Source organism: Actinomadura sp. NPDC049753 (assembly GCF_040674655.1).
Classification (GTDB): Bacteria; Actinomycetota; Actinomycetes; order Streptosporangiales; family Streptosporangiaceae; genus Spirillospora; species Spirillospora verrucosospora.
Genome location: NZ_JBFARL010000049.1, coordinates 1 through 44,155 on the forward strand (window position 1 = coordinate 1; position 44,155 = coordinate 44,155).

Annotated in this window: 39 protein-coding genes; 23 read left to right on the top strand and 16 right to left on the bottom strand. The window is 73.0% G+C overall.

Annotated elements, in window-relative coordinates; translation table 11 throughout:
• Positions 1-202 precede the first annotated feature (202 nt).
• The 3 genes from AB0K37_RS15565 to efeU all read left to right on the top strand — a co-directional run bounded on the left by AB0K37_RS15565 (position 203) and on the right by efeU (position 3,143).
• A complete protein-coding gene (locus AB0K37_RS15565; protein WP_363980629.1) occupies positions 203-769 on the top strand; it encodes a DUF3000 domain-containing protein in 567 nt (188 codons plus the stop codon).
• Between the two features lie 220 nt (positions 770-989).
• Positions 990-2,189 (top strand): ribonuclease D, encoded by a 1,200-nt coding sequence (locus AB0K37_RS15570; protein ID WP_363980739.1) that lies wholly within the window; start codon positions 990-992, stop codon positions 2,187-2,189.
• Between the two features lie 90 nt (positions 2,190-2,279).
• Positions 2,280-3,143 (top strand): iron uptake transporter permease EfeU, encoded by an 864-nt coding sequence (gene efeU, locus AB0K37_RS15575; protein WP_363980632.1) that lies wholly within the window; start codon positions 2,280-2,282, stop codon positions 3,141-3,143.
• Between the two features lie 7 nt (positions 3,144-3,150).
• Here the strand turns inward: efeU and AB0K37_RS15580 are convergent, their stop codons facing one another.
• The 6 genes from AB0K37_RS15580 to AB0K37_RS15605 all read right to left on the bottom strand — a co-directional run bounded on the left by AB0K37_RS15580 (position 3,151) and on the right by AB0K37_RS15605 (position 10,338).
• On the bottom strand, positions 3,151-3,513 hold the full coding sequence (locus AB0K37_RS15580; protein ID WP_363980635.1) for a hypothetical protein: 363 nt from the start codon (positions 3,511-3,513) through the stop codon (positions 3,151-3,153).
• Between the two features lie 76 nt (positions 3,514-3,589).
• Positions 3,590-4,771, bottom strand: a complete 1,182-nt coding sequence (locus AB0K37_RS15585; RefSeq protein WP_363980637.1) for an ABC transporter permease — start codon at positions 4,769-4,771, stop codon at positions 3,590-3,592.
• Positions 4,768-5,460, bottom strand: coding sequence for an ABC transporter ATP-binding protein (locus tag AB0K37_RS15590; RefSeq protein WP_363980640.1), 693 nt, complete (start codon positions 5,458-5,460; stop codon positions 4,768-4,770). The genes AB0K37_RS15585 and AB0K37_RS15590 overlap by 4 nt, the downstream gene beginning before the upstream one ends.
• Positions 5,457-6,353: a peptidoglycan-binding protein gene (locus tag AB0K37_RS15595; protein WP_363980643.1), complete on the bottom strand. Its 897-nt coding sequence runs from the start codon at positions 6,351-6,353 to the stop codon at positions 5,457-5,459. The genes AB0K37_RS15590 and AB0K37_RS15595 overlap by 4 nt, the downstream gene beginning before the upstream one ends.
• Positions 6,354-6,490: 137 nt before the next feature.
• The gene (locus AB0K37_RS15600; RefSeq protein WP_363980646.1) at positions 6,491-6,823 is read right to left on the bottom strand and encodes a hypothetical protein; all 333 of its coding nucleotides are present in this window, start codon (positions 6,821-6,823) and stop codon (positions 6,491-6,493) included.
• Positions 6,824-7,065: 242 nt separating this feature from the next.
• Positions 7,066-10,338 carry a BTAD domain-containing putative transcriptional regulator gene (locus AB0K37_RS15605; protein ID WP_363980649.1) on the bottom strand — a complete coding sequence of 1,091 codons (3,273 nt, stop codon included), beginning with the start codon at positions 10,336-10,338 and terminating at the stop codon, positions 7,066-7,068.
• A 118-nt stretch (positions 10,339-10,456) separates the two neighbouring features.
• Between AB0K37_RS15605 and AB0K37_RS15610 the strand changes: the two genes are divergently transcribed.
• Together AB0K37_RS15610 and AB0K37_RS15615 are read left to right on the top strand one after the other, a co-directional pair.
• Positions 10,457-11,098 carry a hemerythrin domain-containing protein gene (locus tag AB0K37_RS15610; protein WP_363980652.1) on the top strand — a complete coding sequence of 214 codons (642 nt, stop codon included), beginning with the start codon at positions 10,457-10,459 and terminating at the stop codon, positions 11,096-11,098.
• Positions 11,099-11,145: 47 nt separating this feature from the next.
• On the top strand, positions 11,146-11,571 hold the full coding sequence (locus AB0K37_RS15615) for a DUF4267 domain-containing protein (RefSeq protein WP_363980655.1): 426 nt from the start codon (positions 11,146-11,148) through the stop codon (positions 11,569-11,571).
• Between the two features lie 66 nt (positions 11,572-11,637).
• Here the strand turns inward: AB0K37_RS15615 and AB0K37_RS15620 are convergent, their stop codons facing one another.
• Positions 11,638-12,312 carry an HAD family hydrolase gene (locus AB0K37_RS15620; RefSeq protein ID WP_363980658.1) on the bottom strand — a complete coding sequence of 225 codons (675 nt, stop codon included), beginning with the start codon at positions 12,310-12,312 and terminating at the stop codon, positions 11,638-11,640.
• A 74-nt stretch (positions 12,313-12,386) separates the two neighbouring features.
• Between AB0K37_RS15620 and AB0K37_RS15625 the strand changes: the two genes are divergently transcribed.
• Genes AB0K37_RS15625 through AB0K37_RS15640 form a run of 4 tightly spaced genes read left to right on the top strand, consistent with a single transcriptional unit; the run spans position 12,387 to position 15,841 of the window.
• Complete coding sequence (locus tag AB0K37_RS15625) at positions 12,387-13,289, top strand: NADP-dependent oxidoreductase (protein WP_363980661.1); 903 nt, start codon at positions 12,387-12,389, stop codon at positions 13,287-13,289.
• A 60-nt stretch (positions 13,290-13,349) separates the two neighbouring features.
• On the top strand, positions 13,350-13,952 hold the full coding sequence (locus AB0K37_RS15630) for a TMEM175 family protein (protein ID WP_363980664.1): 603 nt from the start codon (positions 13,350-13,352) through the stop codon (positions 13,950-13,952).
• 48 nt (positions 13,953-14,000) lie between these two features.
• Positions 14,001-14,663 (top strand): response regulator transcription factor, encoded by a 663-nt coding sequence (locus tag AB0K37_RS15635; RefSeq protein WP_363980667.1) that lies wholly within the window; start codon positions 14,001-14,003, stop codon positions 14,661-14,663.
• Positions 14,660-15,841: an ATP-binding protein gene (locus AB0K37_RS15640; RefSeq protein WP_363980670.1), complete on the top strand. Its 1,182-nt coding sequence runs from the start codon at positions 14,660-14,662 to the stop codon at positions 15,839-15,841. The genes AB0K37_RS15635 and AB0K37_RS15640 overlap by 4 nt, the downstream gene beginning before the upstream one ends.
• Positions 15,842-16,045: 204 nt before the next feature.
• Here AB0K37_RS15640 and AB0K37_RS15645 read toward each other — a convergent pair whose 3' ends face one another.
• A complete protein-coding gene (locus AB0K37_RS15645) occupies positions 16,046-17,803 on the bottom strand; it encodes an AMP-binding protein (RefSeq protein ID WP_363980673.1) in 1,758 nt (585 codons plus the stop codon).
• Between the two features lie 232 nt (positions 17,804-18,035).
• On the opposite strand from AB0K37_RS15645, the gene AB0K37_RS15650 reads away from it, so the two are divergent.
• The 5 genes from AB0K37_RS15650 (at position 18,036) to AB0K37_RS15670 (ending at position 24,829) form a co-directional block, all read left to right on the top strand.
• Positions 18,036-19,238, top strand: coding sequence for a thiolase family protein (locus tag AB0K37_RS15650; RefSeq protein ID WP_363980676.1), 1,203 nt, complete (start codon positions 18,036-18,038; stop codon positions 19,236-19,238).
• Positions 19,235-21,316 (top strand): 3-hydroxyacyl-CoA dehydrogenase NAD-binding domain-containing protein, encoded by a 2,082-nt coding sequence (locus tag AB0K37_RS15655; RefSeq protein ID WP_363980679.1) that lies wholly within the window; start codon positions 19,235-19,237, stop codon positions 21,314-21,316. The genes AB0K37_RS15650 and AB0K37_RS15655 overlap by 4 nt, the downstream gene beginning before the upstream one ends.
• Before the next feature lie 180 nt (positions 21,317-21,496).
• Positions 21,497-22,984, top strand: coding sequence for an amino acid permease (locus tag AB0K37_RS15660; protein WP_363980682.1), 1,488 nt, complete (start codon positions 21,497-21,499; stop codon positions 22,982-22,984).
• Between the two features lie 65 nt (positions 22,985-23,049).
• Positions 23,050-24,399: an FAD-dependent oxidoreductase gene (locus AB0K37_RS15665; protein ID WP_363980685.1), complete on the top strand. Its 1,350-nt coding sequence runs from the start codon at positions 23,050-23,052 to the stop codon at positions 24,397-24,399.
• Positions 24,400-24,463: 64 nt separating this feature from the next.
• Positions 24,464-24,829: a hypothetical protein gene (locus AB0K37_RS15670; protein ID WP_363980688.1), complete on the top strand. Its 366-nt coding sequence runs from the start codon at positions 24,464-24,466 to the stop codon at positions 24,827-24,829.
• Here AB0K37_RS15670 and dxs read toward each other — a convergent pair.
• Positions 24,826-26,748: a 1-deoxy-D-xylulose-5-phosphate synthase gene (gene dxs, locus AB0K37_RS15675; protein ID WP_363980691.1), complete on the bottom strand. Its 1,923-nt coding sequence runs from the start codon at positions 26,746-26,748 to the stop codon at positions 24,826-24,828. The genes AB0K37_RS15670 and dxs overlap by 4 nt on opposite strands.
• Positions 26,749-26,898: 150 nt before the next feature.
• On the opposite strand from dxs, the gene idi reads away from it, so the two are divergent.
• The 5 genes from idi to AB0K37_RS15700 all read left to right on the top strand — a co-directional run bounded on the left by idi (position 26,899) and on the right by AB0K37_RS15700 (position 31,426).
• Positions 26,899-27,477 carry an isopentenyl-diphosphate Delta-isomerase gene (gene idi / locus AB0K37_RS15680; RefSeq protein ID WP_363980694.1) on the top strand — a complete coding sequence of 193 codons (579 nt, stop codon included), beginning with the start codon at positions 26,899-26,901 and terminating at the stop codon, positions 27,475-27,477.
• Positions 27,478-27,642: 165 nt separating this feature from the next.
• Complete coding sequence (locus AB0K37_RS15685; RefSeq protein ID WP_363980697.1) at positions 27,643-28,947, top strand: ABC transporter substrate-binding protein; 1,305 nt, start codon at positions 27,643-27,645, stop codon at positions 28,945-28,947.
• Positions 28,944-29,852: a sugar ABC transporter permease gene (locus AB0K37_RS15690; RefSeq protein WP_363980700.1), complete on the top strand. Its 909-nt coding sequence runs from the start codon at positions 28,944-28,946 to the stop codon at positions 29,850-29,852. Before AB0K37_RS15685 ends, AB0K37_RS15690 begins: the two co-directional genes overlap by 4 nt.
• Positions 29,849-30,754 carry a carbohydrate ABC transporter permease gene (locus tag AB0K37_RS15695; protein ID WP_363980703.1) on the top strand — a complete coding sequence of 302 codons (906 nt, stop codon included), beginning with the start codon at positions 29,849-29,851 and terminating at the stop codon, positions 30,752-30,754. The genes AB0K37_RS15690 and AB0K37_RS15695 overlap by 4 nt, the downstream gene beginning before the upstream one ends.
• 243 nt (positions 30,755-30,997) lie before the next feature.
• Positions 30,998-31,426, top strand: coding sequence for a hypothetical protein (locus AB0K37_RS15700; protein ID WP_363980706.1), 429 nt, complete (start codon positions 30,998-31,000; stop codon positions 31,424-31,426).
• 15 nt (positions 31,427-31,441) lie between these two features.
• Here AB0K37_RS15700 and mug read toward each other — a convergent pair whose 3' ends face one another.
• Genes mug through AB0K37_RS15720 form a run of 4 tightly spaced genes read right to left on the bottom strand, consistent with a single transcriptional unit; the run spans position 31,442 to position 34,343 of the window.
• Entirely contained in the window at positions 31,442-32,005 is a 564-nt protein-coding gene (gene mug, locus AB0K37_RS15705) for a G/U mismatch-specific DNA glycosylase (protein ID WP_363980708.1), read from the bottom strand.
• Positions 32,005-32,724: a sulfite exporter TauE/SafE family protein gene (locus tag AB0K37_RS15710; RefSeq protein WP_363980711.1), complete on the bottom strand. Its 720-nt coding sequence runs from the start codon at positions 32,722-32,724 to the stop codon at positions 32,005-32,007. The genes mug and AB0K37_RS15710 overlap by 1 nt, the downstream gene beginning before the upstream one ends.
• A 39-nt stretch (positions 32,725-32,763) precedes the next feature.
• Positions 32,764-33,693, bottom strand: a complete 930-nt coding sequence (locus AB0K37_RS15715) for an aldo/keto reductase (RefSeq protein ID WP_363980714.1) — start codon at positions 33,691-33,693, stop codon at positions 32,764-32,766.
• Positions 33,694-33,734: 41 nt separating this feature from the next.
• On the bottom strand, positions 33,735-34,343 hold the full coding sequence (locus tag AB0K37_RS15720) for a TetR/AcrR family transcriptional regulator (protein WP_363980717.1): 609 nt from the start codon (positions 34,341-34,343) through the stop codon (positions 33,735-33,737).
• Positions 34,344-34,430: 87 nt separating this feature from the next.
• On the opposite strand from AB0K37_RS15720, the gene AB0K37_RS15725 reads away from it, so the two are divergent.
• A complete protein-coding gene (locus AB0K37_RS15725; protein WP_363980720.1) occupies positions 34,431-35,150 on the top strand; it encodes an SDR family oxidoreductase in 720 nt (239 codons plus the stop codon).
• A gap of 56 nt (positions 35,151-35,206) precedes the next feature.
• Here the strand turns inward: AB0K37_RS15725 and acnA are convergent, their stop codons facing one another.
• From acnA to AB0K37_RS15740, 3 genes are all read right to left on the bottom strand, one after another.
• Positions 35,207-37,972: an aconitate hydratase AcnA gene (gene acnA / locus AB0K37_RS15730; RefSeq protein WP_363980723.1), complete on the bottom strand. Its 2,766-nt coding sequence runs from the start codon at positions 37,970-37,972 to the stop codon at positions 35,207-35,209.
• A 395-nt stretch (positions 37,973-38,367) separates the two neighbouring features.
• Complete coding sequence (locus AB0K37_RS15735; protein WP_363980726.1) at positions 38,368-39,969, bottom strand: carboxylesterase family protein; 1,602 nt, start codon at positions 39,967-39,969, stop codon at positions 38,368-38,370.
• A 130-nt stretch (positions 39,970-40,099) separates the two neighbouring features.
• Positions 40,100-41,083: a DUF2804 domain-containing protein gene (locus AB0K37_RS15740; protein WP_363980729.1), complete on the bottom strand. Its 984-nt coding sequence runs from the start codon at positions 41,081-41,083 to the stop codon at positions 40,100-40,102.
• A gap of 132 nt (positions 41,084-41,215) precedes the next feature.
• Here AB0K37_RS15740 and hpnC point away from each other — a divergent pair, with 132 nt between their 5' ends.
• From hpnC to hpnE, 3 genes are all read left to right on the top strand, one after another.
• A complete protein-coding gene (hpnC, locus tag AB0K37_RS15745; protein ID WP_363980732.1) occupies positions 41,216-42,079 on the top strand; it encodes a squalene synthase HpnC in 864 nt (287 codons plus the stop codon).
• Positions 42,076-42,993: a squalene/phytoene synthase family protein gene (locus AB0K37_RS15750; RefSeq protein ID WP_345177451.1), complete on the top strand. Its 918-nt coding sequence runs from the start codon at positions 42,076-42,078 to the stop codon at positions 42,991-42,993. Before hpnC ends, AB0K37_RS15750 begins: the two co-directional genes overlap by 4 nt.
• The coding region (hpnE, locus tag AB0K37_RS15755) for a hydroxysqualene dehydroxylase HpnE (protein ID WP_363980736.1) at positions 42,990-44,155 on the top strand (1,166 nt) is incomplete at its 3' end. The genes AB0K37_RS15750 and hpnE, both read left to right, overlap by 4 nt.

Here is a 44,155-nt window from a genome sequence, read left to right on the forward strand (position 1 = left end):
CGCCGCCGGGCCACCGAGACCGCCCGGGCGCGCGGCGACGCCGCCACCGCGCGGGCCGTGGCCTGACCGGCCCGGCCCCCGAGACGAAACCCGTGCCGTGCCTGCCTCCCCTCCACGTCCTCCCGCCGCCCCGTCCCGACGCCACCGGCCCGAGCCGGGGCCCGGCGACCCGTCACTCCCCCGCGATCAGGCCGGTCCGCCCATGAACCCACCCGCCTTCCAGCGGGCCGTCGACACGCTGCGCGAGATCCTCGACGGGCCCGCCCTCCGGCCGGAGCTCGACCTTGAGGACATGGCCGCCCCGCAGAGCCTCGCGCCCTACGCGGCGGCCATGTCCGGCAGCGTCTACCGCGACGACGACACCGAGGTCGCCATGGGCCGCCTCATCGTGCTGTACGACCCCGAGGGCCGCTCCGGATGGACGAACGGCTTCCGCGTCGTCGCCTACATCCGCGCCGACCTGGAGCCCGACATCGCCGCCGACGAGCTGATCGGCTCCGTCGCGTGGGACTGGCTGCTGGAGGCCCTGGAGCCCGCCGGCTACGCGGGGGTGTCGGGGACGATCACCCGCGCGGTGTCGGAGAGCTTCGGCGACAAGCGCGACGAGCCGTCCACCACGGAGCTGGAGCTGCGCGCCTCGTGGTCCCCGACGGGCGACGATCTCGCCGGTCACGTCCTGGCCTGGTGCGAGGTGATGTGCACCACGGCGGGGCTTCCGCCGACCGGTGTGACCGCCCTGCCGGACCGGCCGGGCGGCGGGGGCGGCTGAGCGACGTACGGTAGGGGGCGTGAGCACAGCGTCCGAAACCGAGGCGGCGGGGGAGAACACGGAAGCAGTGGGAGTGTCCGAAACGCGCGCCACCGGCCCCGAACGGGGCGCCGGTGCGGAGAAGACGGCGGCGACCCCTCCCGGGAGCGTTCCCGGCCCGGCCGGGCCGGACCCCGGCCCGGCCGGCGCGGAGACCGACACCGGTCCCCCCGCCGTCCCGCTGCTGGAGCCGCGCGACGGCGTCCCGCCGGTCCTCACCGCTCCGGCCGACCTGGAGCGCGTCATCGCGGCGTTCGCCGCGGGCACCGGTCCCGTCGCGGTCGACGCCGAGCGGGCCTCCGGCTACCGGTACGGCCAGCGCGCCTACCTGATCCAGCTGCGCCGCGCGGGCGCCGGCACCGCGCTGATCGACCCGGTCGCGCTGCCCGACCTGTCCGGGCTGGACGCCGCGCTCGCCGACGCCGAGATGGTCCTGCACGCCGCCAACCAGGACCTGCCGTGCCTGGCCGAGGTCGGCCTCGTCCCGCGCCGGCTGTTCGACACCGAGCTGGCCGGGCGGCTGCTCGGCTACCCCCGGGTGGGGCTCGGCTCCATGGTCGAGAACGTCCTCGGCTTCGTGCTGGAGAAGGGCTACTCGGCGGCCGACTGGTCGACGCGCCCCCTTCCCGAGGACTGGCTGCACTACGCCGCGCTCGACGTCGAGCTGCTGGTCGAGCTGCGCGACGCGCTCCACGACCAGCTGGAGGCGGCGGGCAAGCTGGAGTGGGCGCGCGAGGAGTTCGCCGCGATCCTCACCACGCCGCCGAAGCCGCCGCGCCCCGACCCGTGGCGCCGCACGTCCGGCATCCACCGGGTGCGCAACCGGCGGGCGCTCGCCGCCGTCCGCGAGGTCTGGGAGGCGCGCGACAAGATCGCCCGGGAGCGGGACCTGTCCCCCGGCCGGGTACTGCAGGACGCGGCGATCATCGAGCTGGCGCAGAAGTCGCCGAAGACCCCGGCCGAGCTGCAGGCCCTGCCGACGATGCGGGGCCGCGGCGCCCGCCGGCACCAGTCGGCGTGGCTGCGCGCCGTCGCCCGCGCCCGCGAGCTCGGCGAGCGCGGGCTGCCCGAGTCGAACCTGCCCGGCGACGGGCCGCCGCCCGCGCACCGCTGGGCCGACCGCGACCCGGAGGCCGCCAAGCGGCTCACCGCCGCCCGCGCCGTCGTCGCCGCGCTCGCCGACGAGCACTCGATGCCGTCGGAGAACCTCGTCCAGCCCGACTACGTCCGCCGGCTGGCGTGGACGCCCCCCGCGGAGTCGTCGCCGTCCGCGATCGGCGCCGCGCTGCGCGACCTCGGCGCCCGCCGCTGGCAGGTCGAGCTCACCGCGCAGCCGATCGCCAAGGCGTTCCTCCGCCTCGAAAGCAAAGGTGAGCTGTAGGCCGGACTTGCACGGGGGCGGCCGCGAGGCACACACTGGCTTAGGTTAGCTTTGCCTAAAACGTGTGTTGATCCCCCGAGGAGTACGTCGATGCTGCTGGGCAACTTCCTCATCGGCCTGCGCGAGGGGCTCGAGGCCGCCCTGGTCGTGAGCATCCTGATCGCGTACCTGGTGAAGACCGGCAACCGCCGGGCCCTGCTCCCCGTCTGGACGGGCATCGGCGCCGCCGTCGTCCTGGCGTGCGGTTTCGGGATCGCGCTGAGCGCCGCGTCGTCGGAGATGCAGTTCAAGACGCAGGAGCTGTTCGGCGGCGTGCTGTCGATCATCGCGGTGGGGCTGGTCACCTGGATGGTCTTCTGGATGCGCAAGACCGCCCGGTTCATGAAGGCCGAACTGGAGGGCCGGCTGGAGGGCGCGCTCGACGTCGGCCCGGTCGCCCTCGCCGCCGTCGCGTTCCTGGCCGTGGGCCGCGAGGGGCTGGAGACGGCGCTGTTCCTGTGGACCAACATCTCCAACTCCTCCGGCGGGTCCACCCAGCCGATCATCGGCGCGTTCCTCGGCCTCGCGGTCGCCGTCGCCCTCGGCTACCTGCTCTACCGCGGCGGCCTCAAGATCAACCTCAAGCGCTTCTTCACGTGGACGGGCGCCGCGCTCATCGTCGTCGCCGCCGGCGTCTTCGGCTACGGCTTCCACGACCTGCAGGAGGCGGAGGTCTTCCCCGGCCTGCACGCGGTCGCGCTGGAGCCGCACGCCTTCTTCGCCAAGTTCGGCGGTGCCGGCGACTGGATGCAGACCGTCTTCCAGGGCGTCCTGAACGTCACCCCGCAGATCACCTGGCTGCAGCTGGTCATGTGGGCGGCCTACCTGGTGCCGGTGATGGTGCTGTTCCTGCGCAGCCCGTCGCCGACCAAGCCCGCCCCGGCCAAGGCCACCGAGCCGGCGCCGACGTCCTGACGCCGCGTCACAGGTCCGGCAGCGGGTCGCGGGGAAGGCTGTCGCGGGCGAAGACCTCGGCGTCGGCCGCGTTGACGACCGGCACGTACTCGTCGTCGAGCTCGAACACCGCGCCCGCGAACTCGAACGACGCTCCGACGCCCGTCTCCACCGGCCCGATCCGGGTGCCGCGCGGGTAGCTGCCCCAGATGCTCTTCGGGGTGCTGCGGCTCAGCGGGCCGGTGGAGATCACCGCGACCTGGTCGCCGGTGACGACGAAGACGAAGCCCGCACCGCCGCCGTAGGTCATCGCGGGAAAGATGTAGCGGATCTCCCCGTCGATGCCGAGGAACTCCCTGCAGCGCTCGCGGAGCGGGCGTGGCACCGGCATGGCGGTTGGGGCACCTCCCCCAGGGCGGGTCGACGTCGCCCCAATCATGCACCGATCGGACAGATCGTGACCAGTCTCAGGCGGTCGCCAGCGCCGCGGTCGGCGGCAGCCGCGCGGCCCGCGCCGCCGGGTACAGTCCCGCGACCGTCCCGATCGCCAGGGTCGCGGCGAGCGCGCCGCCGAGCGCCCACGCCGGCACGACCGGCGGCCACCCCTTCCACAGAGCGAACCCCGCCGTCACCGCCGCGCCGAGCACGACCCCGGCCGCGCCGCCGAACGCCGACAGCAGCAGCGACTCGGCGAGGAACTGGACCCGCACCTGGCCGCGGGTGGCGCCGAGCGACCGGCGCAGCCCGATCTCGCGGCGCCGCTCCAGCACCGAGATCACCATCGTGTTGGCGACCCCGACCCCGCCGACCAGCAGCGCGACGGCGCCGAGCCCGAGCAGCAGCCCGGTGAACGCCCCGGACGCCGCGGCCCGCGCCTCCAGGGCGTCCGAGGGCCGGCTGACCTGGACCTCCTCCGGGTGCTCGGGGTCGACCGTCCGGGCCAGGACGTCCCGGACGTCGCCGACCGATGCGTCCGCGGAACGCTCGTAGATCGTCGTGGGGTGGCCGTCGAAGCCGAGGTACCGGCGGGCGGCGTCCCAGCCGACGAGGGCGGAGCGGTCGATCTCCGGGGCCAGCTCCGCCGGCCGCAGCACGCCGAGGACGACGAACCACCGGCCGCCGATCCAGACCTGGCCGCCCGCCCGGTCCAGGCCGAGCCGCCGCGCCGCCTCCGACCCGAGCACGACGGCGGGACGGCCCTCGGTCGCCGGGTCCAGCGCCCGCCCGCTCGCCGGCGCCACGTCGAGCGTGCCGAGCAGCCCCGCCGTGGCGGCCTGCACGGCGATCCCCTGGGTGACCTCCTCCGGGATCCGGTCGGTGCGGCGGACGGTGGCCTCCACCGACCCGGTCGCGCCGACCGCCGTGACCGTCCCGATCCGCCGCACCATCTCCGGCGCCGTCTCGGGCAGCTCCGCCTTGTCACCGAACAGCGTGTCGCCCGGCTTCGCCGTCAGCAGGTTCGTGCCCAGCCGGTCGAGCCGCCGGAGCAGGTCCTCCCTGCTGGAGGAGGAGATCCCGATGACGGCGACCATGGTCGCGATCCCGATCGCGATCCCGAGGGCCGACAGCACCGCCCGCGCCGGACGGGCCCGGAGCCCGCCGAGCCCGACGCGCAGCACGTCGCCCGCCCCGAGCCGCGCGGGCCTCATCGGCTCCCCCGCTCGTCCGCGACGATCAGACCGTCCCGGACCCGCACCCGCCGCGGCGCCCGCGCCGCCACCTCCGCGTCGTGCGTGATGACCGCGACGGTGGTGCCGGCGCGGTTCAGCTCGTCCAGCAGGGCGAGCACCTCGGCGCCCGCCGCGGAGTCGAGGTTGCCGGTCGGCTCGTCGGCGAGCAGCAGGTCGGGCTCGCCCACGACCGCCCTCGCGACCGCGACCCGCTGCTGCTCACCGCCCGACAGCTGGTGCGGCCGGTGCTCCGTCCGCCCCGCCAGCCCGACCCGTCCGAGCGCCGCCCGCGCCCGCTCCCGCCGCTCCCGCAACCCGACCCCGCCGTAGAGGAGCCCGTCGGCGACGTTGTCGAGGGCGCTCACCCCCGCGGCGAGGTGGAACTGCTGGAACACGAACCCGATGTGCCGCGCCCGCAGCGCCGACAGCTCCCGGTCCCCGAGCCCCGCGACCTCGTGCCCCGCGACCCGCACGCTCCCCCGGGTGGGCCGGTCCAGCGTCCCGATCATGTGCAGCAGCGTCGACTTCCCCGACCCGGACGGCCCGACGATCGCCACCAGCTCCCCCGGCGCGATCACCAGATCGACGCCCCGGAGAGCCGCGACACCGCCCGCGTACTCCTTGACCACCCCGGCCAGCTCCACGATGTCCGCGCCCCTGTCGTTCATTCCGCGGGCACCCCGACCTTCATGCCCTCGCGGAGCCCGTTCCCGGCCACCTCGACCCGCCCGCCGCCGAACGCCCCGGCCCGCACGGGCACCAGGCGCCTGGATCCGTCGACGACCTCGACTCCGAAGCCGCCCTCCCGCAGCGCCAGCAGCGCCTCTACCGGAACCGACAGAACACCTTCGCGCCGCTCGCTCTCCAGCTCGACACTGACCGGCGCCTCGTCCAGGCGTCCCGTCTCGGCGCCCCCTATCGAGATGTCGACGCCGACCGTGGTCTTCTGGTCCTGCCCCGACCCGGTCGTCAGGGCGACGCTGCCGACCTCGCTGATCGTCCCCTTGACGGACGCCCCGCCGGGCAGCTCCACCGACACCCGGGCGCCCTTCCTGGCGAGATCCTGCTTGTCGGCGTCCAGATCGACGTGCACGACCCGCCTCGTCCCGGCCACCGTCAGGACGGGCTGCCCCTGAGCGATCCGCTTCCCTTCGGGTGCCTTGACCTCCCGCACCCGCACGGCCCCGTCCGAGAAGACGACCTGACCCGGGTCGACCTGCCCGGTCTCCGCCAGCCCCCGGTCGTCCTGCCACTCTTCGACAGCGTCCTCCGTGGCCCCGGTGAACTCCCCGTCCACCGTCATGCCGCCATAGCCGAGAGCCCGCAGGTTCTCTTCGAGCTGCCGGACGTCCTTCCCAGAGGCGCCCTGACGCAGCGTCCGGTACATGGGCCGAGCGCCGTACATCAACGTCACGGGCCTGCCCGCCACCGACAGCAGCGTCTCCCCGCGCCGAACAGTCGCACCCGCCTCCGGCGCCCAGGTCACAACCCCGGACGTCCCGGTCCACACATCCCGGACATCGGCATAGGTGAGCTTCCCGTCCACCTTCTCGGTGTCCACGAGATCCCCCCGGCTCACCACCGCCGTCGCCAACGGAACCTGCGCCCCCTGCGCCTGGCTCCCGTCCCGGGTCCAGGCAAGGGCACCGCCGGCCACCACCACGACGGCGGCGGCCCCACCCGCGACCGCGACCCGCCTCACTTCCCGACCCCCGGCAGGCTGCCCTTGCACGCCTCCCGCGCCTTCTCCGCCTGCCCCCGGTCGACCTGCCCGGTCGGGAGCTTGATCTGCCCGTCCGGCCCCGGATCCGGGACGTCGACCCCGTGCTCGCGCATGCACTGCGCGAACTTGACGTACTGGTCCCGCACCTTCGGATCCTTGAGGTCGGGCATCTTCCCGCCCGCCTGGAGCCACGACTGGCACTTCTTCAGCGCCGCCTCCAACTTCGAGCGGTCGCCGCCCTTCCGCAGCCGCATCGCGTGCCCGTCCCCGCTTCCCGGGTCGGGAACGTCCACCCCGTTGTCCCGCATGCACTGCGCGAACTTCAGCTGAGCGTCCTCCGGAGAAACCGACCTGCTGGGAGAAGCAGATGCTGAGGCCACCCCACCAGCACTGGCCACCCCGGTCTGCTCCCCGTCACCCCCACACCCGGCAACGCCCCCGAGCACAAGCCCCGCGACAACACCCAGAACCCAAACCCTCATGCCGGCCCTCTCCCCGAAGCACCCTGCCCCGGCCCGCCCATCAGAGCCCGCAGAGGGTTAAACCCGCATTAGTGGCTGTTGTGAGTGCCTGGGGGCGGGACGCGGGCGCCGAGGGCGTGGTCGGCTTGGGTTCTGGCGTCGGCGGACCAGTGGGGGGCGTTCCATCGGTCGGCTATGGCGGCGGCCTGGGCGAAGTGGGCGGCGGCCTCGTCGGCGCGGCCGAGGAAGAGGGCGAGTTCGCCGAGCGTGTGGGCGACCGGACGCAGGGCCAGCGAGACGCTCTCCGCGCCGGCCGGGGGGCCATCGCGGTGGGGCAGCAGGTCCGCGTAGACCTCCGCTGCGGCGTCGCGGTCGTTCAGCGCGACGACCGCCATCGCGCGCAGGCTCGTCAGGAAGGTGAAGAAGAAGTCGGACCGGATCGGGGGCGGTGACGTGCGGGCCCGGCGTGCCTCGTCGGTGAGGCCGGCGGCGTGGAGGGCGAGCGCGAGCAGGTCGGTGACCATCGGGCCGAGCGCCTCGTGGAGAGCGCGCACGTCGTCCAGGTGGTCGCCGAGCGTGCCGTCGTTCAGCCAGATCACCGCCAGCGCGAGGCCGAGGAAGCCCGCGTGCACCGATCCGGCGCGCTCCATGCGTTCGGTGGCCTCGGTGTAGAGGCGCTGGGCGTCGGTGAACCGGCCCTCGATGAGGACCAGGGCCGCCAGCGCGATCTCGGCGGTGCTGATCGCCTCCGGCATCCGGTAGGCGCGGGCGAGGTCGAGCGCCTCCCCGGTCATCCGGCGCATGGTCGCGGGGTCGTTGGCCGCGGCGGCGATCGCGGCCTGGTCGAGCAGCCCGTTCACGCGGTAGACGGGCAGGTCGTGCTCGACGCCGATCTCCACCAGCTCGCGGGCGTACTCCTCCCCAGCGTGGTCGCCGGCCAGGACCAGGAGCGCCGCCGCCCGGAGGCGGGGATCGGTGGCGAGTCCGAGCGCTTCCCGCGCCGCCGCCATGGCCGTCGGATCGTCCTCGCCCACCAGTTCCGCGGCGTACGCGGTGAGGAGGCGGGACCGCACGTCGGGGGCGAGGTCCGTCCGCTCGAGCAGGCGGCCGAGGCGGCCGACGACGGGACGGTCGACCGTGCCGTACGTGCGGGCCTGCCAGGGGGTCGGCTCGGTCCAGGCGGTGAACGCGGCGATCACCAGGTCGTCGCGGCCGATCGATTCGGCGTACTCCACGGCCTGCTCGCGCGTGGCCCGGGCCGCGGCGACCGCCCCGGCCCTGACCTGCGCGCGCAGCAGCCTGCCGAACAGGTCGACGCGCTCGTCCGGGTCGCTGGAGTTGGCGACGGCGTCGGTGAGGAGCGCGACCGCCACGTCGTGGGCGTAGCGCGCCTCGGCCAGCTCGGCCGCCCGGACGCAGTAGCCGACGGCCTTCGGCGATCCCGCTCGCGCATAGTGGTGGGCGAGCGCCGCGACGTCGCCGGTGCCCTCCAGGGCGGCGGCGATCCGGGCGTGCATCCTGGTGGCCCGCAACCGGGTGACGTCGGCGACCAGTGTGTCCCTGACCAGCGCGTGAACGAACCGGATGCGCCCGGGCCCGGGCTCGTCGAGCAACCCGGCGATGACGCCCGCGTCCAGCGCGTCCAGCACCCCGTCCTCGTCGGAGTCGGCGGCCCGCACGAGCACGTCCACGGAGCTCTCCCGGCCGGCCACGGCCGCCAGCCGCAACACGGACACGCCGCTCTGCGGGAGCCGCGCGAGCCGGCGCCGCAGCACGTCCCGTACACCGTCCGGGACCTCGGAGAGCGCGACCAGCGCGCCCTCGCCGTTCAGCAGCCGCGCGCTTTCCCGCACGTAGAACGGGTTCCCGCCGGTCCGCTCCGCGATCCCGGCCACGGTCGCATCGTCGGCCTCGCACTCGGCACGCACGAGTTCCGCGACGGCGTCGCCTTCCAGTCCGGGCAGGTCCAGCCGGAGCGGCGCGGCACGGGCGAGGGACCCGAGTGTTTCGGTGAGGCGCTCGCTCTCGTCCGCTCGGTACGCCGCGACGACCAGGATCGGGGCCCGTGCGCCGACGCCGCCGCGGAGAAGTTCCAGCGTGGCGGCGTCCGCCCAGTGGAGATCGTCCAGGACGACGGCGACCGGCCGGTCGGCGGCGGCCGCAGCGAGCCAGTTCCACACGGCCCGCCGCAGCCGGAACCGTCCGGCCGCCGCGTCGTCGTCCATCGTCGCGGAGTCGGAGAGCAGCGGCGCCAGGTCGTCCGCGAAGTCTCCCGGCGGAACGTTCGAGGCCACCTTCCGCAGCGCCTCGACCCACGCCCACGCGGGCGGCGCGCCGTCCACCTCGGGGCAGCGCCCGGCGGCCACGAGCCACCCGTCCCGTGCGAGCCGCGCCCCGAAGTGCTCAAGAAGCGTCGACTTGCCGAGACCCGCCTCCCCGGTGACGAGCACGACCCGCGCGCCATCGGCGGTGGCCTCCCCGGCGGCCGCCACGAGCGCCGCGAGCTCGCGTTCCCGCCCCACGAACCTCGTCGCGCCGGGCCCGTCGCCCCGAGCCGGCGGCGCGGTCGCCCGGGGCCGGGACGCGTAGACGGGAACGGCCGAGCGGAGGACCTCCGTGCGCTGGGTGAGGATCGCCTCTTCCAGAGCCACCAGGTCCGGGCCGGGGTCGAGGCCCAGCTCGTCGGCGAAGACGGCGCGGGCGCGGCGGAGCGCGGCCAGGGCGTCGGCCTGGCGGCCACTGCTCCACAGCGCGAGAGCGTGCATGCGCCAGCCCTCCTCGCGCAGGGGTTCGTCGCGGGTGAGCCCCTCGGCCTCGGGCACCACCGCCGCGGGGTCGCCGAGCCGCAACCCCGCGGCGACGCGCAGTTCGCGGGCGACCACACGCAGCTCGTTCAGCCGGGCGGTCTCGGCCGCGGCCCACGGCTCGTCGGCGACCTCGGCGAACGCGGGTCCGCGCCACAGCGCCAGCGCCTCGTCCAGCCGGGCGCGGGCGTCACGGGGGTCGGCGAGCGCACGGGCCTCGTCGAGCAGCTCCTCGAAGCGCCACGCGTCCACCGACCTCGGCGGCAGCCGCAGCGCGTAGCCGGGGGACGCGCTCACCAGTAGGCGCGCCGGGGCCCGCGGCGGGCGGCCGGGCTCCAGCAGGCGGCGCAGGTTGGAGACGTACGCCTGCAACGACGCCAGGGCGCGGGACGGCGCTTCGCCGCGCCACAGGTCCTCGACCATCCGGTCGACCGGCACGACGTGCCCGCGCGCGGCCACCAGCAGGGCCAGGACGCCCCGCTGCCGCGGTCCGCCGAGAGGAACGGGCTCGCCGCCGGCCTCGGCCGCGAACGAGCCCAACACCCTGATCAAGACCATGAGGTCACACATCGTACGCGCGGCCGCCGGACGCGTTCCAAGCCGGCTCCAAGTGCCCTCCAAACATCCGGGAGCAGCCTTGAGCACGTCGGACAGGACAGACGAAGGGCAGGACCGCATGAGCGTCAACACCCAGGACATGGAGATCGTCCACCGCGCCTTCCGCCGGGAGTCGCGGCTGCTCGTGGAACTCGTCGCGGCGGTCGCCCCGGGTGACACCGCTCGCGCCAAGGTGGTCGCCGACCACTTCCGCGACTACCGGCTGGGGCTGAAGAACCACCACGAGGGCGAGGACGAGCTGCTGTGGCCGCCGCTCCTGTCCCGGGTCGATCTGGAGGCGGACGTCGTCCTGCGCATGGAGGCGCAGCACGAGCGCGTCGCGGCCACGATGACCAGGCTGGACGCCGCCGTCCCGGCGTGGGAGGCCACCGCCGGAGCCGACGAGCGCGACACCCTCGTGGCGGCCCTCGCCGAGCACCGCGCGGTCCTGCTCGAACACCTCGACGACGAGGAGGCCACCCTCCTTCCGCTCGCGGCCGAGCACATCACCGAGCAGGAGTGGGCCGCGCAGGGCGACCACCTGGTGGCCAACACGCCCAAGCTCACCCTGCTCACGCTCTTCGGCCTCGTCCTGGAGGACGCGAACCCGGCCGAACGCGCGATCCTCCTCTCCGCCCTCCCCCGGCCGGTCCGCGGCATCTGGCACGTCATCGGCCGCCCCCGCTACGCCCGCCACATCCGCCGCGTCCGCGCCGCCTGACCTTCCCCCCTCACCGAGCTCGCCGAAGACCCGCAAGGAGAAGAATCATGTCGCTGAAGAACATCAACACCGCCCTGGCCGCCGCCTTCATCCTCTTCGTCCTCTGGTTCGGGACGGAGTTCATCCTGAGCCCGGAGACGACCGCGCCGGGCTTCGGCCTGCCGGACTCGCCGTCCGGCGACGGCGGCGGCTTCCTGATCGTCAAGGGAATCCGCGACGTCGTCCTGGCCCTGGTCCTGGGCATCCTGCTGGTGACGGGCCACCGCCGGGCGCTGGGCTGGGTGCTGCTGGTGGAGGCCCTCGCCGCCTACGGCGACATGGCCACCGTGCTGGCCCACCACGGCTCCGTGGCCACCGCGCTCGGTGTCCACTGCCTGACCGCGACGTTGATGGTGGTCAACGGCCTGTTGATGATGCGCGAGACCCGCAAGCCCGCGACCGCTCCGGCGTCGCCCGCCCCGCAGCACGCCTGACGCCGCCGCCCGGCCGAGTGCGACGGTGACCGAGCCCACCGGACGCCGCGGGCACAAGCTCGACGGTCAGCAGGCGGCTAGAGCTGTAGTCAGCTCGTGCAGGGTCGCTATGCGGTGTATGCCGGACGGGGTCGGGAGCGCCGTTTCTGCTCGGTCGAGCCAGATGGCGTGGAGGCCCGCGTTGCGTGCGCCTTCGGCGTCCACGTCCAGCTTGTCACCGACGTAGGCGACCTTGGCGGGAGGGAGGTCGAGGGCGGCGCAGGCGGCCAGGAACGCCGATGGGCTTGGTTTCGCGCAGCCGAGTCGGTCAGAGCAGAGGAGCACTTCGAAGTGGTGGCGTAGCCCCAGGGCCGTCAGCCGGCGCTCCTGGTGGACGGTGCTGGAGTTGGACAGGATTCCTTGGCGGTAAGGAAGCGCGTCCAGCGCCGACGCCGCGTCGGGGAATGCCGACCACGCCGCTTCGAACAGCGCCTCGTACCGGTCGTGCCAGGCGTCTGCTTCGATGTCGCTCAGCGGACGGTCGACGAACGTGCGGGCTCTGACGCGGCGGTACTCGTCGTAGGTCAGCCGCCCCGCTGTGAGGTGCCGACGTGCGGTCTCGGTGATCCGGTGCCAGCGGTCCAGTGCGGCCTCGTCGGAGGGCAGGCCTTCCGCCTCGAAGTGGCGCAGCAGGCCGGTCCGTTCCGAGCCGGTGAAATCGAAGATCGTGTCGTCGACGTCCCACAGCACGGCCTCGATCATGGTTTGAGGCTAGTTCCCGGATGGGGTTTGATGCGCTGGTCGTACGACGTCCGCGCGGCTGAACGGAGCAGGGGATGAAGGCTGTGCGTTTCAGCCGGTTCGGAGGGCCGGAGGTCCTCGAGGTCGTGGATCTGCCCGATCCGCATCCGGGGGCCGGTGAGGTGCGGGTCGCGGTGCGCGCGGCCGGGGTCAGTGCCAGCGACTGGAAGAAGCGCGGGGGGCTGATGGACCAGGACCTCCCCCAGACCCTGGGGTACGAGGCGGCGGGCGTCGTCGACGAGGTCGGCGACGGCGTGGCGGACGTGGCCGTCGGCGACCGCGTGTTCGGTTTCTGCGTGCAGGGCGCGGCCCAGGCCGAGCTGGCCGTGCTGTCCCACTACGCGCCGATCCCGCCCTCGCTCGACTTCGTCGGTGCCGCCGCGCTGCCGGCGGCCATCGAGACGGCCGCGCGCGCTCTCGACCAGCTCGGTGTCCGGGACGGCTCCACGCTGCTCGTCAACGGCGCGTCCGGAAGCGTCGGCGGCGCCGCGGTGCAGCTCGCCGTCGCGCGGGGCGCGAGGGTGATCGGTACCGCCGGGCCGGCGAACCAGGAGTATCTGCGCTCGCTGGGGGCCGAGCCGGTCGTCTACGGCGCGGGTGTCGTCGAGCGGGTCCGTGCGCTGGCGCCCGGCGGGGTGGACGTGGCGCTCGACGTCGCCGGGAGCGGGGTGCTGCCCGAGCTGATCGAACTCGCCGGCGGCGCGGAGCACGTCGTCACGGTCGCCGACTTCGGCGGCGCCCGGGAGCACGGGGTGCGGTTCAGCCGCGGGGACGAGGGCAGCGCGGTCCACGTGCTCGGCGAGATCGGCGCGCTGGTCGAGGCGGGGCGCTTCTCGCCGCCCGTCACGCGGACCTTCCCGCTCGCCGAGGTCGCCGAGGCGCACCGTGCCGGGGAGGGCGGTCACGCGGGCGGCAAGCTCGTCCTGCTCGTCGGCTGAGCTGGGGCGATACGAGGTCGGGGCGCGGCGCCGGGGTAGGGTCCGGGTGTGGGGCGGGCGGTGTCTCGGGATCCCGATCGGCTGGTCCTGTTCACTGATGCGGTCGTCGCGATCGCCGTGACGCTCCTTGTGCTGCCGCTGGTCGACGTGGTGCCGGAGGCGGTGCACGAGCACCGGCGGTCGGTCGAGGTCGTCACCGGGCACCTCCCGCAGATCTGGGCGTTCACGCTCAGCTTCGTGGTGATCACCCGGTTGTGGTTCGTGCATCACCGGGTGTTCGAGCACGTCGGCGGCTACACGCGCGGTCTGATGGCGCTGAACACGGGATGGCTGTTCGCCGTCGTGGTCCTGCCGTTCCCCACGCAGATGGTCGCCTCATATCCGGGGGACGATCGCTTCACCGTGATGCTCTACATCGGGAACGTCCTGGTCGCGACCGCCTTCCAGGCCGGGCTGACCGTGCTCTCCTACCGGGACCCGGACATCGCGTCGAAGACGGATCCGGCCGAGATCGGGTCGGTCCGCGGGGCCCTGTCGGCCGTGGCGCTGCTCGGACTGAGCCTCGCCGTGGTCGCGGTGTTCCCCGGCGTCTCGTACCTCGCCCTGCTGCTGCTCTTCCTCTCGAAGCCGGTGAGCAGGATCTGGAGCCACGCCGGTCTGTGACCGCCTCGCTTATCGGGGTTTAACCCCTCTCGCGTCATGCTCGGCGGCATGCGTGTACTGATCGTTGAGGACGAGCGGGTGCTCGCGGACACGATCGCCGAGGGCCTGCGGGACGAGGCGATGGCCGTGGACGTGGTGTACGACGGCGACGACGCGCTGGAGCGCGCCTCCTACAACGAGTACGACGTGGTGGTCCTCGACCGGGACCTGCCGACGGTCCACGGGGACGAGGTGTGCCGGGAGCTGGTGGGGCGGCGGAGTCCCACCCGGATCCTGATGCTGACCGCGTCCGGGGACGTCGACGACCGGGTGGACGGGCTGACGCTCGGCGCCGACGACTACCTGCCCAAGCCGTTCGTGTTCGGCGAGCTGGTGGCGCGGGTGCGGGCGCTGGCGCGCAGGTCGGGGCCGCCGGTGCCGCCCGTCCTGGAGGGGCGGGGCATCCGGCTCGATCCGCACCGGCGCAGGGCGGCGAGGGACGGGCGGGAGCTGCGGCTCACCAACAAGGAGTTCGCCGTGCTGGAGGAGCTGCTGCGGGCGGAGGGCGGCGTGGTGAGCGCCGAGCGGCTGCTGGAGCGGGCGTGGGACGAGAACATCGACCCGTTCAGCAACATCGTCCGGGTCACGATGGCGACGCTGCGGCGCAAGCTCGGGCAGCCGCCGGTGATCGAGACGGTGACGGGGTCCGGGTACCGGCTGGAGGCGCGGTGAAGAGGCTGAGCGTCAGGACGCGGCTCACGCTGGTGTACGGGTCGCTGTTCCTCGTCACGTCGGCGGCGCTGGTCGCGGTGACGTACCTGCTGACCGTCAGGTCGATGGACGCCCGGTTCACCGGGCGCCAGAGCGCGGACACGACGACGATCACCCGCTTGCGCGCGCTCGCCCTCGACGGGGACGTCACCCAGCTGGTGAAGTTGAAGGCCGACGCCGACCGGGAGCTGGCGCGGCAGAAGCACGAGGTCCTGGCGCAGCTCCTGCAGAGCTCCCTGGTGACGATGCTGGTGCTGGGCGTCCTGGGCGTGGTGATCGGGTACGTGGTGGCGGGGCGGATGCTGCGGCCGCTGCACACGGTGACCGCGACGGCGCGGCGGCTGTCGGAGAGCAACCTGCACGAGCGGATCGCGCTGGACGGCCCGCAGGACGAGATCAAGGACCTGGCCGACACCTTCGACCGGATGCTGGACCGGCTGAACCGCGCGTTCGACGCCCAGCGCCGGTTCGTCGCGAACGCCTCGCACGAGCTGCGCACGCCGCTGACCATCAACCGGACGGTGCTGGAGGTCGCGCTGGCGAGCCGGAGGAGCCCGCCGGAGACGAGGGCGCTCGCGGACGTCCTGCTCGGCAACACCGCGCGCCACGAGCGGCTCATCGAGGGGCTGCTGCTGCTCGCGAAGTCCGAGCGGGAGCCGGCCGCGCGGGTCGGCACGCCGCTGCGGGACGTGGTGCGCAGCGCGCTCGACCAGCTCGACGGCCGGGCGGAGGAGGCGGGCGTGGACGTCGAGGCCCGGCTCGGCCCGGCCGCGGTGACCGGCGACCCGGTGCTGCTGGAGCGGTGCGCCGTGAACCTGGTGGAGAACGCCGTGAAGTACAACGTGCGGGACGGGCGGGTGTGGGTGCGCACGGGCGTCCGGGACGGCGAGGCGTTCCTTCAGGTGGCCAACACCGGGCGGCCCGTCCCGTCCTACGAGGTCGCGACGATCTTCGAGCCGTTCCGGCGGCTGCGCGCGGACCGGACGGGTTCCAGGGACGGGGCGGGACTCGGCCTGTCGATCGTGCGGGCGGTCGTCGCGGCGCACGGCGGCTCGATCGACACCGTCCCGCGGCCGGACGGCGGCCTGTCGATCACGATCCGCCTGCCGGTGTCCCCCGAACCCGCCCTCGCGGTCTAGGGCCTACTTGAATCGGCCTCGTCCACGCGCGCGAACGCGCGACCTGCCCGGTGGAGCGAAGCCGGAGGCGAGCGGAACCGGGCAGATCGCGAAGCGATGCCGCGTTCGCCCAGGGCCGGTCACGTAGCGAGCCGCCAGGCGAGCGAAGTGGGCCGGGACTGTGAGAACACAGCCGCCAGGCGAGCGAAGTGGGCCGGGTCTGAATCAACACAGCGGCCACGGGACGCGGCCCTCGGGCTCGGCCCGGCCGGGGCGGGCGGTCAGCCAGCGGTGCACCACCTTGCCGGTCGCGTTGCGGGGCAGCTCGGGGATGAAGTACACGTCGCGGGGAACCGCGTAGCGGGCGACCTGGGCGTGCACGTAGGCGCGGACGGCGTCGGCGTCGAGACGGGCGCCGGGCCGCAGGACGACGTACGCGGCGAGGCGCTGCCCCCAATCGGGGTCGGGCACGCCGGTGACCGCGACCTCGCGGATCTCCGGCATCCGCATCAGGGCGTCCTCCACGTCGCCGGGGACGATGTTCTCGCCTCCGGAGACGACCATGCCGTCGTTGCGGCCGTCCACGAACAGCAGGCCGCGGTGGTCGACGTGGCCGAGGTCGCCGGTGGCGAGCATGCCGTCGCGGACCTCCATCGGCTCGCCGCCGGTGTAGCCCTCGAACAGCAGCTCGTTCGCGGCGAAGATCTGCCCGCGGGTGGAGCGGCCGAGGCGGCGGCCCTGCTCGTCGAGGATCGCCAGGGCGGTGTTGCGCGGCGGGCGGCCGGCGGTGCGCGGGTCGAGCCGCAGGTCGCGCGGGCCCGCGATGGACACCCAGGACGCCTCGGTGGTGCCGTAGACGTTGTAGAGCCGGTCGCCGAAGGCGTCCATGAACCGGGTCGCGAGGTCGCCGGGCAGCGCGGCGCCGCTCAGCGCCGCGATCCGCAGCGAGGACGTGTCGTACCGCTCGCGGACCTCGGGGGCCAGTTCGAGGATCCGCTGCAGCATGACCGGGACGGCGAACAGGGCGACGTCGCGGTGGGAGGCGACGGCCCGCAGCGTCCGCTCGGGGTCGAACCGGCGGTGCAGGACGACCGGCGCCCGCAGCGCCCAGGCCATCTGCAGCGCGGCGTAACCCCAGGTGTGGAACAGCGGAGCTTCGACGATCATGGTCTGCCGGGCGCGCAGCGGGATCCGGGACGTCATCGAGGCCAGCGGCCACAGGCCGGGCCGGGGCGGGCGGCGGGCTCCCTTCGGGCGGCCGGTGGTGCCCGAGCTCAGCATGATCGTCCGGCTCTGGATCTGCGGCGGCCCGGCGGCGGGCGCCGGCGCCGATCGGATGATCTCCTCGATGCTCGGCCCGGGGTCGGCGGGCACGGTGTCCGGGGCGGTGCGGGGCGGCGGCAGCGTCGCGGCGGGGACGGGGGCCGACAGCGGGGCGGCGGCGGGCGGCCGCCGGTCGGCCCACACCACCTTCCGGCGCAGCGCGATCGGGACGTTCGCCAGCAGCGGCGCGAACTCGGCGTCCGCGACGAGCAGGGTGGGGCGCAGCTCGCCGAGCACGGCGCGGATCTGGCCGGTTCCGAAACCGGTGTTGAGCAGCACGACCTCCGCGCCGCGCCGGGAGCACGCGACGAGGGTCAGGGCCATGCCGCGGTGGTTGCGGCACAGGACGCCGACGCGCGGGCGGGGGCCGTGCAGCGGCAGGCCGGCGGCGAGGCGGGCGGCGCGCTCGTCCAGCTCGGCGAACGTCAGCTCGCCCTCGTCGTCGATCAGGGCGGCGCGGGACGGGGAGCGGGCGGCGGCGGAGGCGACCAGTCCGGCGAGCGTCGTGCCCCAGCGCCGCAGCGTGCCGAACTGGCGGACCATCCGGCGGGGGCCGCCGGAGAACAGCAGGCCGGTGCCGAGCAGGAGGGCGGCGAGGTCGCGGATGTGCCCGATCCGCCGGCGCATCCCCGGCCGGTAAGCGGGCCTCGCGTGGGTCACCGCGCCCTCCTCCGGTGATTTCCGGTCACGTTACCCATCAGTCATGAACCGGACAAGGGCATGAGGGTCCCTCCCCGGGGCATCAGCGGGCTGAGCGGCGCGTCAGTGGTTACTGACGAGTAGCATTAAGGGTTACCAGCAAGTAGCATCGCTGACGCGGGTACTCGTGCCGCCGGCAGGGCGGCGCGAGGCTCGACACCTTCACCCGAGTCCATCGCAGGGAGGACGACCCGTGCCTCGCACCGCACGCGACGTCGTGTTCGTCGACGGCGTCCGCACGCCGTTCGGCAAGGCCGGCCCCAAGGGCCTCTACGCGCAGACCCGCGCCGACGACATGGTCGTCCGCGCGATCCGCGAGCTGATGCGCCGCAACCCGTCCCTCCCGCCCGAGCGGGTGGACGAGGTCGCCGTCGCCGCCACCACCCAGACCGGGGACCAGGGCCTGACCATCGGGCGGTCCGCCGCCGTGCTGGCCGGGCTGCCGAAGAGCGTCCCCGGCTTCGCCGTCGACCGGATGTGCGCGGGGGCCATGACCGCCGTGACCACCACCGGCGCCGGCATCGCGTTCGGCTCCTACGACGTCGCCATCGCGGGCGGCGTCGAGCACATGGGCCGGCACCCGATGGGCGAGGGCGTCGACCCGAACCCGCGGTTCCTCGCCGACAAGCTGGTCGACCCGTCCGCCCTGGTCATGGGATCGACCGCGGAGAACCTGCACGACCGGTTCCCCGGCATCACCAAGGAGCGCGCCGACGCCTACGCCGTGCGCAGCCAGCGGAAGGTCGCCGAGGCCTACGCGGCCGGGAGGATCCAGTCCGACCTGGTGCCGACCGCGGTCCGCTCCGCCGAGCGGGGCTGGGGCCTGGCCACCGAGGACGAGCCGCCGCGGCCCGGCACGACGATGGAGAGCCTCGCCGCGCTGAAGACGCCGTTCCGCGTGCACGGCAACGTCACGGCGGGCAACGCCGCCGGCCTCAACGACGGCGCCACCGCCTGCCTGCTCGCGGCCGAGGACGTCGCGCGCGAGCTCGGCCTCGCGCCGCGGATGCGGCTCGTCGACTTCGCCTTCGCCGGCGTCGAGCCGGAGGTGATGGGCGTCGGGCCGGTCCCCGCGACCGAGAAGCTCCTCGCCCGCAACGCGCTGACCATGGACGACATCGGCCTCATCGAGATCAACGAGGCCTTCGCCGTGCAGGTGCTCGCGTTCCTGGAGCACTTCAAGATCGCCGACGACGACGCGCGGGTGAACCCGTGGGGCGGCGCGATCGCCCTCGGCCACCCCCTCGCCTCGTCCGGCGTGCGGCTGATGAACCAGCTGTCCCGTCTTTTCGAGGAGCGCACGGACGTCCGGTTCGGGCTGACCACGATGTGCGTCGGCATGGGCATGGGCGGAACCGTCCTCTGGGAGAACGCGAACTGGGAGGGCGCCAAGTGAATCCCGACATCTTCAAGGACGAGGTCGTCACGCACGCGCGCGTACGCGACGTGACGCTGCCCTACGGCGCGGGCACGCTCGCGCTGATCACGCTCGACAACGGCTTCGACCACACCAAGCCCAACACGTTCGGCCCCGGCGGCCTCGCCGAGCTGAACGCCGCGCTGGACGAGGTCGCCGGGCGCGACGACATCGCGGCCGTCGGCGTCATCGGCAAGCCGTTCATCTTCGCGGTGGGCGCCGACCTCAAGGGCGTCCCGCTGGTCCGGCGGCGCGAGGACGCCGCGGCCATCGGCAGGCTCGGGCACGACGTGTTCCGCCGCCTCGGCGAGCTGGGCGTCCCCTCCTTCGCCTACTACAACGGCGCGGCGATGGGCGGCGGAGTCGAGATCGGCCTGCACTGCACCTACCGGACGATCTCGCGCGGCGTCCCGGCGTTCGCGCTGCCCGAGGCGTTCCTCGGCCTCGTCCCCGGCTGGGGCGGCACCTACCTGCTGCCGAACCTGATCGGCGCGGAGAAGGCGCTCAAGGTCGTCATCGACAACCCCCTGGCCCAGAACCGGATGCTCAGGGGCCCGCAGGCCCACGAGCTCGGCATCGCCGACGCGATCTTCGACTCGGCCGACTTCCTGGAGGAGTCCCTCGCCTGGACGGCCCGGGTGCTCAGGGGCGACATCACCGTACGGCGCCCGGAGGTCGACAAGGGCAAGGCGTGGGACGACGCCGTCGCCATGGCCCGCTGGAACGTGGAGGGCAAGCTCCACGGCGCGGCACCGTCCTACACCAGGGCGCTGGACCTGGTCGCCGCGGCCAAGGACCGCACCCGCGACGAGGGCTTCGCCGCCGAGGACGAGGCCCTGGCCGACCTCATCATGAGCGACGAGCTGCGCGCCGGGCTCTACGCGTTCGACCTCACCCAGAAGCGCGCGAAGCGGCCCGCCGGGGCGCCGGACAAGGAGCTCGCCCGCAAGGTCACCAAGGTCGGCGTCGTCGGCGCCGGGCTGATGGCGTCGCAGCTCGCCCTGCTGTTCGCGCGGCGCCTGGAGGTGCCGGTCGTGCTGACCGACCTCGACCAGGAGCGCCTGGACAAGGGCGTCGGCTACGCCCACGGCGAGATCGACAAGCTGCTCGGCAAGGGGCGGGTGTCCCCCGACAAGGCCAACCGCCTCAAGGGCCTCATCACCGGCTCGCTCACCAAGGACGCGTTCGCCGACGCCGACTTCGTCATCGAGGCCGTCTTCGAGGAGATGTCGGTCAAGCAGAAGGTGTTCGCCGAGGTCGAGGAGTACGTCTCGGCGGAGTGCGTCCTCGCGACCAACACCTCCTCGCTGTCGGTCACCGAGATGGCCTCCGGGCTCGCCCACCCCGAGCGGGTGGTCGGGTTCCACTTCTTCAACCCGGTCGCGGTGCTGCCGCTGCTGGAGATCGTCCGGGGCGAGCGGACCGACGACGCGGCCCTCGCCACCGCGTTCGCCGCGGGCAGGGCGCTGAAGAAGTCCTGCGTCCTGGTCAAGGACGCCCCGGCCTTCGTCGTCAACCGCGTCCTGCTGCGGCTGCTCGCCGAGATCGTCAGGACGGTGGACGAGGGCACGCCGATCGAGGTCGCCGAGCGCGCCGCCGCCCCGCTCGGCCTGCCGATGCCGCCGTTCGTGCTGATGGGCCTGGTCGGCCCGGCGATCGCGCTGCACGTCAACGAGACGCTGCACGCGGCGTTCCCGGACCGGTTCCCGCTGTCGGACAACCTGGCGAAGATGGTCGCGGCGGGCAAGAGCGGCGTGTACCTGCCCGACTTCACCCTCGACCCCGAGGTCGTGGAGATCTTCTCCGGCGGGTCGAGCCCCTCCACCGAGGAGCAGGTCCTCGACCGGGCACTCGCGGCCCTCGCCGACGAGATCCGGATCATGCTGGACGAGGGCGTCGTCGCGGCGCCGCAGGACATCGACCTGTGCATGATCCTCGGCGCCGGCTGGCCGTTCCATCTCGGCGGCATCACCCCGTACCTGGACAGGTCCGGCGTCGCCGAGCGCGCCGCGGGCGGCCGCTTCCTGGAGCCGGGGGTCGCCTCCCTGCCCTCCTGACCCCCGGGCCCTGGGCCCACCCGGAAGAAGGGGCGTTCCGAACCGCCTTCGGAACGCCTCTTTTCCGGCATTTCCCCTCGTCGCGGGGATGCGCGAGTTTCGGCGGATCATAACCCGCGCACATATGGGCATACGGCTGACGGTCGTATGCCGTGCACCGGACACGAGGGGGCGCCGAAATTGAACGTGCTGCGCACGAAGTCGGTCGAGCAGTCGATCAGGGACACGGAGGAGCCCGAGCACCGGCTCCGGCGCGACCTGTCGGCGTTCGACCTGACGGTGTTCGGTATCGGCGTGATCATCGGAACCGGCATCTTCGTGCTCACCGGCGAGGTCGCCAAGGACAAGGCCGGTCCGGCGGTCGCGCTGTCGTTCATCCTCGCCGCCGTCGTGTGCGGCCTCGCGGCGCTCTGCTACGCCGAGTTCGCCTCCACCGTCCCGGTCGCCGGCTCGGCCTACACCTTCTCCTACGCCACGATCGGCGAGTTCCCCGCCTGGATCATCGGCTGGGACCTCATCCTGGAGATGGCCCTCGGCGCGGCCGTGGTGTCGGTCGGCTGGTCGGGATACTTCGCCTCGCTGCTGGACGACGCGGGGGTCACGGTCCCGACGGCGATCGCGGCCCCGCCGGGCGAGGGCGGGACGGTGAACATCCCCGCCATCGGCCTCGTGCTGGCGGTGACCGCGCTGCTCGTCCTCGGCGTCAAGATCTCCTCGCGGGTGAACGCGGTGGTCGTCTCGATCAAGGTGGCCATCGTGCTGCTGGTGATCTTCGCCGGGCTGTTCTTCGTCAAGGGCGCCAACTACCACCCCTTCATCCCGCCGTCCAAGCCGACGCCGAGCGTGGAGGGCCTCAAGGCGCCGCTGATCCAGGTCATGACCGGCCACGCCCCGGTCAGCTACGGCTGGCTCGGCATCTTCTCGGCCGTCGCCATCGTGTTCTTCGCCTACATCGGCTTCGACATCGTCGCGACCGCGGCGGAGGAGGCGCGGCGCCCGCAGCGGGACCTGCCGATCGGGCTCATCGGCTCCCTCGTCATCACCGCCGTCCTGTACGCGGCCGTGGCGAGCGTCGTCGTCGGCATGCAGAAGTACACGGAGCTGAGCGTCGCCGCGCCGCTCGCGGACGCGTTCAAGGCCGTCGGCCATCCCGTCTTCGCCACGATCATCAGCATCGGCGCGGTCGTCGGGCTCACCACCGTCGTCCTCATCCTGCTCCTCGGGCAGAGCCGCATCTTCTTCGCGATGGGCCGCGACGGCCTGATGCCGCCCTGGCTCTCGGCCGTCCACCCGCGCTTCGGCACCCCCTACCGCGCGACCATCATCATGGGCGTGATCGTCGCGGTGCTCGCCGGGTTCATCCCGCTCGCCGAGCTGGCCGAACTGGTCAACATCGGGACGCTGTTCGCGTTCCTCGTCGTCTCGGTCGCCGTGGTGATCCTGCGCCGCACCCGCCCCGACCTGCCCCGCGCGTTCCGCACGCCCTGGGTGCCGGTCGTCCCGGTCCTGTCCGTGCTGGCCTGCCTGTTCGTGATGATCAACCTGCCGGTGGAGACCTGGCTGCGGTTCGTCGCCTGGATGGTCATCGGCGGTGTCGTCTACGCCGCCTACGGGTACCGCAACAGCAGGGTCGGCCGCCGGGCGGAGCAGATCTCCTCCGATTCCTGACACCGGCCCCGCCGTGACGGGACTCACGGTGTCCTTTCGACCGACAGGTGTGCACAATGGCGCGCATGGCATCTCCAGCGCGCGTCGCGGTGATCGGGTCGGGCCCGGCGGGGATCTACGCCGCCGAGGCCCTGGTGAAACAGGCCGGCGGCGACGTGCGCGTGGACGTCTTCGACCGGCTCCCGACGCCGTACGGGCTGGTGCGCTACGGCGTCGCGCCCGACCACACCTCGATCAAGTCGATCGCCCGGTACCTGCAGCGGGTGCTGGAGGACCCGGCCGTCCGGTTCTTCGGGTGCGTCGAGCTGGGCCGCGACCTCACCCGCGACGACCTGCTCGGATGCTACGACGCCGTCGTCTACTCCACCGGCGCGATGGTCGACCGGCACATGCGGATCCCCGGCGAGGACCTGCCCGGCAGCATCGCCGCCACCGACTTCGTCAACTGGTACTGCGGGCATCCCGACGCCGCCGACCACGAGTTCGACCTGTCGGTCGAGGAGGTCGCGGTCATCGGCGTCGGGAACGTCGCCGTGGACGTCGTGCGGATCCTCGCCAAGACGGCCGCCGAACTGCGCGCCACCGACGTGCCCGAGCAGGTGATCGAGGCGCTGTCGCGCAGCCGGGTCCGGCGCGTCCACATGATCGGGCGGCGCGGGCCGGCGCAGGCGAAGTTCACCACGAAGGAGGCGCGCGAGCTGGGCGAGCTGCCCAGCGCGAGCATCCACGTCAGCCCGCGGGACATGGAGCTCGACCCGGCGAGCGCGGAGCTGGCCGAGAACGACCGGCACGTCCGCGGCAACATCAAGGTGCTGGCGGCCTGGACGGGCGAGCCCGCCCCCGACCGCGCCCGCCACATCGACGTGCGGTTCTGGCGCGCCCCGGTCGAGATCCTCGGCGCCGACCGCGTCGAGGGCCTCAAGCTGGAGAGGACCCGGCTGGACGAGTCGGGCCGCGTCGCCGGCACCGGCGAGTTCGAGACCCTGCCGGTCGGCATGGTGCTGCGCTCCGTCGGCTACCAGAGCGTCCCGCTGGAGGGCGTCCCGTTCGACGAGCGCTCCTTCGTCGTCCCGAACGAGGGCGGCCGCATCGTCGGCCCGGACGGCGCCTTCGTGCCCCGCGAGTACGTCGCCGGCTGGATCAAGCGCGGGCCGTCCGGCGTCGTCGGGACCAACAAGTCCGACGCCGCCGAGACCGTCCGCAACCTGCTGGAGGACCTCGCGGACGCCGGGACGGCGCCCGAGCGCACCATCGAGGAGCTGCTGGAGTCGCGCGGGCTGCCCGTCGTCACCTACGACGACTGGCTCAACCTGGACGCCGCCGAGATCGCCCTCGCCCGCGCCCTCGACCGCGGGGAGCGCGTCAAGCTCGCCCGCTGGGAGGCGATGCGGTCCGCCTGCCGGGGTTCCTCGTGATCCTTCCGAAGTCCCCGGCGGGAAACTAGTGACGCAAAGGTGACCCGGACGCTACGGTGCGCGTGTGACCGGCGGTCCTGAACTGCACGGGTTCCCCCCACCCGAGACGGTCCCCGACCTCAGGTGGCTAGGACCCGACTACGTCTCCGTACTGGTGTACGACCTGACGCGGGGTCTCCTGCGCCAGGATCCGCGCACGTCCGTCATGGGCGTGCGGTGCGAGGGCGCGCCCCGGCTGGCGCCCTCGGTCGACCCGGCGGGGGTCATCCGCGCGCACGACGCCTGCTTCCCGCTCCAGGTCTACGTCCAGGACGGCGTGGGGCGCCCCTGGTGCCTGCGCGGGCGATGGACGTACTTCGGACGCGACCTCGGCACGTCCGCCGCGTCCATCACCCACGCGTGGCGGCTGCTGTCCGCGGAGGGCGGCTAGGAACGCTCCTGCGAGGCGGCGGGCTCGTCGGCGTCGGCGGTGAGGCGGGCCACCGACTCGGTGACGTCGCGCGCCAGCGCCTGCGGCGTGAGGCCGATGTCGGCGAGGATCTGGCTCCGGGACGCGTGGTCGAGGAACTCCTGCGGGATGCCGAAGGTGCGCAGGGGCGCGTCGACGCCGGCGTCGCGCAGCAGCCGGGCCACGGCGTCGCCGACGGCGCCGGTGCGGCCGTTGTCCTCGGCGACGGCGACGAGCGTGTGCTCGCGGGCGAGGTCGAGCAGCGCCGGGTCGAGCGGCTTCACCCAGCGGGGGTCGACGACGGTGACGCCGATGCCCTGCGCGGCGATCAGCTCCGCCGCCTCGACCGCGGTCGCCGCCATCGAACCGGCCGCGACCATGAGGACGCGGGTGCCGTTGGAGCCGTCGTGGCGGGCCAGCACGTCCATGCCGCCGGCCTTGCCGACCGCCTCGATGTCGGCGGCGGCCGGGCCCTTGGGGTAGCGGATCGCGGTCGGGCCGTCGGAGACCGCCACGCACTCGCGCAGCAGCTCGCGGAGCCGGGCGCCGTCGCGCGGGACGGCGATGCGCATGCCCGGGACGAGCTGCAGGATCGACATGTCCCACATGCCGTTGTGGCTGGCGCCGTCGTCGCCGGTCACGCCGGAGCGGTCCAGGGCGAAGGTGACGGGCTGGCGGTGCAGCGCCGTGTCCATCAGGACCTGGTCGAAGGCGCGGTTGAGGAACGTGGCGTACACGGCCACGACCGGGTGCAGGCCGCCCATCGCGAGCCCGGTGGCGGAGGTGACGGCGTGCTGCTCGGCGATGCCCACGTCGAAGATGCGGTCGGGGAACGCCTCGGCGAACGGCGCGAGCCCGACCGGGTAGAGCATCGCGGCGGTGATGCCGACGACGTCGCGGCGCTCCCGCCCGATCGCCACCATCTCCTCGCCGAAGATCTTCGTCCAGGCGGGGCCGCCCTTGCCGGTGACGAACTTGCCGGTGGCGGGGTCGAACGCGCCGCCGCCGTGCATGCAGTCCTCGGTGTCGTTCTCGGCGGGGGCGTAGCCGCGGCCCTTGGTGGTGATGCAGTGCACGATCACCGGGCGGCCGAACCCACGGGCGCGGCGCAGCGCCCGCTCCACGGCGTCCTCGTCGTGGCCGTCGATCGGGCCGACGTACTTCATGCCGAGGTCCTCGAACATGGCCTGCGGCTGCAGGACGTCCTTGAGGCCCTTCTTGATGCCGTGCAGCGCCTCGTAGGCGACGTTGCCGACCACGGGCGCCCGCGGCACCGTCTTCTTGATCAGGTCGAGCGCGTTCTCGTAGCCCTGGGTGACGCGCAGGTCGGCCAGGTGCGAGGCGAGGCCGCCGATGGTCGGCGAGTAGGACCGGCCGTTGTCGTTGACGACGATGATGACGGGGCGGTCGACGCCGGCGGCGATGTTGTTCAGCGCCTCCCAGCACATGCCGCCGGTCAGCGCGCCGTCACCGACGACCGCGACGACGGCGCGGTCGTCCTCGCCGCGCAGCTGGAAGGCCTTGGCGAACCCGTCGGCGTAGGACAGGGCGGTCGAGGCGTGCGAGTTCTCGATGATGTCGTGCTCGGACTCGGCGCGGCTCGGGTAGCCCGACAGGCCGCCGCGCTTGCGCAGCAGCTCGAAGTCGTGCCGGCCGGTGAGCATCTTGTGCACGTAGGCCTGGTGGCCCGTGTCGAAGAGGATCTTGTCGTGCGGCGAGTCGAAGACGCGGTGCAGCGCGATCGTCAGCTCGACCGCGCCCAGGTTGGGCCCCAGGTGCCCCCCGGTCTTGGAGACCGCCTGGACGAGGAACTCGCGGATCTCCTCCGCGAGCCGAGACAGCTGAGCGGCGTCCAGTCGCTTGAGGTCGTCAGGACCCGTGATCGACTCCAGCAAGCTCACTCGTTTCAACTCCTCCGTCGGGGATTCGGTCTCCCCTGGCTCGGGCCGTTCCGAGTTTAATCCCGGTTCGCCCGCGACGCGCCGCAGACCACCCGCCCGGGGGGTGTGAAAAGACTGACCCCGGTGCGAGGGATGAGGTAGGAAAAGAGCATGGGCGTCGAAGAGATTGTGCTGCTCAACGCGGACGACGAGGCCGTCGGAACCGCGCCCAAGAGCGCCAGCCACCATAGAGACACGCCGTACCACCTGGCCTTCTCCTGCTATGTGACGGACACGGAGGGTCGTGTGCTGATCACTCAGCGCGCCCTCGGAAAGCGCACCTTCCCCGGTGTCTGGACGGGCAGCTGCTGCGGCCACCCGGGCCCCGGCGAGAAGCTGCGCGACGCCGTGCTCCGGCGATTGCAGGACGAGCTGGACATCCAGGACGCAACGCTGACCCCCGTCCTGCCGCGGTTCCAGTACCGGGCCGTGGCCGACGACGGGACGGTCGAGCACGAGCGCTGCCCGGTCGTGCGCGCCGTCGTCCCCGCGGGCGCGGCCGTCCACCCGAATCCCGAGGAGGTGGAGCGCGCCGAGTGGTGGACGTGGGAGCGGTGCCTGGAACTGACCGGAAAGCCCGAGTCCTCCCCCTGGTACCGGCTCCAGCTGGCCGAACTGGCGCCGCTCGGCACGCCGCTCGACTGGCCGGACGCGGGCCGCGCCGGCCTGCCGCCCGCCCTCGGCTGGTAGCCGCGGGCGGCCGCGTCCCCGGCCGCGTCCCCGGCCGCGCCCGCCGGGGCGCGGGCCGGGCCGGTGTGGCGCGCATCACTGAAAGATCACTATTCGGCGTCCGGTGTTGACCGTCCGTCCGTCCAAGCAGACGCTTGTTTTTCGGTGCAACCGAAGGGACGGACGATGCGAGTACGTGCTCCCCGGCGCCGCTGGACGGCGGTCGCTGCCGTGACCATGACGGCCGCCCTCGCCGTGTCGGCCTGCGGCGGCAGCGACGGCAAGGGCTCCGACGACACATCCCAGGTCGAGGTCTTCTCCTGGTGGACCGGTCCGGGCGAGGCGGACGGGCTCGCCGCGATGAAGGCCGACTTCGAGAAGAAGAACACCGGCACCAAGTTCGTCAACGCGGCCATCGCCGGCGGGTCCGGCACCCAGGCCCAGGCCGTGCTGGCGAGCCGGCTGCAGAACCGCAAGCCGCCGGACTCCTTCCAGGGCCACGCGGGCGCCGAACTGCTCGACTACATCAAGGCCGGGCAGATCGAGCCGCTGGACTCCTTCTACGAAGAGAACAACCTGAAGTCGGTCTACCCGCAGCAGCTCCTCGACCAGATCAGCTACAAGGGGAAGATCTACTCGGTGCCGGTGAACATCCACCGGTCGAACATGCTCTGGTACAACCCGGGCATCCTCAAGGACGCCGGGATCTCGGGGCCGCCCACGACGATCGCCGAGTTCATCACCGCGCTGAAGGCCGTCAAGGACAAGACCAAGAAGGTCCCGCTGTCGCTCGGCGCGCAGTGGACGGCCGACCACCTGCTGGAGAACGTCCTGCTGGGCGACCTCGGCACCGACGCCTACAACGCGCTGTGGAAGCCGGGCGCCGACTGGGGCAGCCCGGCCGTCACCAAGGCGCTGACCGACTACGCCGAGATCATGAAGTACACGACGCTGGAGGCCGCGTCCACGGACTGGCAGGGCGCCGCGAAGGCCGTCGTGGACGGCAAGGCCGCGTTCAACATCATGGGCGACTGGGCGTACGGGTACTTCGTCGGAAGCGCCCCCAACGGGCTCGGCAAGAAGCTCGACACCGACTTCAAGTACGCGGCCTCCCCCGGCACCGACGGCACCTACCTGTGGCTGTCGGACAGCTTCACCCTGCCCAAGGGCGCGCCTCACCGCGGCGGCGCCCTCGCGTGGCTGAAGGAGGTGTCCAGCAAGGAGGGGCAGGACCTGTTCAACCCGAAGAAGGGATCCGTCCCCGCCCGCAAGGACGCCGACAAGAGCCTCTACAAGGGCTACCTCCAGTACGCGTTCGAGCAGTGGAACAAGCCCGGCATCAAGCTGGCGGGCTCGTTCTGGCACGGCGTCAACGCCAGTAAGAAGCAGCACACCGACATCGACACGGCAGTGGGCCTCTTCTTGCAGAACAAGGACGTCGCCAAGCTGCAGCAGGGGCTGGTGAGCGCGGCAAAGAACAGCGGCCAGTGAGGCCCTCCGGCTCCCGATGGGCCCGTAGCCGCAGGTGGCTGCCCGGGCTGCTGCTGGTCTCGCCGTCCATCGTCGCGATCGGCCTGTTCGTCTACGGGCTCATCTTCTGGAACACCCGGGTCGCGGTGAGCGGCAAGCACGACGAGGTCACCGAGTACGGGTTCGACAAGGGAAGGAACTTCGTCGACCTGTGGGACCAGCCCAGCTGGCCCGGCGCGGTGAAGCACGCGCTGCTGTTCACGGCGGTCTTCGTCGTCGGCGCCCTGGTGCTCGGCGCGTTCCTGGCGTTCCTGATGGACAAGGGCATCAGGGGCGAGGCGTCCTTCCGCGTCGTCTACCTGTTCCCCATGGCGGTGTCGTTCATCGCCAGCGGCGTCGTGTGGCGCTGGCTGATGAACCCGGCGCCGCCGGAGCGCGCGGTCGGCTTGAACCAGCTGTTCGGCAAGCTGCACCTCGGCGCGCTGGCGAACAGCTGGTGGCAGGACCCGGACTGGGGCATGGCGGCCATGGCGCTGCCCGCGATCTGGCAGATGTCCGGGTACGTCATGGCGCTGTACCTCGCCGGCTTCCGCGGCGTCCCCGGCGAGCTGCGCGAGGCGGCGCGGGTGGACGGCGCGTCCGAGTGGAAGGTGTACCGGTACGTGGTGTTCCCGCAGCTCCGCCCGGTGACGCTGTCCGCGCTGATCATCCTCGGGCACATCTCGCTGAAGGTGTTCGACCTGATCATGGCGATCGCGGGCAAGCAGATCATCACCTATGTGCCGGCCGTGGCCGCCTATGTCGAGATCTTCGACCGGCACGACCCGGCGAACGGCGCCACGATCGCCACCTACCTGCTGGTCGCGGTGGCCGTGCTGGTGATCCCCTACCTGGTCTGGTCGGTGCGGACGGAGCGGACGCGATGACGGGCGTGGAGGCGTCCCCGGCGCCGGTGCGGCGCCGGCGGGCGGGCGGGCGGCGCGGCGCGGCGGCGGAGCCGGGGAGGTCGTCCGGCGCCTGGCAGGCCGTCAAGCTGGTCGTCCTGCTGGCGTTCGTCCTGCTCTTCCTGATCCCCGTGTACGTGCTGGTGGTCACGAGCTTCAAGCCGCTGGACGAGGCGGACCCGAGCAGCGCGTGGAACCTGCCGGGCCAGTGGAGCACGTCCGGCTGGAGCTCGGCGTGGGACGCGCTGCGGCCCGGCCTGGTGAACAGCGTCAAGATCGCCGTCTCGGGGTCGCTGATCTCGGCGGTGCTCGGCTCGCTGAACGGCTACGTGGTGTCCAAATGGCGGTTCCCGGGCGCGGACGTCGTCTTCACCCTTTTCCTGTTCGGCATGTTCATCCCGTACCAGGCGGTGATGATCCCGCTGGCGGGCCTGCTCACCGACATGGAACTGGTGGGCACGATCCGCGGCCTCGTCCTCGCGCACGTCGTGTACGGCATCCCGATCTGCACGCTGATCTTCCGGAACTACTACGTGACGATCCCGGACGAGCTGATCGAGGCGGCCCGCGTCGACGGCGCCGGGATGCTCCGCACCTACTGGTCGGTCGTCCTGCCCGTGTCGGCGCCGGCGTTCGCGGTGACGCTGATCTGGCAGTTCACCTCGATGTGGAACGACTTCCTGTTCGCGGTGTTCCTCGGCGCCCCCGACAGCTGGCCGGTGACGGTGATGCTGAACAACACGGCCGGCTCGGGGGCCGTGGCCGTCCAGTACAACCAGCAGATGGCGGAGGCGCTCCTCGCGTCCCTGCCGACCCTTCTGGTCTACCTGCTCCTCGGACGGTTCTTCATGCGCGGCCTCATGGCGGGGGCGTTGAAGGGCTGAGAATTCCACCGGCACGTCAACCGCTTATCGACCTCAAGCGTCACATGGGTGATCAACCACCTCATGGGCCCGAAAGGCCCATGACGGACAAGGACCCTTTCGCCTTGTGCGTTGGCAATTCCTGCGGGATGCGCCTAGCCTCTCGGGCATCGTCGTACGGCACCCGGCGTCCGCCGCCGGGCGTCCCGGCGATCCCGGGGGCGAACGGACCGGGCGGACAACGGAGGTGACCGCGTGCAGGCGATGAGTGTTCAGCAGCCCTGGGCGTTCGCGATCGCGCGTGGTGGCAAGAGCGTGGCGAACCAGAGCTTCCCGACCGCCTACCGCGGTCCGCTCCTCATCCACGCCTCGATGCGCGTCGACCTGAAGGCGTGCGACTCCCCGCTGGTCCAGGCGGCCGGCTGGGACCCCCGCGACCCGCTCGCCACGATCGGCGCCGTCATCGCGGTCGCCGAACTCGACGACGTCTGCTCCGCCGCGGTCCGCGGCGCCTCCTGCGACTGCGGCCCCTGGGCCGACTCGGCCTCCCACCACTGGCTCCTGTCCGGCATCCGGGCCCTCCCCCGCCCCATCGTCGCCCTGGGCCGCACCGACCTGTGGCAGCCCACCCCCAGCCTCCTCAAAGAGGTCGAGACGATGTTCGCGGCCGCCGCCCTCCACAACGCCACCTGAGCGCGGGAAGGATCCTCAGGAGGCTCTGAGGGCTTCGGCGGCTTCGCGGAGGCGGGCGAACTCGGCGGCGATGCGGTCGAGGGGCCAGCTCGCGTTGAGGCCGCTCGGGTTGGGCAGGACCCACAGGCGCGCGGGGCCGAAGTCCTCGTCCTGCGGGCCGATCCGCGTCCGGGGGCGGCCGAAGGCGGTGCGGTAGGCGGTGACGCCCGCGACGGCCAGGCAGGCCGGGCGGTGGCGTTCGACGAGGGCGGCCAGGCGGCGCCCGCCCTCGCGGAGCTCGGCGTCGGTCAGCTCGTCGGCGCGGGCGGTGGTGCGCGGCGCCAGGTTGGTGATGCCGAGGCCGTAGCCGGGCAGGAGGACCTGCTCGGACGGGTGCAGCCGCCGGTCGGTGAAGCCGGACAGGTGCAGCGCGGGCCAGAAGCGGTTGCCGGGACGGGCGAAGTGGCGGCCGGTCGCCCCCGAGTACAGGCCCGGGTTGATGCCGCAGAACAGGACGCGGAGCGTCCCGGGGACCTCGGGCAGGACGTCGGGGATGACGCGGTCGCGGGCGGCCTCCAGGTCGGCCTTGGTGGGGCGCATCAGATCAGGTTACGGACGATGAGCACCACCGCGGACGTCCCGACGACGGCGAGGAGCGCGAGGCGCAGGCGCCCGGCGTCCAGGTAGCGGCGCAGCGGGCCGGCGGCGAGGAACCCGGCGAACACGAACGGGACCAGCTCCGCGCCCGCGACGACCTGCCGGGCCGGGAGGCGTCCGGCGGCGGCGAGGGTGAGGAGCGACAGCAGGGCGCCGGCGATGAAGAAGACCGCCAGGGTCGCGCGGACGCGGGGGCCGCTCTCGCGCTGGTAGAGCAGCGCGATCGGCGGGCCGCCGATGCCGGACGCGGTGCCGGTCGTGCCGGAGATGACGCCGGCGGTGGTGAGCGTGCGGCGGTTGCGCGGCAGGTCCGCGGTCCAGGCGGTCAGGACGAGCGCGGCGAGGACGACCACGCCGATCACGACGCCGAGGACGCGGTCCGGGGCGGCCGCCACCAGCCACACGCCGGCCGGCGTGCCGGCGAGGCGGCCGGCGAACGCCCAGCCGAGCCCGCGCAGGTCCGCGTGCCGCAGTTCCTGGGCGAGCGTCGCGAACGGCAGGACGAGCGCGATGACGAGGATCGCGCCCGGCATCAGGGACGGGTACAGCATCGTCACGATCGGCGTCGCGACCAGCCCGACGCCGAGGCCGACGCTGCCCTGCACGATCGCGCCGGCCAGCGCGGCAAGGCCCCCGATCAGGACGAAATCGACAGGTGGCACGCCGAGTGAGCCTACCGCCCGGTCAGACGGCGACCATGATCAGGCGGACGCCGCGGTCAGGCGGTCGAGCTGGTCGGCGGTGAGCGTCGTGCGGGCGGCCTCCACGAGCGGCGGGAGCTGTTCCAGGGTGCGGGCGCTCGCGATGGGCGCGGCGACGGTCGGCCGGGCGGCGAGCCAGGCGAGGGCGACGGTCGCGACCGGGACGTCCTGCTCCTCGGCGACGATGTCCAGCGCCGCCAGGACGGCGCGCCCGCGCTCGGTCTCCAGGTGCCGCGCCGCGCCCCCGGCGCGCGCGCTGTCCACCGTGGACCCGGGACGGTACTTCCCGGTGAGGAAGCCGGACGCGAGCCCGTAGTACGGGACGGCGGCGAGCCCGTACTTCTCGGCCAGGTCGCGGCGCGGTCCCTCGTAGGAGCCGCGGGAGACGAGGTTGTACTCCGGCTGGATGGCGACGTAGCGGGCCGTCCCCTCGCGTTCGCCGAACTCCAGGGAGGCCTGGAGCCGGTCCAGCTCGATGTTCGACACCCCGATCTGGCGGATCTTGCCGGCGGCGACCAGCCCGTCCAGCGCCGTCATGATCTCCTCGACGGGCACCGACGGGTCGTCGAAGTGGGTGAAGTACAGGTCGATGCGGTCGGTGCGCAGCCGCCGCAGCGAGTCGTCCACGGCCGACCTCAGCGTCGCCGCGGCGAGCCCCCGGTGCTCGGGGTGCCTGCCGCCCTTGGTCGCGATCACGAGGTCGTCGCGGTTGCCGCGCGACTCCGCCCACTCCCCGATGATCGATTCGGACTCGCCGCCGCGGTTGCCCTCCACCCACGCCGAGTAGGAGTCGGCGGTGTCGAGGAAGTTGCCGCCGGCCGCCGCGTAGGCGTCCAGGATCTCGAACGAGCGCTCCCGGTCCGCCGTCCAGCCGAAGACGTTGCCGCCCAGGCAGAGCGGGAAGACGTCCAGTTCACCGATCTTGTGCATGGCTTCCTTGTCGTCGATCGCGGCAGGGGTTGCAGGGACCACTACCCCGTGCCGGCCGCGCTAGCCGCGACCTGGGCGGCGAGCCCGCGGGCGAGCGCGTCGGCCTCGGTCTCCGAGAGCGGGGCGTGCCCGACGAGGATGCGGTACCAGAGCACCCCGTAGGCCTGGTCGACGACGAGGTCGAGGTCGGTCGCGGTGGAGACCTCGCCGCGGTCGCGGGCCCGCTCCAGCAGCCCGCGCAGCACCGCGCGCCGTCCGGCGATGAAGGCGCGCATGTGGTCGCGGGCGTGGGGGTCGCGCTGCGCCTCGGCCATCGCGTGCCGCAGGACCGACACCGTGCGCTCGTGCCCCACGGCCCGGAACGTCGCGCGGAGGAACGCCCTGAGGTCGCCGTGAAGCGAGCCGGTGTCCGGGACGGGGATGTCCTCTCCGGCGCGCTCGGCCACCGCCTCCAGCAGCACGGCGCCCTTGGACGGCCACCAGCGGTAGATCGTCTGCTTCCCGACGCCGGCCGCCGCCGCGATCGTGTCGATCGTCACGGGGGTGTCGCCGGTGCCGCCGAGCAGCTCGACGGCGACGTCCAGGATCGCCCGGCGGGCGGCCTCGTTGCGTCGCCGGCCCGTGTGCGGTCGGCGGGTCTCACCAGTCATGGGCAGAGCATATCCGTTTGACGAGACCGCATGTCTCGGCAAACAATTGCCAAGACGAACAGTCTCGACAATGAAAGGCCACGCATCATGACGCTCAACGGGCAGCGGGTCCTCGTCTGCGGCGGCACCTCCGGGATCGGCGCGGCCACCGCCCGGCTCTTCGCCGGCCAGGGCGCCGACGCCGTGGTCACCGGACGCGACGCCGAGCGCCTCGCCAGGGCGGCGGCGGACGGCCTCACCGCGCGCCGGCTGGACGCGGCCTCGGCCGAGGAGGTCGCCGCGTTCTTCGCCGAGGACACGGTCTACGACCACCTCGTCCTCGCGCTGAGCGGCGGAGCGGGCGCGGGCCCGATCGCCGCCCTCGACCCGGCCGATCTGCGCGCCGGCTTCGAGGCCAAGTTCTGGCCGCACCTGCGGCTCGTCCAGGCCGCGCTCCCCCGGATGGCGGCGGGCGGCTCGGTCACGTTCGTCACCGCGTCGTCGGCGCGGGCCGCGCTGCCCGGCACGGCCGGCCTCGCGGCGATCAACGGCGCGCTGGAGGCGATGGTGCGGCCCCTCGCCGCCGAACTGGCGCCGCTGCGCGTCAACGCCGTCTCCCCGGGCGTCATCGACACCCCGTGGTGGGACGGAATGCCCGCCGAGCAGCGCGCCGCCCTGTTCGCCGAGCACGCCGCCGCCCTGCCGGTCGGGCGCGTCGGGCGTCCCGAGGACGTGGCGCAGGCGATCCTGCTGACCGCGACGAACGGGTTCGTCACCGGCAGCGTCGTCGAGTGCAACGGCGGCCTGACCCTGCCCACCGGCCGCTGAACGCACGGAACGGGCCGCCCCCCGCGGCGGGGAGGCGGCCCGTTTCGGCGTGCGGACTACTTGCGGAGCAGGTTCCGCAGGACGTACTGGAGGATGCCGCCGTTGCGGTAGTAGTCGGCCTCGCCGGGGGTGTCGATGCGGACGACGGCGGTGAACTCCTTGCCGTCGGCCTTGACGGTGACCTCCTCCGGGACCCCGCCCTCGTTGAGCGCGGTGACGCCGGTGATGTCGAACGTCTCGGTGCCGGTGAGGCCGAGGGACTCGGCCGACTCCCCGTCCTTGAACTGCAGCGGCAGGACGCCGAGGCCGATCAGGTTGGAGCGGTGGATGCGCTCGTAGGACTGGGCGATGACGGCGCGGACGCCGAGCAGCGCGGTGCCCTTGGCCGCCCAGTCGCGCGACGAGCCGGAGCCGTACTCCTTGCCCGCGATGACCACGAGCGGGGTGCCCTGCGCCGCGTAGTTCTGCGCGGCGTCGTAGATGAACGCCTGCGGCGCGTCCTCCTGGGTGAAGTCGCGGGTGTAGCCGCCCTCGACGCCGTCCAGGAGCTGGTTGCGCAGCCGGATGTTGGCGAACGTCCCGCGGATCATGACCTCGTGGTTGCCGCGGCGCGAGCCGTAGGAGTTGAAGTCCTTGACCGCGACGCCGTTGTCCTCCAGGTACCGCGCGGCGGGCGTGCCGGCCTTGATGGACCCGGCCGGGGAGATGTGGTCGGTGGTGACCGAGTCGCCGAGCTTGGCCAGGACGCGGGCGCCGTGGATGTCGGCGACCGGCTCCGGCTCGGCGCCCATGCCGTCGAAGTACGGCGCCTTGCGGACGTAGGTCGACGAGGCGTCCCACTCGAACAGGTCGCCGGTCGGGATGTCGAGGTTCCGCCAGCGGTCGTCGCCCTTGAAGACGTCGGCGTAGCTCTCGGTGAACATCTCCTGCCCGATGGACGACTCGACGATCGCGGCGACCTCCTCCGGCGCGGGCCAGATGTCGGCCAGGCGGACCGGGCCGTCGGGGCCCTCGGCGATCGGGTCGTTGAGGATGTCGATGTCCATCGTCCCGGCGAGCGCGTAGGCGATGACCAGCGGCGGCGAGGCCAGGTAGTTCATCTTCACGTCGGGGCTGATGCGACCCTCGAAGTTGCGGTTGCCCGACAGGACCGCGGTGACCGCGAGGTCGTTGTCGTTGACCGCCTTGGAGATCTCCGGCTGCAGCGGGCCGGTGTTGCCGATGCAGGTGGTGCAGCCGTACCCGACCAGGTTGAAGCCGATCTTGTCGAGGTACGGGGTGAGGCCGGCGCGCTCCAGGTAGTCGGTGACGACCTGGGACCCGGGCGCGAGGGAGGTCTTCACCCACGGCTTGCGGGTCAGGCCCTTGTCCACCGCGTTCTTCGCCAGCAGCGCCGCCCCGATCATCACGTACGGGTTGGAGGTGTTGGTGCAGGAGGTGATGGCCGCGACGGCGACGTGCCCGTGGTCGAGCTCGAAGGACGTCCCGTCGTCCAGGGTGACCGGGACGGGGTTGTGCGGGCGCTCGGACCCGTTGGAGCCGTGCTGCCGGGGCTTGTCGCCGGCCGTGTCGCCGCTGATCGCCGGGGAGTCCGAGGCCGGGAAGGACTCGCTGGAGGCCTCGTCGGCCGCGCCCTGGATGCTCTCGGCGTAGTTCAGCACGTCCCGCCGCCAGGTCTGCTTGGCCTCGGCCAGGGAGATGCGGTCCTGCGGGCGCTTCGGGCCGGCCAGCGACGGGACGACCGTCGCGAGGTCCAGCTCCATGTACTCGGAGAACTCCGGCTCCACCGAGGGGTCGAGCCACAGGCCCTGCGCCTTGGCGTAGGCCTCGACGAGCGCGATCTGCTCCTCGTCCCGGCCGGTGAGGCGCAGGTACTTCAGGGTCTCGTCGTCGATCGGGAAGATCGCGCAGGTGGAGCCGAACTCGGGGCTCATGTTGCCGATCGTGGCGCGGTTCGCCAGCGGCAGCGCATGCACGCCCTCGCCGTAGAACTCCACGAACTTGCCGACGACGCCGTGCTCGCGCAGCATCTCGGTGATGGTGAGCACGAGGTCGGTCGCGGTCGTCCCGGCGGGCATCTCGCCGGTCAGCTTGAAGCCGACGACGCGCGGGATGAGCATGGAGATCGGCTGGCCGAGCATCGCGGCCTCCGCCTCGATGCCGCCGACGCCCCAGCCGAGCACGCCGATGCCGTTCTCCATCGTCGTGTGCGAGTCGGTGCCGACGCAGGTGTCGGGGTAGGCGACCCCGCCCCGGTCGAACACCACGCGGGCCAGGTGCTCGATGTTCACCTGGTGGACGATGCCGGTGCCGGGCGGGACGACCTTGAACTCGTCGAACGCCGTCTGCCCCCAGCGCAGGAACTGGTAGCGCTCCTTGTTGCGCTCGTACTCGCGCTGCACGTTGCGCTCGAAGGCGTCCGGCGAGCCGAAGTAGTCGACGATCACCGAGTGGTCGATCACCAGCTCGGCCGGCGCCAGCGGGTTGATCCTGGTCGGGTCGCCGCCGAGGTCGCGCACCGCCTCGCGCATCGTGGCCAGGTCGACCACGCACGGCACGCCGGTGAAGTCCTGCATGATCACCCGCGCGGGGGTGAACTGGATCTCCTTGCTCGGCTTGGCCTTCGCGTCCCACTGGGCGAGCGCGCGGATGTGGTCGGCGGTGACGTTCGCACCGTCCTCGGTGCGCAGCAGGTTCTCCAGCAGCACCTTGAGGCTGTACGGGAGACGGGCCGAGCCCTCGACGGCGTCCAGCCGGTAGATGTCGTACGACCTGTCGCCGACCTGCAGCTTGTCGAGACTGCCGAAGCTGTTCGCGGACACGGACTCCTCCTCCGTCGCCACCGCGCGTCCGGTCCGGGACATGAGCGCGCGGCGCTGGGTTGATCTTCAGTAAGGCCCGTCCCCGAGGCCGACGCGGGACGGCGCGCGGCGGGACGGGAGCTTCGTCTCCCTTGATCCTGCCTTAGTCGGAATCCTGACCGGGAATCAGGGCCGCCTAACTTCCGCCGCTTTTCTCTCGACGTCAAGCTATCTTCATTTTATCTCGACATCAAGCTACTTGCCCTCGGTACGCGGCCCTGGGCACGACAAGCAGGACGGGTGTGGCCGGAGGGGTTCCACCGGCCGCACCCGTCCTCAGCGGTGCGGGCTCTACCTGAGCCAGAGAATCGGGCGGCGGCGCCCATCGGGCGGCCGGGAGCGGCCTGCGCGCCGGATCAGAGGGAGTTCCAGAAAGAGCAGTTCGCGGTCGTGGCTGTGTCGGTGCGGTGAACGGCGCCGGGCGCCAGGGACAGGACGTCGCCCGACGAGCGGAAGCGCGGCCAGTGCGGCGCCTGACGGGCCTGCGGCCTGCCGTCGCGGGCGAAGGACGTCCAGTAGCCGACCATGGCGTCGGAGAGCCGCTGCTGCGCCGGGGTCAGCGTGCCGATCAGGCCCGGGAACAGGAACGTCAGCTCGCTGGCGTGCTCGGCGCCCTCCTCGAAGCCGGGGACGTCGAGCAGCGGCGGAGCGGCCCGGTCGGCGAACTGGTACGCGTACACCGGGACGCCCGCGCGGTCGAGCAGGCGGAACGCGTTCTGGTGCACGCACGCCGACAGCACTTCGTTGGAGTCCGTCTGGAGCGTCGCCAACGCGATCCTGGGCTCCGGGTAGGCCGCCGCCGGGTAGCGGGCCAGTACCTTGCCGGCGTCGGCGCCATAGGCGGAGCGGACGATGTCCTCGTACTGAGCGGCGGTGATGGGGTCCGGAAAGGAGAGGGAGACGAACAGGCGCATCTCGTCCAGCGTGTTGCCGTGCATGACCGGGACCCGGTTGAAGCGGCCCCGTTCGATCGCCTGCTCGGGCTGCAGCGGCAGGACGTGGTCGCCGCCCGCCACCGGACCCGCGTCCGTGGCCTTGGCCTCGAAGGTCTCCAGCACTGTCTTGACGGGGGTCGCGCGCAGGCACGCGGCGTCGGCCGCGTCAGAGCCCTTGTCGCACCCCATCGCCTTGGCGATCGTCACCCCCTCGGCCTCTGCCGAGGTCTCCGTGCGGGCGGGCGCGGTACAGGAGTAGCTCTGCGCGATGACCTTGTGGAACAGGCCGGCGGCGGTGGGAGAGGCGAGGTTGGCGCAGGAGTTCCACGAACCGGCCGACTCGCCGAACAGCGTGACGTTTCCGGGGTTCCCGCCGAAGGCCTCGGCGTTGCGCCGGACCCAGCGCAGGGCCGCCTGCTGGTCGAGCAGGCCGTAGTTGCCCGTCTGGTAGCGCCGGTCGGCGCCGGACTCCAGGCCCGGGTGCGCGAGCCAGCCGAACGCGCCGAGGCGGTAGTTGATCGTGACGACCACGACGCCGCCCTCCACGGCCAGCTTGGCGGCGTTGTAGACGCTCGCGGTGCCGGTCGTGTTACCGCCGCCGTGCACCCACACCATGACAGGCAGCCCGTGCTTGCGTTGCGCGCGGTCCGGCGTGGTGACGTTCAGATAGAGGCAGTCTTCCTCGTAGCTCGTCTCGCCCCCATATGGCGCGGGAAGTTGCGCGCACTGGCCGCGCGGCGAGGTGGCGTCGCGCACGCCCTGCCACGGCCGCGCCGGCTGCGGCGGCCTGAAGCGCAGGTCCCCCGTCGGCGGCGCGGCGAACGGAATGCCCTGGAACAGGCGGTGGTCCTGCCGCACCTGGCCTCGCACCAACCCCAGGTCGGTGCGGACGACGGCGGACGAGTCCGGTGCCCGGTGCTGGGCCGATGCCGGAGCAGTCCCTCCTAAGACGAGAGCGGATGCGAGCAGCGAGACGGCGATGAGTCTCACAGGGTCCCCTTTCAGCGCGACTCTTTCTGACACCCCCGAACGGCCGATCTCTTCGCATCACATCAGGGCTTGATCTCAAAAAGGACGCGAGCGTCCAACGTGTTCGTCTACGACACGATCCGCGAAATTCCGGACGTGGCAGCGGCGGTGGGCGCGGCGCGGCTCACCAGCGCTGGCGGGCCTCCTCCGCCCAGCCGGTGAGGCCGTCGAAGTCGAGCCATGTGCCGTCGTCGGCCTGGGCGCGGCCGCTGAAGTGGCCGAAGCACTGGTGGGTCTCGGTGCCGACGACGCCGAGCTCCGTCCGCGCGACCTTCTCGTGGAAGGGCCGGAACTCCGCCTCGACACGGGCCCCGCGGATCGTCCAGGGGCGCAGCCAGTCGCCGCGGTCGTAGGACCAGTCGAGCTCGTCGCCGATCTTGTGGAGCCGGCCGCCCGCGAACAGCGCGTTCTCGGTCATGCCGGTGCCGTCGGTCCACTTGCCGCCGAGCTGCAGGGCCAGGCCGGGGCCGCTCGCCGCCGCCCAGTTCCACGTCATCCGGTACGGCCACTTGCCGCGCCCGTGGTCGAGGACGGCGAACGCGCCGTCTCCGATCTCGTGGTCGCCGGACGGGAGCCGCAGCCGCCCGTGCACGGGGCGCCCGACGTCCTTGACCGTGTACTGGAAGCGCCTGTCGCTCCAGGGGACCACCACGCCGAGCGACTCGTGCCCGTCCGGCAGCGGGACCCGGACGTCCAGGTCCACCACCCCGGGGACCAGCGCCCGCAGCCGCGAGCCGGACGGGCCCTGCCGGACGCCGACCGCGAAGCCCGCCCCGCGCACCGACGCCTCCCCGGAGCCGCTGCGGTCGGGGAACACCGCGCCGCGCGCGAAGGGGACCACGCCGTCCCGGGAGATCTCCTCGCCCGTCCCGCGGTCCAGCACGTACACGCCGTGGACCGCGGCGTAGTCGAGCGACGAGGCGACCAGCCCGGCGATGTGCCGGGGCGTGACGATGCCCCAGTACTCCCAGCGCTTGGCCCGTCCCCACCCGCGCAGGTTCGCGCGGTGCAGCGGGCGCCGCGTCCAGCCGACCGCCCGCGGATCGAGCCGCCCGTCCGGCGTGCACAGGTCGACGGGCTCGGTGATCTCGCGCTCATGGGTCGGCATGTTCCGAGGCTACCGAGCGGTCCGCGCGACGCCGTGGCCCCTGGAACGGTTCAGCCCCGGACACGGCCCGTTTAAATAAGTCCATACCTTGGCCAGAGTTTCTCTCGTGCCGGACCGGTCGATCTCCTCTAGGTGATCATTGAACCGCCCTGGAGCGCCGAGGAGCACGATCGCGCGCTGGACCGGCTCGCCGCCCGGGAGAACTTCCCGGTGGCCGCGCGGGTCCTGCCCGCCCGGCACCGCGCCGCCCTGCGGGCCGTCTACGGCTTCGCGCGGCTCGTCGACGACATCGGCGACGAGGCCCCGCCGGAGCAGCGGCCCAAGCTGCTCGGACTCGTGGACGACGACCTGGACCGCGTGTTCGCCGGGCGGACGCCCGCCCTGCCGCAGCTGCGGAGACTGGCGGAGACGGTGCACGCGCACCGGATCCCCGCGGAGCCGTTCCGCGACCTCGTGCAGGCGAACCGGCAGGACCAGACCGTCCACCGGTACGAGACGTTCGCCGACCTGAAGGCGTACTGCGCGCTGTCCGCCGCGCCGGTGGGACGGATCGTCCTGCGCCTGTTCCGCGCGGACGCCCCGCGCCTCGCGGCCGCGTCCGACGACGTCTGCACGGCGCTGCAGATCGTCGAGCACTGCCAGGACGCCGGGCAGGACTACCGGGCCGGCCGGATCTACCTGCCCGGCGAGGACCTGCGGCGGTTCGGCTGCGCCGAGGACGACCTCGCGCGGCCGGTGACGCCGACCCGGCTGCGCGGCGTCCTGGCGCTGCAGGCCGGCCGCGCCCGCGAGCTGCTGGACGGGGGCGCCGCGCCGCTGCTGGCGGACCTGACGGGATGGGCGCGCGTCGCCGTGGCGGGCTACGTGGCCGGCGGGCGCGCCGCGCTGTCGGCTCTGGAGCGCGGGCGGTACGACGTGCTCGCTCATGCGCTGCGTCCACGGCGGGCCGCACTGCCGGCCGGGTGGGCGCGCGCCCTTGGAAGGAGGGGGCGATGACGGTTTCGGAGACGTGCGAGAGTTCCGAGCGGGTGGTCGGGGCGTACCGGCACTGCGAGCGGGTGGTGCGCGAGGAGGCCCGCAACTTCTCCTACGGGATCCGGCTGATGCCGGCCCCGAAGCGGCGGGCGATGAGCGCGGTGTACGCGTTCGCGCGCGGCATCGACGACATCGGCGACGGCCCGGAGCCGGCGTGCGTCCGGCTCGACCTGCTGGACCGGACGCGGCAGCGGCTGACGACCGTGCAGGAGGTGCTGCGGCGGCGGGTGGACGTCCGGGCGCTGGAGGGGCATCCGGTGCTGACCGCGCTGGCGGACGCGGCGGGCCGGTTCCCGATCCCCCTGGAGGCGTTCGAGGAGCTCATCGACGGCTGCGAGGACGACGTGCGCGGCGCCGACTACGAGACCTTCGACGACCTGCTGCGCTACTGCCAGCGGGTCGCGGGCTCGGTGGGGCGGCTGTCGCTCGGGGTGTTCGGGTCGGACGGCCGGCAGCGGGCCGAGGGCCTCGCCGACTCGCTCGGCGTCGCGCTCCAGCTCACCAACATCCTGCGCGACCTGCGCGAGGACCGGCTGGCCGGGCGGACCTACATCCCGGCCGAGGACCTCGCCCGGTTCGGCTGCACGCTGAAGCTGGACGAGTCGGGCGCGTTCATCGACCCGCCGTGGCGGCTGAACGAGCTGATCGGCTTCCAGGCGGAGCGGGCGCGGGCCTGGTACGCCGAGGGGCTGCGGCTGCTGCCGCTGCTGGACCGGCGCAGCGCGGCGTGCACGGCGGCGATGGCCGGGATCTACCGGCGGCTGCTGGAGAACATCGCCGCGCGCCCGCAGATCGCGCTGGACGCGCGGATGTCGCTGCCGACCTGGCAGAAGGCCGTGGTGGCGGCGCGCGCGCTGTCGGGGGTGGAGCGGTGAGCGTCGTCATCGTGGGCGGGGGCCTCGCGGGCATCAGCGCGGCGATCGCGCTGCAGGAGTCGGGCGTCGCGGTCACGCTGCTGGAGTCCCGGCCGTGGCTCGGCGGCGCCACCCACTCGTTCGGGCGGGGCGAGCTGAGCGTCGACAACGGCCAGCACGTCTTCCTGCGGTGCTGCACGGCGTACCAGGGGCTGCTGCACCGGCTGCGCGCCGACCACCTCGTCGAGGTGCAGGACCGGTTCGACGTGCCCGTCCTGCGGGCGGGCGCGCCGCCGGCGCGGCTGCGCCGATCGGGCCTGCCGAGCCCGCTGCACCTGCTGCCCTCGCTGGCCCGGTACGCGCCGCTGTCGGCCGCCGACCGGCTGAGGGCCGTGCGCGCCGCGCTGGGGCTGGCGCGCCTGGACCCGGCCGACCCCGTCCTCGACCAGGTCTCCGCCGGGGCGTGGCTGGCGCAGCGCGGGCAGCGGCCGTGGGCCAGGGAGGCCCTGTGGGGCCTGTTCCTCACGTCCGCGCTGAACGCCGAGGTGGACGACGCGGCGCTCGGCCTGTCGGCGATGGTGTGCCGGCGGGCCCTGTTCGGACGCCCCGACGCGGCCGACATCGGGGTGCCGCTCGTCCCGCTGGAGGAGCTGCACGGCGGCCCGGCGCTGCGGCGCATCGCGGAGATGGGCGGGACCGTCCGGCTGAAGGCCCGGGTGGAGTCCGTCACCGCCGACCCGAAGGTGGTCGTGGACGGGACGCCGATCGCCGCCGACGCGGTGGTCATCGCGGTGCCGCACGAGGCGGCGGCGCGGCTGCTGCCCGCCGAGGCGCTGCCGGACCCGCTGCGCTGGCCCGAGCTGGACGCCAGCCCGATCGTGAACGTGCACGTCGTCTACGACCGCAGGGTCATGGACGCGCCGTTCGCCGCCGCGGTCGGCTCGCCCGTCCAGTGGGTCTTCGACCGGACGGCGGTCAGCGGGCTGCGCAGCGGCCAGTACCTCGCGGTGTCGCTGTCGGCCGCCGACCCGTGGATCGACATGCCGACCGCCGAGCTGCGCTCGCGGTTCGTGCCCGAGCTGCGGCGGCTGCTGCCCGCCGCGTGGGGCGCGCAGGTCCGGGAGGTGTTCGTGACGCGGGAGCGGCGCGCGACGTTCCGGCAGCGCCCCGGCAGCGCGGCCGC

Coding starts and splice junctions, on each gene's coding strand:
- AB0K37_RS15565 (WP_363980629.1), top strand. CDS start 203: ATGAACCCACCCGCCTTCCAGCGGGCCGTCGACACGCTGCGCGAGATC.
- efeU (WP_363980632.1), top strand. CDS start 2,280: ATGCTGCTGGGCAACTTCCTCATCGGCCTGCGCGAGGGGCTCGAGGCC.
- AB0K37_RS15580 (WP_363980635.1), bottom strand. CDS start 3,513: ATGCCGGTGCCACGCCCGCTCCGCGAGCGCTGCAGGGAGTTCCTCGGC.
- AB0K37_RS15585 (WP_363980637.1), bottom strand. CDS start 4,771: ATGAGGCCCGCGCGGCTCGGGGCGGGCGACGTGCTGCGCGTCGGGCTC.
- AB0K37_RS15590 (WP_363980640.1), bottom strand. CDS start 5,460: ATGAACGACAGGGGCGCGGACATCGTGGAGCTGGCCGGGGTGGTCAAG.
- AB0K37_RS15600 (WP_363980646.1), bottom strand. CDS start 6,823: ATGCGGGACAACGGGGTGGACGTTCCCGACCCGGGAAGCGGGGACGGG.
- AB0K37_RS15605 (WP_363980649.1), bottom strand. CDS start 10,338: ATGGTCTTGATCAGGGTGTTGGGCTCGTTCGCGGCCGAGGCCGGCGGC.
- AB0K37_RS15610 (WP_363980652.1), top strand. CDS start 10,457: ATGAGCGTCAACACCCAGGACATGGAGATCGTCCACCGCGCCTTCCGC.
- AB0K37_RS15615 (WP_363980655.1), top strand. CDS start 11,146: ATGTCGCTGAAGAACATCAACACCGCCCTGGCCGCCGCCTTCATCCTC.
- AB0K37_RS15620 (WP_363980658.1), bottom strand. CDS start 12,312: ATGATCGAGGCCGTGCTGTGGGACGTCGACGACACGATCTTCGATTTC.
- AB0K37_RS15625 (WP_363980661.1), top strand. CDS start 12,387: ATGAAGGCTGTGCGTTTCAGCCGGTTCGGAGGGCCGGAGGTCCTCGAG.
- AB0K37_RS15635 (WP_363980667.1), top strand. CDS start 14,001: ATGCGTGTACTGATCGTTGAGGACGAGCGGGTGCTCGCGGACACGATC.
- AB0K37_RS15665 (WP_363980685.1), top strand. CDS start 23,050: ATGGCATCTCCAGCGCGCGTCGCGGTGATCGGGTCGGGCCCGGCGGGG.
- idi (WP_363980694.1), top strand. CDS start 26,899: ATGGGCGTCGAAGAGATTGTGCTGCTCAACGCGGACGACGAGGCCGTC.
- AB0K37_RS15685 (WP_363980697.1), top strand. CDS start 27,643: ATGCGAGTACGTGCTCCCCGGCGCCGCTGGACGGCGGTCGCTGCCGTG.
- AB0K37_RS15695 (WP_363980703.1), top strand. CDS start 29,849: ATGACGGGCGTGGAGGCGTCCCCGGCGCCGGTGCGGCGCCGGCGGGCG.
- AB0K37_RS15700 (WP_363980706.1), top strand. CDS start 30,998: ATGAGTGTTCAGCAGCCCTGGGCGTTCGCGATCGCGCGTGGTGGCAAG.
- mug (WP_363980708.1), bottom strand. CDS start 32,005: ATGCGCCCCACCAAGGCCGACCTGGAGGCCGCCCGCGACCGCGTCATC.
- AB0K37_RS15715 (WP_363980714.1), bottom strand. CDS start 33,693: ATGCACAAGATCGGTGAACTGGACGTCTTCCCGCTCTGCCTGGGCGGC.
- AB0K37_RS15720 (WP_363980717.1), bottom strand. CDS start 34,343: ATGACTGGTGAGACCCGCCGACCGCACACGGGCCGGCGACGCAACGAG.
- AB0K37_RS15725 (WP_363980720.1), top strand. CDS start 34,431: ATGACGCTCAACGGGCAGCGGGTCCTCGTCTGCGGCGGCACCTCCGGG.
- AB0K37_RS15740 (WP_363980729.1), bottom strand. CDS start 41,083: ATGCCGACCCATGAGCGCGAGATCACCGAGCCCGTCGACCTGTGCACG.
- AB0K37_RS15750 (WP_345177451.1), top strand. CDS start 42,076: ATGACGGTTTCGGAGACGTGCGAGAGTTCCGAGCGGGTGGTCGGGGCG.